Origin of the sequence: Reyranella sp. (genome assembly GCF_004297265.1) — a bacterium.
GTDB lineage: Bacteria > Pseudomonadota > Alphaproteobacteria > Reyranellales > Reyranellaceae > Reyranella.
Genome location: NZ_SCUT01000009.1, coordinates 53,710 through 106,507, shown reverse-complemented (window position 1 = coordinate 106,507; position 52,798 = coordinate 53,710). Strand labels below are relative to the sequence as shown.

Genomic DNA, 52,798 nt, shown 5'->3' with positions numbered 1-52,798 from the left:
CCGATCATGCGAACAAGTTCCAGCATCAGCTGTCCGGTGGCCAGCGCCAGCGCGTGGCCATTGCGCGCGCGCTGGTGGCCGAGCCGCCGCTCATCCTCGCCGACGAACCCACGGCTGCGCTGGATAGGCAGACGGGCCACGACGTCGTCGCGCTCCTGCGCCGTGTCGCCCGCGAGCGCGGCATGACCGTGCTGATGGTGACCCACGACAACCGCGTGCTGGATTTCGCGGACAGGCTCCTCGAAATGGAGGATGGCCGGATCGTCGCCGCCCGGCCGGGCGCGGCCGCGGCGGCGCCGGTCAACCCGTGAAGCGCCGGCTGTAGCTGCGCACCCGCTCGACGGGAATGTGTGCATGGCTCTGAACGACGATGAACGTGCCGCCCGGATCGCTGCCCTGAGGCAGTCCGGCCAGGCGCACGAAGTCGTCCGCCTCCCAGACACACGACCGTTCCGAGCAGAGATGCACGTCGCCGCCGTAGCAGGAATCCCAATGCTGGTGGTAGGCGAGCAGATTGCCCTTCAGCTCCGCGACGCTGGTGTAGAGCGAATACTCCGTCCACGGAACGGTCCCGATCCTGCGGGCAAGCCGGAGCCAGAGTTGCGCGGTGGCGTCGATCGCGCCGTTGGCCATATGCGCGAGAGCCTGGAAGGCGAGGTCGCTGTGCAGGATGTTGGGCGTGACCGACAGGCCGTGGCCCTGGCGATCGTAGGGCACGCCGATCGACCCCGCGACGTTGCGCCACCACGCCTGACCGCTCTTGGGTTCCCAGCGCGACACCGCGCGACCCTCGCGGACGAACGTCCTGCGATCGAAATCCCCGACGCAGACGATGTCCGAATCCAGGGTCAGATAGCCGCCGAAGCCGAGGCGCGCCGGAACGTAGAGCTTGACGATCTGCTGCCGGAACCAGCCCGGCATCAGGTAGAAGGGGCTGAAGGGCGCGAAGAAGTCGCTCTCGGGGCGGACCGTGACGGCCACGGTCTTCGCGTGCGGGATGCTTGCACGAACCGGCGCGACGTCGCGCCGGGGCGTGACGATCAGCAGTTCGAGCGGAAGCGGGTCTTGCCAGTGACGCCCCAGGGAGTCGATCAGGAGGCTGGCGCGCTCCAGATCGTCCCGGCCCCGGATGCGGCGCCGCGCCAGCGGCAGGATGGCTCGGCGAACTTCGGAGAACATCCGTTTCAGAAGCGGTAGCCGACGGTCGTGATCAGCGTGACGGCGGTGTCGGAGACGGAGATCGGGCTGGCGACCGCGCTGCCCCCGAGCTGGGACAGCCGGGCGCTGGTCGAGAGCATCCAGTTGGAGGCGAGAGCGTAGTTCGCCCTGACTTCGAACCCGAAGTTCTTGATCCCGGCCCCGGCGCTGTAGGGCGCGTAGCCGGAGTTGATCGACTGCGTGGCGTTGATGCCGAAATACGTCTGCATGTAGGTGGAGTCGGCCCACGTCGCGAAAAGCCGGCCCATGACCATGAACCGGTCGTCGATGCGCCAGGGTACGCCGAGGCTGCTGTCGATCAGCAGCCCGCTGTTCCCTTCGGTGACGAATTTTGTCAGCGTCGCGCCGAGCAGGACCGGACCGAGCTTGTAGTTCACGAAGCCGCGGACGCCGAGGGCCGCGGGAATGTCTCCCAGGCCGTTGAGGCGCCAGTTGCCCGGTTGGAACAGCCCGCCGCTCTGGTTGCGACCGAAGTTGTAGGTGAGGCCGCCGCCGATCTGCAGCCCGTCGAGGCGCCAGTAGGCACTGAGGCCGAAAGGATCGAGCGCGATCATGTCGCGCCAGATGACGTTCAGGTAGGGCAGGGGCATCACGGCATAGGTGTCGCTGCCTTCGTAGGAGGGCCGGAGTGCCCCGCCGGCACCCAGGGTTACCTGCCAGTCCCTGCCGGTCCGTCCCGAGGCGAACGGATCGTTCAGGGGCTGGCCGGCGGCCGGCGCGACGGCGAGGAGGGCCGCGAGGAAGCCTGCCGGGATGCCGAGTGTCGACACGAGTCTTGCTTGGAGGGTCATGAAGCGTGCGGCTCCCGCGTTGAGGTTCGATGCCTTTGATATGGCATAGGGACACGGCGGCGACGCGACGGCCGGACGGCTCGATTGTCACGGAAGGTATCGGCAGGGCGGCGGGAAACAGTCGGAAACAAATATGTCGGCGATCGAACGCCGCCGTCGATGCCACGGAACCCGTCGCGCGCCCGGGCGGCTGCAAAGGTGCGGGCCGGAAACAATGGGAAACAAATTTGGCGCCGTGATCGGCCGTCACGGGCATGTAGAATGGGCGAAATGCACAGCCCCCACATTCTGATCGTCGAGGATGATGCCGACATTCGCACGATGGTGTCGCGCTTCCTGACGAAGCACGGTTGCCGGGTCACGGCGACGGCCGACGGTCCATCGATGTCCCGCGCGACCGCGACGGCCCGTATCGACCTGGTCGTCCTGGACATCATGCTGCCCGGCGAGGACGGGTTGAGTATCTGCCGACGTCTTCGCGCGACGTCATCAGTGCCGATCATCATGCTGACGGCGGCCGGCGACCCGGTCGCCCGGGTCGTGGGGCTGGAAATGGGCGCCGACGACTATGTGGCCAAGCCGTTCGATCCGCACGAACTGCTGGCCCGCGTCCGCGCCGTGCTGCGCCGTGCGGCGGCGCTTCCCCAGGCCGAGAAGCCGGTGGGACCGATGCGGTTCGCCGGGTGGCAGCTCGATCCCGTGGGCCGCGAGCTGCGCAGTCCGGCGGGTGTCCGCGTCATGCTGACGAGTGGTGAGTTCGACCTGCTTCTCGCGTTCTGCCGGCATGCCCAACGAACGCTGACGCGCGATCAGCTGCTCGATCTCACGCAGGGCCGCGGGACCGAGGCGGTGAGCCGCAGCATAGACATTCTCGTCAGTCGGATTCGACGCAAGATCGAGGACGATCCGCGCGATCCTGCGTTGATCAAGACGGTCCGTTCCGGCGGCTACGTCTTCACGCCCACTGTGGACGCGCGGTGAGGTTCGCTCGGCCGTTCGGCGTGATGAGCCGGGTGGCCACGCAGATGATCGTCGTCCTCATCCTGTCCAGCCTCCTGGCCTGGATCGGCATAGGTTCGCTGTTCGTCACGCTGGCGCCCGAGTCCATACTGTTCCTGTCGCCGACGGTGACCCGGCATGTCGTGAGTGTGTTCAACGTCCTGCATGGTCTCGAGGCCCTGCCGGCGGCCGGTCGCGCACAGCTGATTTCAGCCTTTCAGCGCGGCGACTTCACGGCGAGTCTGGTCGACGAAGCGCCGCGCCTGCCGTCGAACGACGTGGACTCGGAGGGCGAATTCCGGTCGTGGTTCTTCAGCCAGATTCCGCCCGGTGTGGAGGTTCTCGGCATTCACTTCGAAGGCAAGGTGGGCACGGTCGTGACCAGGCTGAGCGACGGCCAGATCGTGGTCTTTCGCCTGGTACGGGACGTCCCGAGCTTCCTGAGCCTGCCGATCGTCCTGCTGGTCACGTTTATGGTCGCGTCGATCATGCTCCTGACGGTGTGGGCGGTGCGCCGGCTCGCCTCGCCGCTGTCCCGATTTGCGGTGGCGGTGGACCGGTTCGGCGGGGATGGCGATGAGGCGGTGCTTCGGGAGGAGGGGCCCGCGGAACTCCGGCAGGCGGCGAGAGCCTTCAACCGCATGCAGCAACGAATCCTGCGCCTGATCGAGGATCGCACGCGCATGCTGATGGCCATCAGCCACGACCTCAGGACGCCCCTCACGCGCCTGCGGCTGCGGCTGGAGGAAGTCGGCGACCGGAAGACCCGTCAGCGCATGCTGGACGACATCGCCCTGATGGACGAATCGATTGCGTCGGCGATCGCCTATGTTCGCGAAGGCGGGACGACGGAAGCGCCGGAAATGGCCGATCTTCCGTCGCTGCTCGAGACGGTCTGCAGCCGGTTCGAGGATGCCGGCCATCCGATCGTCTACGAAGGTCCCCGGCACTATGCGCTGCAATGCCTGCCGCTTGCCCTGGAGCGCGGCATCTCCAACCTCGTGGACAATGCCGTCAAGTACGGCACCGCCGTCACCGTCCGTCTCGACACGACGCAGGCCGGCCGTGTGTCCATCGACGTCGAGGACGATGGGCCAGGCGTCCCGGACGCCGAGAAACCGAGGGTGGTCGAACCCTTCTATCGTGGCGACGATGCACGTCACAGTGTCGGTGGTTTCGGTCTCGGACTGGCGATCGCCGCAACGGTGGCCCGGCACCATGGCGGCACGTTGACCCTGCACGACCGGGCACCCCATGGGCTCCGGGTCCGGCTGGAGATTCCGTCGACCTTGGCTCAGTAGATCTTGAGGTCGTAGTTCAGCACCACCCGCAGTTCCTCGCTGCTGGTGACCGTGCCGCCCTGCCACACGGTGGAGCGGCCATACTGCACGCGGAACCAGAGTCCCCGCAGCGGCTCGTGGTCCGGGCGCCAGTCGACGTGGAAGTCCCATTCGGTCTCGACCAGCGGCGCGCCCGCGGCGGGGGCGCTGGTCCAGCCGTTGAAGAAGTGGGCGGCCAGCGCGATGCCCGGCAGGCCGACCGGCTTCAGCGTGTGCGACAAGCCGATCATCACCGCCTGTTCGCCGGCGCGCTGGAAGCCCTGGATCAGCGCATCGGTGTAGAAGGGGTTGGCGCTCCACGGCGTGAGGATGCCGAGGCCAGGGTTGGTGACCGAATAGCCCAGGGTCAGGATGCCGGTCTGGTAGCCGAGATCGACCTTCATGCCGAGCTGGTTGGTGGCGAAGGCATTGCCGCCGTTGAGCGGCGTCTGGCCGGTGCTGTTCTGGGCGACGAACTGCGCCGCGGCGAGCGCCGTGAAACCGCCGCCGAAGTCATGGCCGACCTTGCCCTCGGTGTAGAAGATGTTGAGCAGGTCCTGGCTGTAGTAGTTGATCGCACCGATCGAGGCCGGGCCCCAGTTCATCAGGGCGCCGACGAGACCCACTCCGGCGTTCGAGGTCGGAGCGCCGGCGGCGCTGGCCATCGACTGGAAGGCGATCGCATCCCGCGGCTTCATGGCATCGAGGTAGGCGGCACCGTAGCGGAAGCTCGGCCCGCCCGCGTCCCCTTCGAACGTTCCGACCAGCCTGTAACCGGAGAAGGTATTCGGCGACATGCGGTTGTCGTGCGCCCCGACGAAGGGCGTGTTGTAGAGGTGCCGGCCGAGCGTGATCTCGTAGGCGTCGCCGAGATGGACCTGGGCATAGAGCTGGCCGAACACCGCATAGCCCTGCTGGTCGGGCAGCAGCAGTCCCGTGTCGCCGTATTGCGACGGCGCGACGATCGGGAAGGACGTGTAGAGCACCGCGCCCAGCGAGACGAGGTCGAACAGCTTGCCGGTCTCGGCCGAGATCGAGCCGCCGCTCGCCCAGGCCTCCTGGATGGTCGCGCTGCCCGGCGGGCGCACGGCGTCGCGATAGTAGCTGCGGGCGTCGATGCTCACTTTCGAGTCGCGCAGGAACGCCGGCGTGTCCTGCCATCGTTCGCGCAACTCCGGAAACGCGGTGAGCGGCGGCGGCTTCGGCGGCGTGAAGATGCGCTCGATCGCCGTCAGGTCCTCCGACGGATTGCGCGGGATCGGATATTCCTGCTTGCTGGCCTGCGCCAGCGCCGTGGCCGGTCCCATGAGGACCGACCCGATTACCCCCACCGCCGCAAGCCCGGTCGTCGCGGTCGATCTCACAGCGGTAACGGGAGGAATAACGGCACGGACCCTCGACCTATCGGAGGCTCACGGTTGGAACCGAATGATTGCAGGCCGTGGCGGTACTACGACTCATCGAGCTCCTCCAGCATCCGGTCGGCTTCGACCTGTAGTCTCTCGATACTGGCGATCAGTGTCTCGGCGTCCTTCTCGGTGAGAGTACCCAGCAGACGCTTTTGCCGGCGCCGGGCGTTGGCCATGATCGCGTCGTACACTTCCTTGCCTTGCCGGGTCAGGCTGACGAGCGTGCGCCGGCCGTCCTGGCAGTCCGGCACGCGCCGCACGAAATCGCGTCGCTCCAGCTTCTGCACCGTAAGGCCCACCCAGGCCTTGTCCGTCGCCAGCGCCCGGCTGACGTCGCGCGCGCTCGTCGTCTCGAGGGCTCCGATGATCGACAGCACGCGCCATTCCGGCAGGGTCACGTCGAACTGCTCGCGGTAACGGCGGCTGCTGTAGAGGCCCAGCGTGTTCGACAATCGCAGCAGGCGGGTGGTCAGCAGGTCGGGGACGATCTTCGACTCTCGCATGCCAACGCCTTAGCACTTGACCGCATCATCGCTCAAGCCATATGGTAGTGATCACTACTAATTGGACGAGAGGAAACACCCTTGGACATCGCCTGCGTGTCCTCTGCCGCCAACGATCTGGGGGAGTCGCCCGTCTGGGACATCCGTTCGCGGCGGCTCTACTGGATCGATGCATGGCGCAGCGAGGTCCACGTCCTCGACCCGGCGACTGGCGAGACACGCTGCATCGAGTTCGCGGCGGCCTTGGCCGGTCAACCCATCGGCTCGATCGGTTGCCATGTCGCCGGGGGTATGATCGCGGGCGTCAAGGGCGGCTTCTGGCATCTCGACCTGGAACGGGGCGCGGCGCGTCGGATCGCGATGGTCGAGGGCGACCGGCCGGCCACCAACCGGCTGAACGACGGCAAGTGCGACCGCGCCGGGCGATTCTGGTGCGCCTCGGTCAACACCGATCATCGCACACCGAGCGCCGCGCTTTGGCGGCTGGGGCAGGACGGCACTCCGACGCTGATGCAGGACGGCCTGCTCGTCGGCAACGGCATCGCCTTTGGCGCCGACGATCGCACCCTGTACCTCGCCGACACCTTCACCAGGACCGTGTGGCGCTACGAGTTCGACATCGCCACCGGCGCGCTCGCCGACCGGCGGCCCTTCCTGTCGACCGCCCATATCAGCGGCTTCGTCGATGGTGCGACTGTCGACGCCGACGGTTGCTACTGGGCGGCGCTGTTCCGCGGTGGCGCCGTCGCTCAGTTCGATCCCGACGGCAGACTCGTGCGCCACATCCGCCTGCCGGTCTCCAATCCCACCATGTGTACGTTCGGCGGGCCGGACCTCGACATCCTCTACGTCACCTCGGCCCGTCGCTTCCTCGACGAAGCGGCGCTTCGCGACCAGCCGCTGGCGGGGCGTGTGTTCGCCATCGAGGGCCTCGGCGTGCGCGGACTTCCCGAACCCGAATTCGATGAGAAGGTGAGAGCATGAGTCGACTCCCGCTGTCCGGCGTGCGCGTGCTCGAATGCGCGAGCGTGATCGCCGGTCCCTACTGCTCCTATATGCTCACTCTGCTGGGTGCGGAGACGATCAAGATCGAGCGCCCGTTGCAGGGGGACTGGATGCGCAGGCAGGGCGGCGACGCGGCGCTGGTCGCCGCGGGCCTGGGCAGTACGTTCCTGTCCTGCAATGCCGGCAAGAAATCCGTGTCGCTGAACCTCAAGGACCCGCGCGGCGTGCAGATCGCGCGCGAGCTCGCCGCCGGCGTCGACGTCATGATCGAGAACTGGCGGCCTGGCACCGCCGAGCGCCTGGGCGTCGGCTTCGACGCGATCAAGGCCGTCAATCCGCGCATCGTCTACTGCTCGATCTCGGGCTTCGGCCAGGACGGACCGATGTCGCCGCGTCCGGCCTACGATCACATCATCCAGGCCGTCTCGGGCATCATGTCGGTCACCGGGACGCCGCAGACGGCGCCCAGCCGCACCGGCCCGCCGCTGGTCGACTACATGACCGGCCTGTCGGCCGCCGTGGCCGTGCTCGCGGCCCTGCGCGAGCGTGATCGCACCGGCGAGGCTCAGCACGTCGATGTCGGCATGCTCGACTGCGCCGTTGCAGGCATGGGCTCGATCGTGTCGGCCCATGTGAACGGCGGCGTGCCCGCCGCGCCGATCGGCAACGCTGCCGCCAGCGGTGCGCCCGGGTCGGGGATGTTCGCGACCCAGACTTCGCCGCTCGCCGTCGTCGCCAACACCGAAGCGCAGTACGCCGCGCTGTGCGGCGTGCTGGGGCAGCCCGAGCTGCTGACCGATCCGCGCTTCCGTGAGCCCGCGGCCCGCAAGCAGAACCAGGACGCGCTGCGCGCCCTGATCGCGGCGCGCCTCGCCGGGCGCCCGGCGATCGAATGGGAACAGCTGCTGGCCGCGGCCGGCGTGCCGTGCGGTGCGGTGCGGTCGGTGCCCGAGTTGCTGGCCGAGCAGCAGGTCGTTGCGCGCGACCTGTTCCGCCGCCTCGAGCTGCCGCAGCAGGGTCGCGACGCGGCGCTGACGACGGCCGGCTTCAAGCTCAACGGTCAGCGGGTTGCGCCCGAGCAGGCGCCTCCACTGCTGGCCGCCGACAATGAAAGCGTGCTCGCGGAGCTGGGCTACGACGCAGCGCAGCGCCGCACCCTGCGCGACGACGGTGTGTGGTGAACGGGGTGTGGTGAGAAGCACAACGATACGAGGGAGGAAACAAATGCGAAGGCACATCATGGCCGGCCTGCTGGCGGTTGGCTTGGCGGCGCCGGCGACGGCGCAGGACAAGGCGAGTGTCGGCTATTATCCCGGTGCGTTGATCTCGATGCCGGTGCTGGTCGCCAGCGAGCGGAAATTCTTCGAGAAGAACGGCTTGACGGTCGAACTCGTGCCGGTCGCGAGCGGCCCCGCCATGACGTCCGCCGTCGCCAGCGGCAGCGTGACCTTCGTCAACAATTCCTGGGACAATCTCATCCTGGCGGTCGACAAGGGCCTGCCGGTTCGTGCGGTGGCCGGCTCGACCGTGAAGGTGCCGTTTGCCCTGATCGCCCGCAAGGGCCTCCCCCTGCCGCATCTGGCGGAAGGCTATCCCGCCGACATCAAGGACCTGGTCGGGAAGAACTGGGGCGTGCTGGCTCTGGGCGTGTCCGTGCACTTCATGGCGCAGACCATCCTGACCGATGCCGGCTTCAAGGCGAGTGATGCGACGTTTCTGGCCGTCGGACTGCCCAACACCGCCCGGCCGGCCCTGCAGCGCGGCACCGTCGACACCTATCTCAGCATCGAGCCGCTGCCCTCGATCGTGGCGGCCAACAACGAAGGGACCGTCGTGGTGGATCTGGCAAAAAACCAAGGGCCCAAGGTGTTCCACGATCTTGGCTACAATGGCTGGTGGGCGTCGAGCGCCACCCTCAAGGACAAGCCTGAAGTCGTCGCGCGTTTCACCAAATCGCTTGAGGAATCCTACTGCTGGTTCAGCAGGCCCGAGAACCTCGACGAGGTCGTCACCCTGATGAAGAAATACGTGAAGGTTCCCGATCTTTCCGACGACGCCTTCAAGACGATGGTCAAGGGGTTGTTGCCAACCTTCGGCCCGGAGATCACGTCGCGCACCATCGACATCTGGTCGAAGCTGCTGGTCGACAACAAGCAGCTCGCTGCGTCCAAGACCCGGCAGGACGTGGTCGCCCCAACGGCGCGGGAAAGCTTCCGCTGCCCCGGTTAGGCATCCCGCGATGGACATGAACCCCGTCGACATCGCCGTCCACGACCTGGTCGTGAACTTCGGCCAGGTGCGCAGCGTCCTGACCGGCGTCGACCTCGCCGTGCGTCGGGGCGAGTTCGTCGCCCTGATCGGGGCCAGCGGCTGCGGGAAGACGACCTTGCTGAACGTCATCGCCGGCCTCGTGCCCGCCGCTTCCGGCACCGTGACGGTCGCGGGCTCCGGCCCGGCCGCCGGGCGCGCGGACATCTGCTATGTCCTGGCCCGTGACGCGCTGCTGCCCTGGCGCACCGTCATGGGCAATGTCGAGTATGGCCTCGAACTGTCCGGCGTGGGCCGCGAGGAGAGGGCGCGGCGGGCGGCGACCTACATAGAGAAGGTCGGCCTGAGCGCTGCGCGTGATCTCTATCCCTCCCGGCTCTCACAAGGCATGCGGCAGCGGGCGTCGCTGGCCAGGGCCTTTGCCGTCGACCGCAGCCTCTATCTCATGGACGAGCCGTTCAGTGCGCTCGATTCGCAGACCAAGCTGGTGCTGCACGACCAGCTCCTCGGCCTGTGGGAGAAGAGCGGCGCCACCGTCGTCTTCGTGACCCACGACATCGGCGAGGCGATCACGCTCGCCGACCGGGTGCTGGTGATGTCGAAGAAAGGGACGGGCGTCGTCGACGAGATCCGCGTCGATCTCGCGCGACCGCGGTCGGCCGAGGCGTTGCAGGCCGACGCCCACTATCACGATCTTTACCGCAGGACCTGGACCTCCCTGAGGGCGAGCGCGCAATGACCGACATCGCGAATTCGGAAGCAAGTCTCGGCTCGGCCGTACGCCCGGCGGGCAATCGTCCGGCCTTGATCTTCGCGGCGCGGGTGCTGTTCCTCGTGCTCATTCTCGCCGCCTGGCAGGGTGCCGTCGCGGCCGGCCTTGCCAGTGCCGCCTTCGTGTCGACGCCGATCGGCGTCGCGCAATCGCTGTGGCAGCTGTTCCGGGACGGCGAGATACTCCCCGACCTCGGCACCACCGTGCTCGAGATCGTGATCGCCTTCAGCCTGTCGGTCGTCTTCGGCATTTCCAGCGCCGTCGTGCTGGACCGCAACGACTGGCTCAACCGCATCGTCTCGCCCTTCCTGACGGCGTTCAACAGCATGCCGCGCATCGCGCTGGGGCCGCTGTTCATCCTGTGGTTCGGGATCGGCATCGCCTCGAAGGTCGTGCTGGCCTTCTCGCTTGGCTATTTCATCATGCTGCTGAGTACGCTGGGCGGCCTCAAGAACGTCGACCGCGATCTCCTGCTGATGTCGCGGCTGTTCGGGGCGTCGGAACTGCGTCTGTTCCGCCACGTCCGCTTCCCCTGGGCACTGCCCGGCATCTTTGCCGGGCTCAAGCTCACCCTGATCTACTGCAGCGCCGGCGCGGTCATCGGCGAGATGATCGCCGCCAAGAGCGGCCTTGGCGTGCTGCTGCAAAGCTACAGCGGCCGCTTCGACATTGCCGGCGTCCTGGCGCTCATCCTGATCGTCGCCCTGCTGGTGATGACTCTGACGGCCCTCATGGACATGATCGAACGCCGTCTGCTCGAATGGAGCAGGGGTAGTACCGACGTGCCTGGCTGATCGGGCCGGAACCCGGGAAGCGGGGTTCGAAAGCGCCCGGTTGATCCTTGTCCGAAGCGGGACCGTCAGCCGGCTTGGCCCGGTCCCAAATGCCCCCTTCCGTTCCGGCGGGTCGCCCGCCATAAGAAGGGGCGGGGGAGGGCCGATCGACGGCCTTCGGAGCGGACAGGGAAGTTGGGATGGCCGGGCTTTTGGGGGATTGCGGGACAGGGGTCCTGAAGCTCGTCGTTGTTGGCGCGGCAGGCGCACTTCTTTCGGCCTGCGCCGGCGACAGCACCTCCTATCAGGAGCAGGCGCTCCGCGCGTCGGAAGGCGGCGACCTCAAGGCCGCGACCAGCCTGGCGCAGAAGGAGGTCGAGAAATATTCGGCCGCCGACCAGTGCTCCTCCACCACCAACTATAATTGCGGCACCCTGGCGCTCGCCCTGAGCAGCCTGGCCGAATACCAGATCCTGAGCGGGAACCTGGCCGCCGGGGAGCGCAGCTTCGACCGCGCCAAGGGTACGCTTCAGCTCGTGCCGAAGGAGAACAAGCCCAGCGCCACCGGCATGGTCTATCGCGACGTGTCCGAGGCTTACTGGAAGGCCGGCGACAAGAAGCGCGCCATCGCCGTCTTCAAGGAGGGCACGACCCGCGGCGCCGACGAGTGGCTCTACACCACCTCCGCTGCCAAGGCCGTCGCCCGGCAGGAGGGCCGGCCCGCGGTTCCGAACGCGGCAACGGCGGCTCCCGGAGCGCCCACGGCCCTGGGCGCGCCGGTTCCCCTGGCACCCGGCACCACGCCGGTGTCGGCGACCGAGTCCGACACCATGGTGAAGCCCAGCATGGTCAACGATCCGGCCATCAACGATCCGATGCGTGGACTGCCGCCCAGTTCGGCCGACCCGGCGCCCGCACCGCTGGCGCCGAGTCCGCTCACGCCGACCCCGCTGCAGAGGTCGCGCTAGCCCTTCAGATCTGCGCCAGTCCGCCGTCGACGAAGACCTCGCCGCCGGTCATGAAGCTCGAGTCGGAAGAGGCGAGGAAGGCCGCCACCGCGCCGGTCTCGGACGGCTCGCCGATGCGGCCGAGCGGTGTCGAGGCGCCGATCGCCTCGAAGGCTTCCTTGCCCACCACCTCGAGCGCCAGGTCCGTCCGGGTCGGTCCCGGCGAGAGGACGTTCACGCGGATGCCGGTGCCCTTCAGGTCGAGCGCCCAGCTGCGCGCGAGGTTGCGCACGGCGGCCTTGGTGGCGCTGTAGATGCTGAACTGCGGCGTGCCCATCTCGCCGGTGGTCGAGCCGGTCAGGATGATCGACCCGCCGGCCTTCATCAGCGGCAGGCCCTTCTGCACCGAGAAGATCAGCCCCTTCACGTTGACGTCGAAGATCTGGTCGTACTGTTCGGGCGTGATCGCGCCCAGCGGGGCGAAGGCGCCGGTACCGGCATTGGCGAACAGGATGTCGAGTCCGCCGCGCTCGGTCTTCACCGTCTCGTACAGCCGGTCGAGGTCGGCCAGGTCAGTCACCGACCCACGCACGGCGCGCGCCGAATTGCCGAGCTTCGCCAGGGCCGCGTCGAGCGGTTCCTGCCGCCGGCCGAAGAGGTAGACGAAGGCGCCCTCGTCGACGAAGCGCTGCGCCGCGCCCAGCCCGATGCCGGTGCCGCCGCCGGTGATTACCGCTGTCTTGCCCTTGAGTCTGTTCATGATGTGCTCCTGCATTTGAGGTTGCACAGAGCTGGAGGCGTACCCACCTAAGGACAAGTATGCACCTTTTGGTAAGTGCCTAAAAATGTCAGACACCTGTACCCCGACCCTGCCGGGCTTCACCTGCGGCCTCGACGCGACGCTGCGGGTCATCGCCGGGAAGTGGAAGCCGCTGATCCTCTACTTCCTGGCCCAGGGCGGTCCGACCCGCTACGGCGAGCTGCGCCGCGCCATGCGCGACGTGAGCGACAAGATGCTGATCCAGCAGCTGAAGGAGCTGACGGCCGACGGCCTCGTGCAGCGCACCGACTACAAGGAGGTCCCGCCGCGGGTCGACTACGCCCTGACCCCGCTGGGCGAGAGCCTCGCTCAGGCCCTGGTGCCGCTCTGCACCTGGGGCACCGAGAACCTCGCCGAGGTCACGAGGGTCTTCGCGCAGCGCGAGAGGACGAACGGCGCCAGCCAACCCGGCGCGAAGGCGGAACCTTCGCCGAGTGCTCAGTGACCAACCCCGCGCCCGGCCGGTCTTCCTCAGTGTTGGGCGGGCTGGCTCTCGGCGCCGCGACGGTGGTGTTCTGTCTCTTGGCGGGTGAGGTCGCGACGCGCCTGTGGGATCCGGACGTCTCCCTGTGGCACTGGCCCAACTCCTTGGTCGAGGCCTCGGAGCCGGCGCCAGGGGAGACGCAGTTCGCCTACGATTCGATCCTGGGATGGGCGCCGGTCGCCGGTTCCTCGGGAAAGATGCTGGGCAAGTTCCTCACCTTCACCGACGAGGGCACGCGCGCGCAGAACCGCGAAGCGCCCCGGGCGATCGGTCCGTCGATCATGACGTTCGGCGATTCCATGACCGAGGGTTATGCCGTGGGCGACAACGAGACTTGGCCTGCCGAACTGGAACGCATCACCGGCCGGCCCGTGCTCAATGCCGGCGTGCGCGGCTATGGCCTCGACCAGATGGTGCTGCGGGCCGAGCGCCTCGTTCCCGAGTTCAGGCCGGCGACGGTCGTCCTGGCCTTCATCGCCGACGATATTTCGCGCACCGCCCTCTCTGTCCGCGACTCCCGGGGCAAGCCCTATTTCGTTCCGGACGCGCAAGGAGGACTCGCGCTGCACAACGTGCCGGTACCGGGGGTGAACTTCCCGCCGCCGGTCGTGCTGGCGCGGGGGCTGCTGGGCCATTCGCACCTGTTCGACCTGATCGTGACGCGCCTCGGCCTGCGGGCCTACTGGTCGGGCCGCGAGATCGGAACGGGCGTCGATCCCTTCGTCGTATCCTGCCGGCTGATGGACCGTTTGGCGTCCCTGGCGAAGCGCGAGGGTGCCGCCGCCCTAGTGGTGGCCTTGCCGGAGCAGGGTGTGTTCTTCGACGCGAAGGCGGCCGCCGGCCAGCGCGAAGCGCTGACACGGGTACTCGACTGCGCGGCGCGGGCGGGCCTCGATACCCTCGACACGACTCCTGCCTTCGCGCAGGAGAATGTCGGCCGCGATATCGACGCCTACTACACGATGCTGCACTTCACCTTCCGTGGCGCCGCCCTCGCCGCACGCGAGATCGCTGCGACGCTCGGCGGCGCCCCGAAGTGATCGCGAAGGGGAGCTTCTACCCGACTTTCTTCGCCGGCGGCGGGGACCAGGTGCCGTTGATGATCGACGGCGGCGTCTCGGTGGGCCAGTAGAGGCGCAGCATCAGCTGGAACTTGCCCTTGGGCGCGGGCAGCCAGTTCGACTCCTTGTCGGCACCGGGCGATTCGTTCTGGATGTAGAGATCGGTCGAGCCGTCGGCGTTGGCCTTCAGCTTCTGCCGCGCGCTGATCGAGTAGCGGTTGATCGGGTTGGCGACGAAGAAGAAGTCGGCGTCGTACATGGTGAGCGACCAGAAGCCCTTGACCGGCGGCAGCTGGCCCTTGGGGAAGCGCATCACGTACTTGTTCGCGCCGTCATAGTCGCGCCCGTCGGCGTCCTTCATCGACATCGGATAGATCGCGTCCTGCGGCCGGTTGGCCCCCAGTCCGATCGCCGTGACCAGCGCGCGGTTGAGATAGTCGGTGCCGTAGATCCCGGTGACGGTGTCGTAGAGCCAGCCGTTCACGTTCTTCACCGGCTTGCCGACCTTGAGCTGCAGCATGATGCGGTCGAAGGCGATGTGCGGGATGCGCGCCACGAAGTCGGCGTTGAGCTTCGTCCTGTCGAAATCCTGGCCGGGCACCAGGCCGATGCGGGCGAAGCGCGCGACGGCCGCGGCGTCGGCGGCGACCGGCGGATTGGTCTTCATCAGCTCGGCCAGCAGCGTGAAGTAGGAGACGGCGTCGAGCGCGTTCACCTGCTCGCGCACCGCCGTCTTCATGTCGACCTTGGGATCCACGATGCCGGCCGGCGGCGTGTAGTCCTTGCCCCAGGCGCTGAGCGGCACCAGCTTGCACTGGTCCTGGAGCGCATGGACGGCGGCGTAGTCCTCCGGCGTGCCGGTGCAGTAGATGCGGCCCAGCATCCAGACCAGGCTGGTCGGCGACTTGTATTCCTTCACGCCGGCGGGGAGCGTGCCCTTCCAGCCCGGTCCGGTGATGGCGTAGGTCTGCGCGCCGGTGCCGGTGGTGCGCGACCCGGGCACCTGGAAGACGCTCGTCCAGCCGTCGAGCATCGGGAACAGGTAATAGCGGCCCTTCATGTCGGGCAGGCTGAGGATCCACGGCTCCTTGCCGACATCGGCCCAGGCGATGGTGTAGAGCGTGTCGGCGTTGGGCGCGGTGACGTCGCGGAAGGCGGCGCTGGGATATTCACGGATGCGTGCGAACTGGCCCATCGGCGCGCGCGTGCCGGCGGGGGCCGCGACGTTGGTCATGATCCGCCGCGTCATCTCCATGGTGACCAGCGGGTAGCCATAGACATAGGCGTCGGTCCCCAGCCAGAACTCCTCCAGCCCGCCGAGGATCGGCACGCCTTCCTGGGCCTGTGCGCCCGCAGTGGGAAGAAGGCCGCCGAGGGCCGAGAGCGTGCCGGCGAGACCGCCCAGCGTGGCGTTGCGACGATTGATGGCCATGATCGAACCTCTCTCTTTCAGAACCGGAAACTCACGCCCAGGACCGGGCCGTAGAAGACCTCGTTGAGGCCGAAGGCGGTGGCGCCGCTGCCGCTGTTGTAGTTGACGCCGAGCGCACGGAAGCCCGCGAGGGCCGCGATCTGGTAGCCGCTCAGCTGCCAGTCGTAGGAATAGACGGCGATCGCCTGCCAGCTCAGCGAGTTTTGCAGGTTGAAGCCGCCGATGTCGCCGCGCACCGTGATCGTCTGGTTGGGCGCGAGCTGGTGGCGCAGGCGCAGGCCGACCAGCGGATCGACCCAGGCCGTGGTGCCGCTGTCGGCCAGCGCGAAGCCGCCGCTGCGGCTCAGGTTGAAGCGCGTCGTGTCGGCGTTGAGCAGCGCGTCGAAGGTGCCTACCAGGTTGACGTTCCAGTAGCGGAAGCCGCCGACGGCTTCGAGCGTCGTCGAGCCGCTGCCGTCGTCGCCCCAGCGCGCCAGCCGGTAGACGCCGCCCAGCTCGGCGATGAACATCTGCATCGTGAGCGCCGCGTTGGCCGTCGCGCTGAGCTTCAGGCCGGCGACCGGGTTGCGATAGGCGGCCTGGCTGGTGGTGAAGCCCATCCTGGTGAAGACGAGATCGGCATAGACGCCGACCGGTCCCCTGTCGGCTTCGAGATAGCCCATGAAGCCGATCAGCGAATCGCTCTTCTGCAAGAGGTCGATGAAGCTCGCATTGGTGTCGACCGTCTGGCCGTGCGAGGTGGTGCTGCCGCTCACGCTCATCAGCCAGCCATAGCTGGCGACCTGGAAGCGCCAGGCGTCGGGATCGGCTGCCACGGCGGTGTTGGCGGCCGCCGGCTCGGCCATCGCCACGCCCGTGCAGGCGAGGACACCCCCGACGACGAGCACAGCAGCCGCCAACTTCCGATTCACGAGGGCTTCTCCGGCCATTTCGAGGGGGACTATTTCTCCCCGGCGGTGTGCCAAAGCGCCTTGCCGGAGGCCATGACAGTTTGCGCCAAAAGTGCAATCTTCCGCGCAACGTGACTGTCCTCGCGACCTCCGATGAACTCGGCCCGCCCGCCCGCCGCAGCGACTCTGCAGCTCGCACCATGCGTGTCGGGCCGATGTTCGGTCTGGAAGCGCTGCTGGGGCGGTTCGGGGTCCCGCTGGCGCCGCTGATCGGCGAGGCCGGCCTGCCGCCTGACTGCTTCGGCCATCCCGACAATCGCTGGCCCGTCGACCGGCTGCTCGATCTCGTGGCGCGCTGCGGCGAGGCCGCGAACTGTCCGCATCTCGGGCTGCTGCTCGCCCAGCCGGTGGGACCCGCCGCTCTCGGCGCACCGCTCGCCCGCCTGCTGGGCGGCGCCCTCACGGTCGAGCGGGCGCTGCGCGGCCTCACGATGAACCTGCACCTGAACGGCGAGGCGCTGGTGCCGGCCCTCTCGGTCGGTCCCGACGGCGCCTGCTTCAGCATCACGCCCTATGCCTGGCACCGGCGCGGCACCTTGCATCTCGAGGACTTCTCGCTGGCGGCGGCGATCAACATCCTGCGCTTTCTGGGCGGTCCCCAATGGACGCCGCTGCGCGTGACCTTCGCCCATCGCGAGCTGGCCGACCGCCGGCCCTACGATGACTTCTTCAAGGCACCGCTCGTCTTCGATGCGCCGCAGAGCGCCGTGTACTTCGATCCGTGCTGGTTGCCGCGGCGCCCCGTGTCGACGCCGCCGGGACCGGCCGGGCCGCCATCGCCGCCCGCGGCCGGCGAGGACCTCGACATTGCCGTCCGGGCCCGCCGGGCCGTCATCGGCGCAATGGCGCAGGGCATCGTCGGCGTCGACGCCGTCTCTTCCGCCACCGGCCTCAGCCGGAGGACGCTGAATCGCCGCCTGGCCGAACGCGGCACCTCCATCCGCGACCTGATCGCGGAGGTCCGCCTCCAGGTCGCACAGCAGTTGTTGCGCGACACCGATCTCACCGTCGCCGACATCGCCGTCACCACCTGCTATTCCGACGTCGCCGCCTTCTCGCGGGCGTTCAGCGTACGGGCCGGGCAATCGCCGGCGGCGTGGCGCAGCGCCCGAGCCTAGACCCCTTCCGCTTCGAGTTGAACCAAACCCCTCATCTCGAGGAGGCGCGCCGGCGAACACCGACCGGCCGTCTCGGGCTGACTCGCGCGGTCGGCAACTTCCATCGGGGCCGCGCGTTATACGTCGCAAGAAATGGCCAATTCCGCCTTGGTTTGGCCCGCAGCGCTTCCGATGATGATCGTGTGCCCCATCCGGGCTGGAGGGTGAGAGATGCTGACGACCTTTGCGAGGCTTGTGCTTGTTGCGGGCATCGGCATGGGGGCGGCCGCCTGCCAGGGCGATAGCTACGGCCAGCCGACCGGCTACCAGCCCGCGTACAACAACGGCTATTACGCGCCGCCGCCGCCGCGCTATGCCTATTCGCAGCCCGCGCCGGCCTATTACGGCAATCAGGGCTACGCCTATAACAACGGCTACAATAACGGCTACTACAATCAGGGTCCGCGGATGACGACCGTGACCGTCACCAACCGCGGCCAGAACGGCTACGCCGACCAGGTCGTCCAGCAGCAGGTGGCCTGCGGCACCCAGTATTACGACGGCTACCGCCAGCGCTACGCACGCTGCTGATCCGGGCGGCGGAACGCTGTCGCACACGCCGCACCAACGCCGCCGCATGGGCTGATAAGAACCTCCGGGGAAGGTCTCCGGGGGTTTTTCATGCGTAGAAGGAATTTCGTCGCGCTCGGTATTTCGTTCGCCGCCGCACCGCTCGTCGGCACGGCCACGGGCACGGCCAGCGCCCCGGCCCAGACCCAGACCCAGACACCGGATTTCCCCAGCAAGCCCATCACCATCCTCGTGGGCTATGCCGCCGGCGGGAACATCGACGTGACGGCGCGCACCGTGGCCCAGGCGATGTCGAAGGTGTTGGGCCAGCCGGTCGTCATCGACAACCGGCCGGGCGCCGCGGGCCTGATCGCCCAGACCGCCGTCGCTAAGGCCAGGCCCGACGGCTACACCCTGGTGCTGGCCGGCACGACCGGCTTCGTGCTGGCGCCGCGCCTGGTGCCGACGCCGCCCTATAAGGTGGAGGAGTTCGCGGGCATCGGCTCGACCTCCGAGACGCCGCTGGTGCTCGAGGTGCCGGCCAACAGCCGCTTCAAGACCTTTGCCGAGTTCGCGGACTACGCCGAGGCGAACCCCGAGGCGGTGCGCATCGGCCATGCCGGCAACGGCACGACCAACCATGTCGCGATCCTGCGGATGCAGCAGATGCTGGGCACGAAGTTCACCGCGGTGCCCTACAAGGGCTCGTCGCCGGCCATCACCGACCTACTCGGCGGCAACATCGACGCCGTCGTCGACCAGATCCCCAGCTCGATCGGCCAGCTCCGCTTGGGCGCCTTCAAGCCGCTGGCGGTGACCAGCCTGAAGCGCGCCACCGACCTGCCCGACACGCCAACCCTCGACGAGCTCGGCCTCAAGGGCTTCGAGATCGTCACCGGCTCCGGCCTGCTCGCGCCCGCCAAGACGCCGCCCGCGACGGTGAAGGTGCTGGGCGACGCGCTGCAGAAGGTGCTCGACGATCCGGAGGTCCAGGCCAAGCTGCGCGGCCTCGGCACCGAGGGCCGCAAGATGACTCCCGAGCAATACGACGCGCTCCTGAAGAAGGAGGATGCGGCGGCCGCGCAGATGATCAAGGATGGGTTGCTGAAGGCGGAGTAGGGGCGAAAGGCCCGATGGCGGGAGGTGCGGAGTGTACCGGCAAGCATTGTAGAACGGCTCGTCGAAGCAGTGCTACAGATAGGATCGTAGCTATCATGCGAGCGGACCTTGGCAATCTTCCGATCCTGAGGGGTGAGTGCGACCCTATTGCCGGCCCCACACAAGCAGCTTCACTCTGAGTGTGCCTCTCCAGCAGCGATGATGTGTTGGGGCATACGCTTAGAACGACCTTTGCCAGCGCCGTCACGACGCTCCCGAGTGGGCGAGTAGATCGAAGTTGCTCCTGTCTTGCAATGCGTTCCAGACTCCTTTCTAATCCGTTCTTAAGAAGTATCTAACCTCAGGTTGTTATATGAGTATCGAGGCTACAATTCGGGGCGCGAAGGATGAATTGGAAGCCTTTCGCAAATTTTTGGTGGATGATCGCGCGGATGCGGTCTTCGTCAATGAGGACAGGACGGATCACATGAACGCAGTTCGACCGTTAGGGATGACAGCGTTCGAGTATCTCGTAGTTGCTTTTTCTGCTCATATTTCAGCTAGCGTAGCTCACGATATGATCCATGCTGCTTTAAGTCGATTTAGAGAACATCGTAAGCAGACATCCAAAATTGAGGTGACTTCGGTCACTGCCGACGAGTCAGACGAGTAATTTGCTTTTTGACAAACTGGGTTAAGCCCGGAATATTTTTCTCTAGGTCATAGTGGCCACCTATAAGGCATTGGATCGGAGCGAAGCCAATAACTAAATCTTTCATTGCATTGTAATACATTATTTCTGTGACCTTTTTGATTAAGATCTCTTGGCTTGGGAAGCATTGTTCGGAGAAGGTATATTCTTCTTCTTGATCATACTTGTAGATAGCTAGTGGCGGTCTGCTTGCCAAAAAATTCTCAGAAAGAATGATTTCGGTGACAGATTCTGCTGTTGGATTCGCTGAGAAAAGTTGATCCTTGTAAGATAGCAAGAGTTCAATGCCAGCGTAGCCTAAGCGTCCTTTGTACTGTTCCTTAAGTTGCAATCCAGATAATTCTTGAAGCTCGACGCAATTAAAGCTTGCGCGTGAACGCCAGGTGCGAACGCGCGATTTAATTTCGTCTATTCCAAGGGTTTTGGGGCTGCCGATAGTGTCCCAGACGACACGAGCATGCTTATTCAAAGTCGCAAATCGCGATGGAGGATTAAGTTTGGTTATACCTTCCGAAAACATCTCTTTCACGAAAGGTGCATTGCGAGGATTAAGAGCCAGCTCGCACATGATCGCTAAATCCAAAAGAATGAGCGGCTCTTCGAGTATGTCGACGCCAACTAAGGTAATAAAATTCTTCTCAACCCATTGAAAAAAATATTTGTATTCAGAATTCAATATTTCTTGGTACCGCTTCAACCATTCCCAGTTTAACCCTAAGCGCTTCATGTGAAGCATTTCGATGGCGCATGCCCAAGCCTCGTACAACAACCGGGATGAAAGTACTTTTTGTTCCGCTGACCCAGGCCACCATATCTGCTGGCTCTTAATATACGACTCAAATGCTTGGGCATTGTAGTCATCGAAGGTGTAGTCTTCAGATGGATCGAAAAAGGCTGGCGCCCACCGGTGTTGCGCAAATACAAGCTGCTTCGCTTGACTCAGTAGAAGCGCTACAAATGGGTCTTCGTAACGAGGGTCATAGCGCTTTGCCAATTTGGCCACAGCAATCGGATCGTGGCGAAATCTATCAGCGAGAAAATTCGAATACCAAATATCTATAAACGCTTGAAGGCTTAGTCCATCTTTTGATCTAACGGTGTTGCGATAAAAATCTGGACTTGATCGGTGCCTGTACAAGCCGAACCAAGACTTGTGCCCGGGATACAAATCAAAATCTATTGAAGCGCTTTTTATGAACGTTTCGACGTTTTGATCTCGCGTCGCTTTCGCAATTACGTCGTGAATGCCCGTTGAAGTACAACTATGTTGAATGACATGAACGCATTCATGTAATAGGGAGAAGATTGTTGGAGAATCTTCTTTCTTGAGAGCTGGATGGAGAACGTGAAAGGTTTCTGGATCGTATGAGGCGTTTGCCGTATCGTGACCGATTGGCAAGAGAAGAGACGCAAGATCTTCATTCAGCATAGAAACTAGCTCCTAGTGACTAATATCAACCTGATCTGCCTCATTTTCCTATATTGGTGGGTTTTGCGTTTGATCTGCAACCTCATTCAATTTTTGGAACAAGGAAGTTTTTTGAAGCTTCCGCTCAGTTAGTCTCGCTGTTCGAGTATTGATTGACTAGGTTGGTGACGAGTTATCTCTTGGGCGATACTTGATAGTTGTGTCCAGAAGTGCCCCCACGTCTCGCCCCCATCCCCCAATCCCGCTAAACACAACCCCCTGTCATCGCATCAGGAGAGGGTGCCTCTATGAGGAACGGGCCGCGGATCATCATCAATTCTGACGTGCTGGCGCCGGCGGCGCTGGCGTTGCTTGAGGCGCGCGGGGCGCAGATCCGGACCTTGCCGACGCACGCGTCCGAGGCCGAGATGATCGCGGCGGTGGCGGAGGCGCCGACGCATGCGATCCTGGTGCGGACCACCAAGATCACGCCGGCCGTCTATGACGCCGCGCCGGACCTTCGCGTCGTGTCCAAGCACGGGGTCGGTTACGACAATATCGATGTCGCGGCGGCCAGTGAGCGCGGCATCGCGGTGCTGCGCACCCACGGCGCCAATGCGCGCTCGGTGGCCGAGCTGGCGCTGGGCATGATGATCTCCGTGCTGCGCTACATGGTGCCGTTCGACACGGCGCTGAAGCAGGGCACCTGGTCGCAATCGGCCTTCATGGGCCGCGAACTGTCGGGCTCGAAGCTGGGCATCGTCGGCTGCGGCGCCGTCGGCTCCTCGCTGGTCGCGCTCTGCCAGCCGTTCGATCTTGAGATCCGGATCTACGATCCGTACATCGCGCCGGACGCAATCCCCGAGGGTGTCGGCCGCGTTTCCGTCCTCGACGATCTGCTGGAGTGGGCGGACATCGTCACCTTGCATTGTCCGCTGACCGAGGAGACCGACCGCATGATCGACGCGGCGGCGCTCGCCCGCATGCGCAAGGGCACGTTCCTGGTGAATGCCGGCCGCGGCCCGCTGGTCGACGACGTGGCCCTCGTGGCGGCGCTGGAGAGCGGCCATCTCGCCGGTGCGGCGCTCGACACGTTCGTGGTCGAGCCGCCCGATCCGAACCATCCGTTGTGGAAGCAGAAGAACGTGGTCTTCACGCCGCATATCGGCGGCTCGACCCGCCAGTCGCTGGAGCGTGTCGCCGTGCAGGCGGTCGAGAACATCTTCTACGTGCTCGACGACGTGCCGCCGCCGTCGAAGTGCGTGGTGGGGTGAGAGCGGCCTCATCCTGAGCGACCGTCGTGGCGGTCAAGCGTTTGCCCATGGTTTCTGTCCCTGAGGATGGCGTTGAGGATGGTGACGAGCTTGCGCATGCAGGCGACGATGGCGACCTTGGCTGGCTTTCCGGCAGCGCGCAGGCGGTGATAGGTGAGGGCCAGCGGCAGCTTGCGGCGGATGGATACGAGGATGCTCATGTAGAGGGCGGCCCGCACGACAGGCCGTCCGCCTGCGATGGTACGGCGGCCCCGCAAGGTGCCGCTGTCGCGATTGAACGGGGCGACGCCGGTCAGGGACGCGATCTCACGGCGGCCAAGGCGGCCCAGTTCAGGCAGCTCGGCGATCAGGGTGCGAGCAATCCTGGGGCCAATGCCGGGAACGCTGACGAGAAGATCCTCGGCCTCGCGCCAGGCCGGGGTTCCCCGGACGGCACTGTCGATGTCGTCGTCGATCTGTTGGAGCTGGGTCTTCAAGGTGGCCAGCACGCGATCGACGGTCTTCAGGGTGCGCCGCACGGTGAGCATGCGTCGGCGGTTGCTCTCGGCGCCAATCATCTCGATGAGCTGACGGCGGCGCGCCATCAGTTCGCCCAACAACCTGGACTGCTCGTCGGCGAGCGGCCGCGCCGGTGGGTTCACCGCCTCGGCGAAGTGGGCGATGACAGCAGCATCCAGGGCATCGGTCTTGGCCAGGCGCGCGGTGGCCCGAGCGAAGTCCCTGATCTGCCGGGGATTGACGACCGCCACAGGCAGGCCCGCCGCGCCCAGACCTGCCGCCACGATCGTCTCGAAGCCACCGGTTGCTTCGAGCACGATCAGAGCGGGCACCATTTTACTCAACCGCCCAACCAGATCCTCGATGCCTTCTCCGTCACGGGCAACGGTGAAGGCCTCACCGGCGGGGCGCACATGAACATCCAGGCGATCTTTCGCCACATCGATGCCAACGAACATGGATCTTGGCTCCCATCCTTGCGCATGCGGGCTCGCGGTTCGGCCCAGGCGACCGTTCGGGATCACAAAATCAACGGTGGAGGCGCCGAGCTCAGGAACGGGCTTGCTGGCCCCAGGAGCCTCCGGGCTCTCCACCGAGACCGCACCCGCAACTCTACGCCGGCGCGGCCGTCCCTTGATACAAGGAGCGCCGCGAAGCGGCGCGTCTCGAAGGATGGGCAACAGGCAAGGTGCGCGTTCCCACCCTTCGAGACGCATCGCTGCGCGATGCTCCTCAGGGTGAGGTTGTTGGGGCTATTTCATTTCTGGCCAGCCTCTCAGGGTGAGGGCGGGTCACCCCACGTCCGGCATCTTCTCCAAGAGCTTGTCGAGCGTGATCGGATAGTCGCGGACCCGGACGCCGGTGGCGTTGTAGATCGCGTTGGCGACGGCGGCGGCGACGCCGCAGATGCCCAGTTCGCCGACGCCCTTGGCCTTCATCGGCGACGACATCGGATCGGTCTCGTCGAGGAAGATCACCTCCTGGTGCGGGATGTCGGCATGGACCGGCACCTCGTAGGAAGCGAGGTCGTGGTTGACGAAGAAGCCGTGGCGCTTGTCGACCACCAGATCCTCCATCAGCGCCGCGCCCGCGCCCATGGTCATGGCCCCGATCACCTGGCTGCGCGCCGATTTCGGGTTGAGGATGCGGCCCGAGGCGCAGACGGCCAGCATGCGCCGGATCCGCACCTCGGCCGTGGCGGCATCGACCGCGACCTCGACGAAATGACCGCCGAAGGTCGAGAGCTGATGCTTCTTGTCGAGCCCGCCGAACTCGATCGCATCCTCGGCCGCCAGTTCGCCGCTCCTGGCCGCCTCGGCGAGTGCGATGGAACGATCGCCCGAGCGGACCTGGCCGTCCGCGAACTGCGCATCGGCGGCGTTGAGGCCGAGTTTTGCCGTCACAGCCTCGCGCAGCTTCACGCAGGCGGCGTAGACGCCCGCGGTCGAGGAATTGCCGCCGAACTGCCCGCCCGAGCCCGACGACACCGGGAAGGCCGAATCGCCCAGCCGCACCACCACCTTGTCGAGCGGCACGCCCATCATCTCGGCGGCGGTCTGGGCGATGATCGTGTAGCTGCCGGTGCCGATGTCGGTCATGTCGGTCTCGACGGTGACGGTGCCCTTGCCGTCTAGCCGCACCCGCGCGCCCGACTTGATCACCGGCGATCCGCGATAGGCGGCCGCCATGCCGAGGCCCACGAGCCAACGCCCGTCGCGAACCTGCCGGGGCTCGGCCTTGCGCCGGGCCCAGCCGAAGCGCTCGGCGCCGGTGCGCAGGCATTCGGTGAGCTGGCGCTGCGAGAACTTGCGCTCCGGCTGTTCGGGATCGACCTGCGTGTCGTTGCGGATGCGGAACTCGACCGGATCGAGGCCCAGCTTCTCGGCCATCTCGTCCATCGCGATCTCGAGCGCCATCATGCCGGCCGCCTCGCCGGGCGCGCGCATCGAATTGCCTTCCGGCAGGTCGAGCTCGGCCAGCCGCTGCCGCGTCAGCCGGTTGGCGCCGGCATAGAGCAGCCGCGTCTGCATGATCGCGGTCTCCGGCTTGCCGCCGGGCAGGTCGCCCGACCAGCTGTCATGGCCGATCGCCGTCAGCCTGCCGTCCTTGTCGGCGCCCAGACGGATGCGCTGGATCGTGGCCGGCCGGTGCGTGGTGTTGTTGATCATCAGCGGCCGCTGCAGCGCCACCTTGACCGGCCGCTTCGCCGCGCGCGCGCCCAGCGCCGCCAGCAGCGCGTCGGCGCGCACCCACAGCTTGCCGCCGAAGCCGCCGCCGATATAGGGCGACATCAGGTGGACCTTCTCCTTCGCGATGCCCAGCGTCTTCGCCACGTCGCCGACGCTCCAGGCGATCATCTGGTTCGAGGTCCAGAGCGAAAGCCGGTCGCCGTTCCAGGCGGCGATGCTGGCGTGCGGCTCCATCATCGCATGCGACTGGTCGGGCGTGGTGTAGGTCGCGTCGAGCTGTACGGGTGCGGCGGCGAAGGCTGCGTCGAAATCGCCGACACGGCTGTCGGCCGGCTCCTCGTCCTTGCCGGCGGGCTTGGCGGAATCGCGGGACGCCGCGAGGTCGTAGGCGCCCCTGGCCGGCGCATAGTCGACCTTGATCAGCTCGGCCGCGTGGCGGGCCTGCTCGAAGGTCTCGGCGACCACCAGCGCGACGGCCTGGTGATAGTGCTCGATCTCGGGCCCGCCCAGCAGCTTGGCGGTGTTGTACTCGCCCTTGCCGAGCTTGCCGGCATTCTCCGCCGTGACGACGGCCAGCACGCCGGGCGCGGCCCAGGCGGCCGTGAGATCCATCGAGGCGATGCGGCCCTTGGCGATCGCGGCGCCCAGCACATGCCCGTAGGCCGCGTCGGGCGCCACGTCGTGGCGTTCATAGGCATAGGGCGCGGTGCCGGTGGTCTTCAACGGTCCGTCGATACGGTCGGTCGGAAGGCCGACGATCTTCAGCCGGTCGATGGGATTGGTGGTGGCGGGCGTGTCGAATTTCATGGCTCAGCCCTTCGCTTCGGCCAGCACGGCGGCGAGCGCGCGCTCGGCCAGCGGCAGTTTGAACTTGTTCTCCTCGGTGGGCCTCGCGCCGGCCAGCAGCTTGGCCATCACAGGCTTGGCGCCGCGCGACATCTCCGCCTCGGCGTCCTCGCGACGCCACGGCTTGGGTGCGACGCCGCCCAGCGCCACGCGGCCGCTGCCGTCCGGCTGGACGATCGCGGCGACCGAAACCAGGGCGAAGGCATAGGAGGCACGGTCGCGCACCTTGCGATAGTGATGCGTGCCGCCCGCCGGCTTCGGCAAGGTCACCGCGGTGATCAGCTCGCCGGGCTCCAGCACCGTCTCGATCTCGGGCGTGTCGCCGGGCAGGCGGTGGAAATCGGCGATCGGAATCTTGCGGGTAGCGCCCTCAGGTTTCACGGTGGGCTTCACGGTTTCCACCGTGGCGTCGAGGACGCGCATCGCCACCGCCATGTCGGAGGGATGCGTGGCGATGCAGGCCTCGCTGCCGCCCACCACCGCGAGCTGGCGGCTATAGCCGCCCAGCGCCGAGCAGCCGCTGCCGGGGCGGCGTTTGTTGCAGGCCATGTTGGTGTCGTAGAAGTAGGGGCAGCGCGTGCGCTGCAGGAGATTGCCGGCCGTGGTCGCACGGTTGCGCAACTGCCCCGAGGCGCCCGCCAGCAGGGCACGCGAGAGCACCGCATGGTCACGCCGCACGCGGGCATCGGCCGCCAGATCGGTGTTGCGCACCAGGGCGCCGATGCGCAGGCCGCCGTCCTGCGTTTCCTCGATCCTGTCGAGGCCGAGGCCGTTGACGTCGATCAGATGGTCCGGCGTCTCGATCTGCAGCTTCATCAGGTCGAGCAGGTTGGTGCCGCCGGCGATGAAGCGCGCGCCGGGCTGGCGGGCCGCGGCCGTCGCGGCCTCGGCGGGGGAGGCGGCGCGCTCGTAGGTGAAGGGCTTCATGCCTTCCTCCCGGCGACTTCGCCGATCGCCTCGACGATGTTGGAATAGGCGCCGCAGCGGCAGATGTTGCCGCTCATGCGCTCGCGCAGTTCGGCATCGTCCAGCGCGGGCTTGGCGTTGAGGTCGGCGGTGACGTGGCTCGGGATGCCCGCCTCGATCTCCGCCAGCACCGCGACCGCCGAGCAGATCTGGCCGGGCGTGCAGTAGCCGCACTGATAGCCGTCATGCTTCACGAAGGCCGCCTGCATCGGGTGCAGCTTGTCCGGCGTGCCCAGCCCCTCGATGGTGGTGATCTCACTGCCCGGATGCATCACGGCGAGGGTGAGGCAGGAATTGATGCGGCGGCCGTCGAGGATCACCGTGCAGGCGCCGCACTGGCCGTGATCGCAACCCTTCTTGGTGCCGCCGAGATGCAGCCCCTCGCGCAGCGCGTCGAGCAGCGTCGTGCGCGGATCGAGGTCGAGGTCGCGCGGCTTGCCGTTCACGGTGAAGGAAACTTTCATCGCTGGCGGGGCGGCGCGAGCCGGTGTCGTCTGCGCGCCGGCCCGCTGGGCCACGGCGCCGACCGCGGCGGTGGCGACGGTGGCCGCCATCAGGGCGCGTCTCTTCACTTCGATTTCGCGGGGACTTGCCATGGCTGGCTCCTGCTGGGGTGGTGCCGGGGCGGGCTTGGTGGCGATAAACGCCGCGTCCGCCATCCTCGTTGCGCCCGATCCCGCGCCGCCGGCCAAGCCGAGGAACTCACCTCCGAACGGGTACTCCATCATGCAGGAATGCGCTTGAACGCGGTGCGCCCTCCCTCGATCGCTTCAGCCAACTGCGGGCGGCATGGAGACTGGTAAAGAGCTCGATGGGCCGGTCGCGTTGAGTCACCTCGGCGAATGCCTCGGCAAACCCCTTTCGCGGCGGATTGACCACGAAGGCGACAGGGCCCCTCGAGGGGCTGCCCGCACCGCCGCGAAGCATGTCGGCGATACGCTGGACCTGATCGCGCGTCAGATCGGAAGCCGAGCCGGCGACATCGATGATCTTGGCGAAGCCGGGAACGTTGGCCTCTATCAGCGTCCTGATATTTGCGGCGATTTCCTCGGCCGTCACATGACCCCGCGCAACGATCACAACCAGGCGCTCGATGCGTAGAATGTCCATGTAAATCGGCATCGTCACTCCCTGGCGCGCTCGGAGCGTGGTTACATCGCGCCGAGATCCGCGATGGCGCTGACGATGAGCTGGGTGCCGATCGCCATCATCAGGATATCGTTCGCGACGCGGACATACTGGTAACCCGCCGGTGCGGGCGTGAGCTGCCCGAGCAGCGGGCCCGGAAGCGGGTAGAAGACCACGCCAGCCGGGAGAGGCTGGCCAATGGTCCAAAGCTTCTTGGCCTGTCCGGGCGGCATGCATCCGTTGTTCTTCTTCGCGAGACCCGGCGGGCAGTTCCCTGCGGCGTAGAGCGGGCGATAGTAGCCCTGGATGGCGCTCCGGTCGTGCTCGGTCACGACCATGTTGACCGGCGATGCCGCGCCCTGGCCCACGCCGTTGCCCGGGTTGCCAGGAGCTCGCGCCACGCCAGGAGCATTGCCGACTCCGTTCTTCCCGTTCCCGCGATCAGCCTTGTCCGCCTTCTCGACGCCGCGGCCCTGGCCCTGGCCAGGGTTGTCCTTGTCCTTCTGGGCCAGCACAGGCGGTGCCAACGAGGCGGCCACGATCAATGCGATCGCCAAGGGTAACTTCTTCATCTGCGGGCCTCCGATCCGATCACCAACATAAGTGTGAGAAACACCTGTCGAAGTGATCATTCTGTGTTCGGCGGCAAATAACGCCGTTGGCCCTGAAACGTTGCCCAAGAGCGAAACTCAGCCTGCCGTTCGCGATCAGTCCGCGCTGCCGCTGAAAATTGCGGCAGGAGAGAAAATAACAAAAGGGGAGGGATGATCGACACTAATTCGCGATTCCGAAGCCCGTGAAGAAATTTGATGACTCTGACGCTTCTCTGACTGCAGGATGTTCACGGGGAGAGGGACGAGCGGACGCGTCGGGTAGTTGGGTCAAGGGGAGTAAGAGTCATGGGTACGCTGGGTTGGAAGATCTACCGGCCGGCAGGGCTGGTCGTGGTCCGCGGCGTGGGGGTGTTCGATCTTTCTTTCGCCACGGCATTTCGAGAGACCATGCGGGCAGAGGGTGCCGTCGGGTATTGCAAGCTGTTCGACTTGAGCCGGGCCGACATTCAGCTCAGCAGCGATGATCTGAACATCATGGCCGCCAGCACCCGCCTGACCGGCCCGACCATCGCGGGACCCATCGCGATTCTGGTCGGAAGGACGCCGCCGCCCCTGTTGGTGGACATGGCGGTTCTCCTGAAGCACCGGATAGGGGACCGCCGCCGGTTGCGCCTCTTCACCGACGAGACGGACGCGCGGGAGTGGCTTGCTTCCGAGGGGCCGGCCCCTGGCCTTGCCGGCGAGCCTTTTCCGCTCCTCTCGAGAGCTGCGGAGAACGACAGCCGCCCCGGATACTGAGTCGGGCGGATGATCTGCTGGGGCCGGCGGCCAAGCGGGCTCTGACCGCGGCGCTATCTCTTACGGTAGAGACCTGCACCCAGCAGTATGACGCCGGCCACCAGGACGCCGCCGATCACCAGCGGTGGAACGACATGCGTGGTGGTTTGCGTGGTTTCGAGCTTCAGCTCGCCGAGCCTCGCCAACTCCGTGGTCTCCTTGGTCGTGAACATCGGGAAGGCGAAGCCGATCAGGCCGAGAACGACCAGGACGGTCCCGATGACGACCAGAGTGGAACTGTTCATGGAACTCTCCCTGTCACAGATGATTCCTTTCGCCGCCACCCAGCGGGCGTCTTGACCCGGATCAAGGAAACGTCCGGTGGCGGACATATAAGATGAAGACTGCGATAATGTTTCCAAGCGTACAATCGCTACGGCCGAGCTGGTGGACAAGCCATGAAAAGAGCCCTTGTGCTGGCGTCGCTGCTGATATCGCTCCCGGCGGCCGCCCAGACCGTCCAGACCGGTGGCGCGCTCGCCGTGCGGTGGTGCACGGCCTGTCACGTCGTGGAAGCCAGTCAGCGCCTGGCTTCCGACAGTGCGCCGAGCTTTCGCGCCATTGCCGCGCGGGTGGACACGACGGCGGCGACTCTCGACCGTTACCTCTCCACCGGGCACACGCTGATGCCGGATTTCTCGCTGAGCGCCCAGGAACGGGATGCGCTGGTCACCTATATCCTGAGCCTTCGCCAGAAACCGTGACGCACGGCGACGCGGTGAGCGCGCCGCGGTACGGGAGACGAGGGGCGGCGCGTATCGAGTGATTCTCAACGCCCGAACGTGATGCCCGTGGCCTGCAGCTTGTCGAGCAGTTCGTCGCTGACTTCCCGGGCGCTGTCCGCCGAGCGGGCGAGGAAATTCCTGGCCACGATGTGGACGCTGCGGATCTCCTTCGCGCCCGTCGCCGGATAGAGCACGGCCACGACGGAGAAGATCGTCGATTGGCCGAAGCTGGTGGACGAGCTGGAGATATCCTTCACGTCGATCTCGAGCCGGTGCGTGGGACGGAATCGCGTGATGAAGGGCGCCTGTGAATCGCTGCGCTCGAGTTCGAGGGGCCGGGAGATCACCATCTCGACCTGTACGCCCTTCGCCACCAGCCGGGCGCTGAGCGCGGAAGCGAGATTGCCAGAGTCGAGGTATTTGCTGGAGGGCGGGAGCCAGACCAGCAGGCGCGTCACACGATCCGTCTCCGGAGCATCCGTGGGCCTGGTGGCGATGACGGTGGGACCCGGCTTGCAGCCCGTGAGGAGCGCAGGCGCGATCAGCAGGACGGGCGCGACCGTCCGCATCAGCGAGCGTCGCGCGAGGGTCGGTGCGCCCGGGCTCATATCAGCCTGTCCTGGCGCAGCCTTCCCACGAGATTGTCCGCGAAATTGTCGGCGGCTTTCTTCGAGGCCGCGCGCAGCAGCCGCGTGCCGGCGGTCTGCGACGCCTCGAAGGTGATGGTCGACAGCCAGATCCGCTTCTGCGTTGCCGCGTCGCGGACCTCGCACTTGAGCGTGAAGGCGTTCGGGCTGCCCATGTCCTTCGAGTAGGACGAGACGTGGATGTTCAGGAACTGGGTGGGCCGGAAGCTGGCGGTCGCCGCCGGCACGGCACTCTCTTCGGTCACGAACTCCGTGGTGACACCCGTGGGAGCGAACGCGGCGCGCAGGCTGTCGACCACTTCGCCCATCTTGAGGTAGGTCGCCTCATTGGTCATGACCAGGCCCGGCGAATGCCGGTAGCCCAGGTCCACCGTGACCAGCACCCGGTCGAGCTTGCGGCCATAGGCAGCGTCGACGTTCGATACCGTCTTCACGTCGGCCGTGCACGCAGCCGCTGCCATGCCCAGGACGCCGGCAGCACCCAGCGCCATGAGACCTCGTCTCGCGATCATTCCATTGCCTCCCCCGCTGAGGGGGCGGACGCTATACAACTTCGGCGCGAGACGCCAGCGCGAGTCAGTGTAGTCCAGCGCGCGGCCTCCGCTCTCAGGCAGCGGCATCCATCACATCCAGCAGGCCCGGCCGCACACCCAGCTGCTCGACGAACTGGTCGAGCTTGCGGCGGGCGAGCGGATTGCCCTGCTGGTGTCGGGTCGCGAGGATCAGCTCGTTCTTCAATGTGTGTTCGAGGCCGGTGAACTCGGTCACGCGCACCTTGTAGCCCCTGGCTTCGAGCACCAGGCCGCGCAGCACGTTGGTGGCGTGCGCGCCGAACTCGCGGCGGTGCAGCGGGTGGCGCCACAGCTGGTCGATCGGCGCGGGCTTCGCATGCTCGAGCAGCGACGCGACCTCGGCCTGGCAGCACGGGATCAGCGCGATGACCTTCGCCTCGTGGCGCAGCGCGAAGCGGATCGCGTCGTCGGTGGCGGTGTCGCAGGCATGCAGCGCCGTCACCATGTCGGCGCGACCACCCGGCAGCACCGTGTCGGCGATGCCGCCGGCCACGAACGACATGCGGTCGAAGCCGCACTCCTTCGCCAACTGCTGCGAGCGCTCGACCAGTTCGGCGCGCACGTCGACGCCGACGATCGAGCCGCGCCCGGCCGGACCAACGATCAGGTCGTAGAGGATGAAGCCGAGATAGGATTTGCCGGTGCCGAGATCGGCGATCACCGGATCATTTCCCTCGGCGAGCAGCGCGTCGAGCGACGGCCGCAGCAGCTGCACGAGGTGCAGCACCTGCTTCAGCTTGCGCCGCGTGTCGAGGTTCAGCCCGCCGTCGCGCGTCAGCACGTGCAACGCCTTGAGCAGCGTGACGGAACTCTCGCGCGCCGGGCCCGGCCACATCTCCGCCAGCACCTTGCGCGCCGCGACCATGTCGGGCCGTTCGCGGGAGGAGGGCGGGAGCTTGCGGGAGTGTTGACGGCTCATGGGGGAGCTTGTGGGCGAGACCGCAGGCCGCCGCAAGCTCCCCGCACGGTTTCTAGTGCCGCGCCGGCAGCGGCAGGATTACGGGGGCGGGAGGTGGCGGGATGAGGGGCAGGCCGAGCGTGTGGTTGAGCTCGGCCACGTCGTCGATCCAGAACCGGCTGCGACCGGAAGGGAGGGGCTCGGTGGTCATCATCTGCGTGACCATGACGAAGTCCGGCCGATGTGGGCCCGCGACATAGGCGAGGTGGAAGCGGCGGCCGTCGGTGAGGCTGGCGACGCAGTCCAGCGACGCGACGTCGGCCGCACGCTGCATGCGATAGGCCTCGACCTGCTCCAGGTCATCGAAGGTGAATCCGTAAGGCTGGCGGGCCGCGAGTTCGAAAGCGCGCCGGATCAGGCCGGCTTCCCGTTCGAGCGAATCTTTTGCATTGGGCAGGAAATCGAAGGCGGTGGACATGGCACTCCCTTACAGCTGGTGCAGGCCGCGGCAGCAACGCCAGAACCACGACCGGTGTTCCCGTTCCGCCCATTCGATCATCACCCCGGCGTAATGGCAGGGATCGGCGATGGTGGGATGGGCTTTCTCGATCAGCCGCGCGGCGGCGAGATGCGCGGGCCAGGACCAGGCGCCGACATGGCGTTCGGCGCGATAGTGCGCGACCACTTGGCGGGTCATGCCGGTGAGGCGGCCCCAGGCGAGGATCTCCTCGCGCTCCGCTGCCCGGCGTTCCCATTCCAGCGCCACCTCCTCGCGGGTGGCGCCGTGGGTGCTGTTGGCCTTGAGGCGATGCAGCCGCTTGTCGAAGGCATATTCGGCGAAGGCGGCGGCGTGCTCGGCCTGCGTGAAGCGGAAGGTGCCGATGCCGTTGAAGCAACCGCTGCGATACTCGCCAAGCCCGCCCAGCATCGCATTCACCTCGGCCTGCTCGTAGACCATCCAGTGGCCGCGCCGGATGATCTGCGTGGCATGGGGGAAGGCCTGCTCGATCTCGGCCGAGGTGTCGAAGCGCGGCGGGCTGCGATAGGGGATGCGCGCCGGACCGGGCGGGCGAGGCGTTCCGGCATCGATGTCGGTCATGGCGTGTCTCACCGCGCCCGCACGAAGGCGCGCAACTCGGCCTGCGACAGGAACCGGGTGATACCGAAGACGCGCGAGCCGCAGCGGCTGCAGACGAGACCCGCCTCCTCGAGCGTGCGCCGGTCGCCCGAGCGCGCCTTCAGCGTTGCCGCGGTGACGACGACGCGCCGGATGCACCGCTCGCATTCGATGCCGATGGGATGCGGGGCCGTGGCGACGTCGTGAAGCGTTAAACCGAACATCCAGCACCTCCTCTGCTGGATGGACTCGTATGCGAACAAAATAGGAACAACAAGCCACTTAATACAGGGGCTCGAATCCGCGAAAACCCGCTAGATATGGGCTGAAAGCAGTGCTGGCGGCATCAGAAAGGGCGCCTTGCCATCTTTCGGACGTGGTGACACCCCACATGCGAACGGCATGTTTCGAGGCGACGATCCGGTGACCCCTTTTTCCCGACTGAAAGACGCGGCCGGCTCCACGCTGGAGGGTATCGCGGCGGCGTTCGATGCCTCGCCGCTCTCGCAACGGCGGCATCGCATTGCCGTGACCGGGCTGCAGCGCTCGGGCAAGACCGTGTTCATCACCGCCTTCGCCCACGCATTGCGCACGGCGGTGCAGGCGCCAATGGCATCCTTCCCGTTCTTCCCCTGGCGCGAGCATGTGCGCGCCGTGGAGCTGCTGGCGATTCCCGGCGTGCCGCGCTTTCCCTTCGAGGAGCGGCTGGACCAGCTGCTCGCCGAGCCGCCGGCCTGGCCCGCGCCGACCACCGGCCTGAGCGGCCTGCGGGTGCGCATCCGGCATGGCGATGTCGGGCTGCTGCGCTCCGTCCTCTCGTCCGAGGCCACGACCGATCTCGATCTCATCGACTATCCCGGCGAATGGCTCTTGGACCTGCCGATGCTGACCCAATCGTTCCGCGACTGGTCGCTGCAGATGGAGGAACTGGCCAACAGCGCCGGCCGGCACGATCTCGCCGCGCCCTGGCTCGACGCCGTACGCACGCTCGATCCCGCCGCGCCGGAGAATCCGGAGGAGCTGGCACGCATCGGTCTTCTCTATCGCGACTATCTCCTGCGCTGCCGCGAGGAGCGCAGCCTGTGCTTCGTGCAGCCCGGACGATTTGCGCTTGGCGACGAAGCGGTCGATCCCGCCGCGCTGTTCTTCCCGCTCTCGTCGGTGCGCTCGGGCGTGCGTGCGCCCCGCAGCGGCACGATGGGCGCCGCGCTGCTGCAGCGCCACGCCGCCTACCTCAGGCAGGTGCGGCAGTTCTACGGCGAGGTCTTCGGCCGCATGGGCAAGCAGGTGCTGCTGGTCGATCTCCTGTCCGCGCTGCAGCAGGGCCGCGACGCCTTCGCCGATCTCGGCCTCGCGATCCGCAGCATCAGCGACGCCTTCGACGATCTGCGCCATCCGCTGCTGCGCCTGCTGCCGCTCGCGCGCGTCGACCGGCTGGCGCTGGCCGCGACCAAGGCCGACCATGTCACCGCCGACCAGCACGCCAACCTGGTCAACCTGCTGCGCGACCTGATCGGCGAGCCGTTCCTGCAGGCGACGGCGCGGCAGTCGGGCCTGCTGGCCGTTTCGTCGGTGCGCGCGACGACAGATCTCAAGCTCAAGGTGAACGGGCTCGCGACGCCCTTCCTGCGCGGCATTCCGGCCGGCCGAGCTGAGGTGCTGGACATCCAGCCCGGCGTGATCCCCGGCACCATTCCCGCCGCCGACCAGTGGGCGGAGCACGACTTCAACATCCGCCGCTTCGAGCCGCCGCGGCTGGGCGCCGTCTTCCGCGACCGGCCGCTGCCGCACGTCAATCTCGACAAGGTCCTCCAGTTCCTCCTCGCGTGAGCACCCGCATGAGCATCACCACACCCACCGAAACCGTGGCAGAAAAGCCCCGCCGCCTCGTCGACATGGAGTTCCGGCCGGGCGACCTGCCGCCCGCCGACGCGCCCGCGCTCGACGAGTCGCTGCCCGTAACGACGCGCCCGCCCGCGATCCGCTGGCCGGCGAGGCTGGCGCTGGGCTCGGCCGGCCTGCTGCTGGTGTTCTATGTCGTCGACGGTGCGGTCTCGCTGCTGCAGAGCGCGATCGAACTCGGCAGCCTGCTCGACCTCGCGCAGTTCGGACTGCTGGTGGCGCTGCTGGTCTCGACCCTGTGGCTGGTGGCTGGCCAGGCCCGCGCCTATGCGCGGCTGAAGTCAGCCGAACGTGCGCGCGAACTGGCCGAGCATCTGGCGCGGCTGGGCGGCGTCGGCAGCGGCGGCCGTCTGGTCGGCGTGCTCGACGCGCTCTATGCCGGCAACCCCGAGGTGCGCGGCAAGCTCGGCGCCGTCTCGGCCGCGCTGCAGCCGCAGCACACCGACGCCGACGTGATCGATCTCCTGAATCGCGAGATCTTCGTGCCGATGGATCGCGCGGCCGACGAGCGCATCCAGCGCGCCGCGCTGCGCGCCAGCCTCGGCGTCGCGGCCTGTCCGCACCCCGCGCTCGACGCGCTGGTCGTGCTGGGCATCGGCGTCGCGCTGGTCAAGGACCTGATGCAGATCTACGGCCTGCGCCACAGCGCCCGCGCCGTGTGGCGCATTCTCTCGCACGTCTTCTTCTCGGCCTCCTCGACCGCCGTCATGAGCAGCGTCGTGGAGTTTGCGATGAAGGCCACCCACGACCGCATCGCCGCCGCCGTCGTCGGCACCGCCGGCGAGGCTTTGGTCGTGGCGCGCCGCATCTTCGCGCTCGGCATGCTGGCGAAGGAGGAGATCAGGCCGCTGCCGGCGCCGAGGTGAGGGTGGCTTTGAGTCTTTCCGACTGAATCAGAATCTTCTTCCTCCCCATTCAAATGGGGAGGTGGCCCGTAGGGCCGGAGGGGTCATGACCCCATCGCCCTCGTAAGACGAGGGCACTTCCCCTTTGCGGACTCCGCAAAGGGGAAGCAAATGACCGCTCAGACGCCGCGGACCTTCGCCACGTGGCGGGCCAGTTTCGCCAGCGTCTGGCCGCCATACTCGACGGCGCCGAAGCCGATCGCGCCCTCGCGCTGCGCCTTCGTGGGATGCATCTGGCGCAGGGTGAGGACGGTCTTGCCGTCGCTCTGCTCGTCGAAGGTGACGAGCATGCGGAAGCGGCCGGGATCCTCGTCGCGGTCCGAGCCGTGCTCGACCTCGATCAGCGACGGCGCCTCGAGCCGCAGGAAGCGCATGCGGTTGTCGTAGCGCGTGCCGTCGGGCGCCACCATGTCGAAGCGCCACAGCCCGCCAAGCCGCAGGTCGATCTCGCGGCTCTCGATCTCGAAGCCCTCGGGCCCGAACCAGACCTGGATCTGCTCTGGATCGGTCCAGGCGGCATAGACGAGGGCGCGCGGCGCATCGATCACGCGGGTCAGCACGATCTCGCGATCGAGGGGCCAGTCCTGCCACGCGGACGGTGGCGGTGTGAACGTCTCGCTCATTTCCTAATGCTTCCTCTTCATGCGTTGAACGTGGGTCTCCAGCCGGTCGAGGCGCTGCTCCCAGGCGGCGACGTGCCGGTGGATCCAGGCCTCGGTCTCCCGCAGCGCGCGCCGCTCGATCCGGCAGGTCCGCACCCTCCCGGTCTTCTCGGAGCTGATGAGCCCGCTCTCCTCGAGAACCCGCACATGCTTCAGGAGCGACGGCAGGGCGATCTCGAACGGCTGGGACAGTTCGCTCACCGACTTCGGCCCCTCGCACAAACGAGTGACGATCGCCCGCCGGATCGGATCGGAGAGGGCCGCGAAGGTTCGGTCGAGGTCGGTCGAATGGTTAGCCATGACGGAAACTATTGTCGCACGCGACGGCGCGGTCAAGAAAAAGTTTCACGAATGGCTAAGTGTTTTGGACGTACATAAAAGCACCCCGTCGTCTCGACCGTAGCGCCGAAGGCGCGGAGTGGAGAGACCTCCTTTCCAGTTAATGCCGTCAAATCGGGGAAAAGAGATCCACTCCGCTTCGGTCGTGACGACGGCAAAGTGGACTACATGTGATCGCCTTGCAGGCGGCTTGGGGTTGTTTGCACTTTCTGCAAAGAAGTCGATCTGTCCAGTACGATCCGCGCCACGGCACGCGCCGTCTGGCGCATCCTCTCGCACGTCCTGTTCTCGGCCTCCTCGACCGCCGTCATGAGCTTGGCCGTCGAGTTCGCGATGAACGCCGCCCAGGACCGCATCGCCGCCGCCATCGTCGGCACCGCCGGCGAAGCCCTCGTCGTCGCCCAGCGAATCTTCGCGCTCGGCATGCTGGCCAAAGAGGAGATCAGGCCACTGCTCGCGCCGAGGTGAGGGGCTTAGTAGGCGCCCACCAATGATCGATCCTCAAGGTTGCGATCAGCGCAATCCGCATTGGAGTTGTGATGCGCTCTTTTTGAGTTCACCCGCTCAGATTGTCGTCGACTGGATATCCCTTTCCCGGAGTCATCCCTGTGCCGTAGCCAACTTGACTTTATGCGACAGGCTTGGGCTTCTGACGCTGCCTATCCAGAAAATTTATATAGAGGTTTAGGAGGCATGTTGAGCACTCTTCAAAAAGCATCGTAGCGCTTCTTTGAAATCTACGCATTTGATGATGAATTCACCCGGATTTTTTCTTTGTACGAGATGGCTTGTCTCCAAGAAAGATAGTGCCTTTCAGATTCACGTCGCCAACGGGCTGAGGGCCGTACTTCGTAAACATCTCAGCCATCTGCTCTATCGCTGAATCGTTGATAACATGCCAACTCTTGGGGCCAAGAACTGTAATAAGCGTTTCCGACCCAACACTTCCAACTGATTCGGCGAGCGTCTTTGCCTCGTAAGCCAAATATAAAGCTTCGTGAAGCGACTGATACTTGATGCATTGCCTTCTGAGTAGGGAGGATTGCGCGATGTAGCCTCCCTCTCCCCCAACTGCAAAATCACCAGTAGGTCTGAGCATTCCGTAGCCGTCAGTCGTAAAGACAACTGCGTGCTTGTGTTCCACATAGCCAGCAATGACCAGAGAAGCTTTGAGTTCAAGTTCTAATATTGCCTGCATTGTTCCGTAAAATTGATCAGGAGGAAACCTTCCTTTTCCTTCTTTGATAAAGTTGTCATAAGAAATGGCAAACCGGCTTTGTATATAGTCCTCGCATAAGGCCGCTTTTCTTTGTCGCAAAGGCACTTTCAAAAAATCAAAAATGGTATCTCGGGTAGGTTCTGTCGTCGCTTGTCTGAACTGAGTTCTGTAAAGATGTACTAGCGCTATGATATCGGGTTCATCTCCTGATCCGAGACACCACCAGCCATTCGAAATGTCATACTGTTTAAAGGCCGTTTCAGCGCTTCCTAGCGCTGTGCTCGCCTTTCGATCCGTGCAAAGAACAATTTTTTCTACGTCTTTGTCCTGACAGCGAACTGCAATGCAGACAGTCACGTTTGGTCTCCCTCAAAAATTGGCAACGTCTGACGCGCAATCCATGTACGCGTTCATCTTTCCCGCTATTCCAATCCTAGAGTGTATTTTTCAAATTTTGAATCGCCCTATCCGAGCACTTTCGACTGGCCCTAGCCGCACGATAGCGCTCGACCTGCCTCAAGAAGCCGCTCCACAACTCGCGGCGTTTGGTGAACCAGGCCGTGCGCTCGCGCTCACGCCAGGAGCGGAACGGAACGCCGCTCCACGGCGTGCGCTTCTGGCTCTCATGCGTCTGGAGATGGGAGAGCCAGAGGAGGGCGGTGGCGGCGTGGGCCTCGTGGGGGAACTGGCCGAGTTGTTCGCAGTCGGGCTCGAGCCAACGGTCGAAGCCGAGGCCGAGGGCGCGCTCCACCCGCTGGAAGTCGCGGCTGCGGTGGGCGACCTCGGCGCTGCAGAGCGCGACGGCGCGGGCGCGGAAGTTTTCGGTCTCGATGGTGGGTGCGGGGAGGGAGCGGCGGTGGCGGCGGATCAGGTCGGCGACGGTCTCTTTTGGGCGGAGAGAGAGACTGTCGGGCATTGCCCGAGTATCGGATCAGGTTCCGAAAAAATCAATGGAAATCCGGAAATAAATCCGGAAATAGTTTGTCATCCTGAGCGGAGCGCCACGGGCGCGCAGTCGAAGGATCCTTCTGCTTCGATCGATCATACGCCGCATGAAGGATCCTTCGACTGCGCCGCCCTGCGGGCGGCTTCGCTCAGGATGACAAAAGAGAGGTGTGGTCGTTCTGCCTTCGACGCTCCCGGACATTGCCGCAGGCAATGTCCTGACGCTCCTCGGCGATAGGCAGGCCGAGCTTCGCTCGGCCTGCCTATCGCCCACCCTTCATCAGCTCATCCCACTCCAGCACGCGGTAGACGCGGAACACCGTCCTGCGGTCGACGTCGAATTCCTTCGGGGGGCGGTACTGCGCGAGCTTCAGCGTCTTCACCGAGATGCCGACCAGCAGCTTGACCACGGTCTGGCGCACGCTGGAGCCGGCGATCGGCCTGAACTCGACCACGACATGGTCGTTGACGCTGGGGGCGCGGTCGCGCTCGACGTAGATCAGGCTGTTGGGCTTGCGCCACGGCCACATCGAATCGCCCACCACGTTCAGCGCGAACACGTCGCCACGGCCGAGGATGCCCGGCGGGCGGGCGACATGGTCGATCACCGTGCCGTTCATCTCGAACTCGCCGTTGCCGTCGCCGCCCATCGCCGTGCCATAGAGCGGGACGTCGTTGGCCATGTGGCCGAGCATCGGCCGGCCCGGCGCGTCGAAGGCCGGCGTGACGTTGCCGGCGAGATCCGTGACGAAGGAGGAGGCGGCACCATCGGCCGCCGCGGGCAGTTCCCCCTGCAGCTCGGCGACGCCCACGGCGCGGCCGGTCTTCTTCGCGGCGCCGGCCGCCAAGCGCGCATAGGTCTTGTCGGTCAGAGTCTTGGCGCCGGTCGGGTCGTCCAGGAACTTGCGCAGCGTTCCATCGCCCAGTCCGGAGAGGTTTTCCCACTGGGCGACGTTGAGGCCGGCCCCGGCCATGAAGGCGCGCAGGGCCTGGCGGCGCTGGTTGGCGTCGAAGGCCATGCCTTCAGTCTGGCATGTTCCGGAATGGATTCCGAGAGGGGAATTTTCCGGAATCCGTCTTGAAGTAGGAAAATAATCCGGATATCTTTCCGGGATGGCCGCCTCACCCAGACTTTCCCCTCCCGTCCTCCACCCCTGGCTGATCGAGGATGCCGCCGAGTGTCTCGGCTTCGAACGGACGGGCGGCTATTCGGCCCGCGCCGCCCGCCTCGCGACGCGCGACATGCTGGCCGATCGCGCCCGCCAACTGGGTTACTCCGAACGCGAGATCGAACGGGTGATCGATGCGGCGCTGGCGGCGGCGGCGCTGCAATGAGCCGCTTCCGCCTTCGCGACGGTGAGGAGAGGGGCCGGGGGCTACTTCTCGCCCAGCCAGTGCGGCCAGCTGCCCTTGCGTGCCTTGCGGGCCTCGAACTCGGCGTCGGCGTAGCGTTGGGCGGCGCGCGGTTCCCAGGCCAGCGGCTCGTCGAGCTCGTGGCCGTAGACGACGCCGGACGCGAGCAGCGCGCCGCCGAGGTCGATCGGCTGCGCCTCGTCGAGCGCGCATTGCGCCACGAGGCGGCATTCCGAATCGTAGCGCGCGATGCGGCACTTCACCTTGTGGTCGGCGCGCGCCAGCAGATCCTCGAGCGCGGCCCGCGCGCGCATGCCGGGCACCGTCTCCACTCGCTGGGCATCGCGCAGCGCCGGCGCCTGCACGCCCCAGATGCGGATCGGCGTCTTGAGGCCGCTGCCGCCCATCGTCTCGCCGTCGAGGGCGAAGGCCTGGCCGGACCAGTTCTGCGGCAGCGCGCCCTGGGTGGCGGTGCAGCCCGGCGGCTTTGCCGGAGCAGCGGCCGGAGCCGCGGGCGCGGCGGCCGGCGGTTTGGCGGCGTTCTGCGCCTGGGCGACAGGCGCCAGCAGCGTGAGAGAGAGGGCGGCGAGGGCAAGTCTCTTCATGCGCCGACCGTGACTTCCGTTTGAGGCGAGGTAAAGGCCGATGGCACGTAACAGAACCTTCAAGCTTGGGCTCCTCTCTTTCAGTCGCGAAGGAGCGATGCGATGAGCCGCGGTCGCCCCTGGACCGCCGACGATGCGGCGCAGCTCCGCCGGCTGGTCGCCGCCGGCGAAACCGATGCGCGCATCGGCGAGACGATGGCTCGCCATCCCGACCTGATCCGCAAGCGCCGCCGCGCCGAGAACCTGACGCCCGGGCAGTCGCGCGCCGCGACGGTCATGCTGATGCGCATGAACCGGCGACGGCTGGGCAAGAAAGTAGCCGGCAAGTACGAGAAGGAGGGTCCGTGATGGCGGCCGAGCGTCCCACGCTCTTCAGCGAAACTCTGGCCGCCGAGATCTGCCGCCGCCTCGCCGACGGCGAGCTGCTGTGCGACATCTGTCGTCCGACCCGCATGCCCAGCCGCGACACGGTGCGCCGCTGGCAGAACGAGAACGGCCCGTTCCGCGGCCAGTACGCCGTCGCCCGCGACCAGCAGGCCGATGCGCTCGCCGAGGAAGCGGTCCACATCGCCCGAAACGCCGAAGCCGGCACCGTGAGCATGTGCAAGCTCCAGATCGAGACGATCAAATGGCTCACCGCGAAGATCGCGCCGAAGCGCTACGGCGAGAAGGCGGTGCCCGAAGCGGCGCCCGCGGAAGCGTCGATCGGCGACGCGATCGAGAAGGGCCGGGAGCGGGTGGCGCGGTTGCGAATGGGGGGAGGGTAGAATTCCTGTGCCGGTCGGATCGCTGGCAGGACGGCACGGCACGCGCGCGCGGCTATGGGCGTGGCGCGGCGGGCTTTGGCTTTTTCGGCTCGGGCGCCGCCGTCCAGTTCACGCCTTCCATCGTCCGAAGCAGGGCCTTGGCTTCGGCCGGCGAGGCGCCGTCCTCACCCAGCCAGGTCGCCCAGACGTCGTCCTCCAGGATCGCCGGCATTCGCGGGTCCTCCTCCAGGGACTTGATGGTCCGGCGGATCAGCTCGTTGGCCGGCACGGTGACCATGACGCAGGCCCGCATCGGCATCGGCAGGTCCGGGATCTCGAATTCGCGCCACAGGAAAGCGAAGCCGCGCGGGCGGCCGTCCCGGGGATCGACCGTCCATTGCTTCGTCTGGGGCTTGCGGCCCTCCTTCAGGATCTCCTCGCCTTCGTTGAAGGTCCGGAACAGGACGATGCCGCGCTGCCCGGTCTCGAAGGCCGTCCTGAAGGTGCGAAGCTCGTCGATCGTCTCCGAACGCGCATGGATCGGCTGCGGCCGGCGCCAGTCCTTCGGCGCAGGGAAGCCCCAGCGCATCGGCACGACGCGGCGCCTGCCCGCCTCGCGATCCCGGATGATGACCGGCAAGGGCCCGCCGACTCGGTAGGTGACGATCTCGTCTCCACCGCCCTCGGCATCACCGCCGCCACTTTCACCGGTCAGTGGCTGCGAGAAGGCGACGACTTCGCGCCACGCGGCCTGCGCCGTGAACTTCCCACACATGGAAGGACGCTAGCGCGTCGACGCTCTCCTCGCCAGGGAGTCACGACCGCGCTGCGTTCCCTTCAGTCCTAGACCTCCTGCTTCAGCCGGGCGAGCCGGGTCAGCGCGTCGTTGCGCGTCCGGTCGCGGCGTTGCCTGTAGGCGAACACGTCTTGTGCCCGGATGCGCCGATGGGTGCCGACCTTGTGGTACGGGATCTCCTTGTTCTCGATCAGCTTCACGAGGAAGGGCCGGGAGACCTGGAGCATGTCGGCCGCCTGCTGGGTGGAAAGATCCCCGCCGAACGGCACGAGCGCGACCGCTTCGCCCTTGCCGACGGCCAGCAGGAGGTCGAGCACCAGGTGGCTGATCGCCGGTGGAAGCTCCACGGTGGCGTCCTTGGCGCCCTTCCTGACGCGGAGCGACAGGCCGCCCCGCCTGTCCCTGTGGCGCGCCAGGAGCGTGCTCGCCGTCCTGGCCTTCTCGGCTTCGTCAGGTGTCGGGAGGCGCTCGGAAAGAGATCCGTCGACGGGCATCGTCATCTCCATGCGGTTGCCGGCTGCGTCAGAAGGCGCCCGACAATAAACGAAATATCCAAAATAGTCGAATTAAGTGGGATACCCGAATCAAACGAAAGGAAAAAGGGGTGCCCGCCGTCGCCACGATCGCGTCGGCCGGCGATGCGATCGAGAGGGGGCGAGGCCGCTGAGCGAAGAGTCATAACTTGAAGGTGTAAAAAGCACCCGGTATGGTTTCCGCAGTTCGAGTGTGCCTTTTCGGGCTTGAGTGCGGAGCATCCATGGAACGGCGAGGGCAGTCCGAAGGAGCAGACGGATTGGCGCGGAACGCCGCCCCTCTGCGCCGTTCCGGAGCGATCGCACTCGTCCTCATGGTCGACCAACCCTATTTCCGGGTCGCGCGCGGAGAAGACGGAGGAGTGCATCGGGCCGGTTTCCCGAGCTTGTCCGATGTCGCCGCGGCCCGGACACCAGCCGGGACAGTCCCATCCGCTCATCCGGTGGGTCCTTCTCATGCCCGGGGTCTGGGGCTCTTTGGCGACACGATGCTCGATAGCGATCTGTCAGACTAGTCGAAGATCGCCACCGTGCAGCGCCTCGCAATCGCCGAACGGCCCGACTGGCGGGATCTGGCCGAGCAGACCGGCTTTCGCTACCACACCACAGCCAAGTCGCCGTATTGGACGGACGATGCCTACTATCTCTTAGAGGCGGGCTGCATCGAACGTCTCGTGGAGGCCGCGTCGACGGAACTCTGGGATCTCTGCCTGCAGGTCGTTGACCGCGCCAGTCGCGACGACGAAATCCTGCGGTCCCTCGGCATTCCCGAAACCTGCTGGGGTGCCCTGAGCGAGAGCTGGCGCCGCAGCGACCCGGACCTTCTGGCGCGCTTCGACCTGGCCTTCGACGGTCTCCATCCCGCCAAACTCCATGAGTGCAACGCCGATACGGCCGGTACGCTCTTCGAGGCGGCCGTGTTCCAGTGGATCTGGCTGGAGGATCGGCAACGCGACGGCGACCTGCCTGCCAGCTACGACCAGTTCAACCATCTGCACGAGGCGCTGGTGGGTTCGTTCCACAGGCTCGGCGATACAATGGCCCGGCCGCTCCACATGGCCGCGTCGCTGCGCAACGTCGAGGACCAGATCTGGGCTCGCTACCTGCAGGACTGTGCCACGCAGGCCGGCCATGACGCGCGCTATGTCGACCTCGAGGCAATCCGGCTGAACGGGAGCGGGTTTCTGGTCGATGCCGACGGTCTGCCGATCCGTTCGCTGGTCAAGGCCTATCGCTGGAACGTCCTGCTGCGCGAACCCTATGGACGAAATTTCCTCGCGGCCGGTTCGCCCGGCGTCATCGAACCGCTGTGGAAGCTGGTTCTGGCCTCCAAGGGAATCCTGGTGTGGCTATGGCGGCTGTTTCCCGGCCATCCCAACCTGCTCCCCGCCTGGTTTTCCGGCGATCCGGCGGCGCCTACCGGCAACTGCGTCGTCAAGCCCCTGTTCTCCATCAAGGGGCACAATGTGACGTTGAGGGACCAGACCCTTCCCGCCGGCGGCCTGTCGACGCCCGGGCCTTACGGGCGTGAAGGCTGGGTCGTTCAGGCGCTTCACCGGTTGCCGACCTTCCGGAGTGCCACGCAGACGAGGCATGCGTCCGTCATGAGCTGGATCGTGGGAGGCGCGGTCGAAGGGATCGGAATCCTCGAGTCCGACGGACCGATCATCTTCGACGAATACAGCCGGTTCGTTCCGCACGTCGTTGCGACCTAGGTATCCGATGGCATTGCAGCCCTTCATCCTCGAGCCGCCGTTCACGGCCGACCGGACCTATCTTCACGGGGCCGATATCTTCGACGGCATCGTGCGCCGGATCGGTGCGGCCGCGGCCGACGTCAGGCTCACGCTGACCGTGGCAAGCGACTGCGCCATCGAGGTCTGCGGGGATGACGCGGAGCCTTGCGCGTCTGCGGATATCTGCGGATCCGTGAGCTATCTCGACGACGGTGTTCGCCGGCGGCTTCACCTGCGCCGCCGCCGGGACATGCCGATTCAGGAGCGGTTGCCCCTCGACGAGTCCTCGTTGGTCGAAGGTGCGATTTTTGCCGGCGACAGCGCGTCGATACCCACGGGAGGGGCGCCATTCATGCGGCGTGTCGCAGCTGCCAGCGTGCATCTTCTGCAGTGCAGTTGTCCGGATGACTACTGGACGATCGCCGAGATCTCCTGCGCCCGGCTGCCGCCCCATCGCGCTCCCGCTTCGTTGACGCTTCGCCGGCTTCTGGGCGGTCGCTACTGGAAGGCGACCGCGCGAACGGTGGAGGGAGATGGCGGCGGCACGATACTTCTTGCGCGAGGGCAGCCGCGTCGCTGAAGATTGTTTGATAGCGCACCCAAGGAGAGGGGATGTCGATAAAGGTGACCGAGCAGGGTGTCCGGGAGATCATCGCTGGCGTCGTGGAGCGAGTCTGCACGGATGATCTGCAGGCCTCGGAGGATTTCTATGATTTCGGCTTCGACTCCCTCGATCACGCCCAGATCCTGATGCGGATCGAGGAAGTCTTTGGAGTGTTGATCGCGGAGGACGACCTCGACGATTGCAGGTCGATCGAGGCGATCATCGAATATGCAGCGAGGCCCGTCGGGCAAGCATGCTGACCTACGAGACCCGGAAACTCCTCAGGCGCTGGGCGGGCGGCGAGAGGGAAGCCGTCGAAGCCGAGGTCAGGAACTACGCATGGCTCAATGAAAGGCTGCTGATCCAGGAAACCCTGGATTTCCTGCGCGGTTTCGAGCGTGGTGAGCCCGCCGCGCGGCTCGCCGAGCCGACGTACAGGCACAGAGTCGTATTGTGGACCATCCTCGAATGCGGCTCCCTGGCGGCGGCGAAACACTATGTTTCGAACATTCTCGGACATGCCGACACCAGTACCGGCAAGCTTCCATCGCTCGTTCTCGCAGCACCGGAGACTCCTCCAGACCAGGACGAGATGGAGTTCAAGGACGATCCGGCGGCGGAAATCCAGATCGTGCCCCGCAAGGGATCGCGTAGCGTGCTTTTCGTCTTCACCGGCGGGGCCAAGCGCTTTTCCGGTCCACTCGTGCTCATGCACCAGTGGTTTCGAAGGCTCGATGCGAGCGTCGTCTATCTTCGTGATCACGACGGGATGTTCTACGCGGGCGGCATCGGATCTTTGGGGACAAGCTACGACTATACGATCGAGTGCCTGTCCGAGGTCGCGCGGCTGCTGGGAGGCGAGCGGATACTCTGCACGGGCAGTTCCGCCGGAACGTTCGGCGCCCTTCTCTATGGGCTGGATCTGTCCGCACGGAGGGTTCTCAGCCTGTCGGGACCGTCCCGGCTGGACGAAAGCGCCCAACGCGTCCTCGAACGGCAGAAGCGTCGCCGGCCATCGGCCGCCCCGATCGATCCGGGCTCTCTGGACATGGCCGCGCTCTACGGCCGGGCGCACCGGCGGCCTTTGGTCCGCATGACCTTTGGCGAGAGGAACACAGTGGATCGCCAGGAAGCAGAAAACATGGCGCATCTGCCCGGGGTGGACCTGGACCCGGTTCCCGGGGTCGAAGACCACGACATCCTGTCGTCGATGGGAAGGAGCGGTTTCGAAACGAGGTTGAACTGGCTCGTGTCCGGGTAGCGCCCATACGATTGATACAAAAGGGACGCGCCCCCGCCCCGCCGGCGTCACGGTGCTCATGATATCCTGCGGAAGGCGGTTTTTGCGAGGGTAGCGGTGCGCAGGGACGACAGGAAGCTTGCCGAACTCGAGACGAATCTCAACCGGCTGCGCGACGATCTCAACGATCTGTCGAAGGCGCTGAACGTCAATCCGCGCAACACCAGCCTGGTCATCCGCAGGGTCAACCTGATGGGCCGCATCGTGGCCGCCCAGTCCACCGTCGAACAGCTGCGCGGCGCCCTGCGCCACGCCTAAGCCGGATCAGCCGCCCAGGCCGCGCTTCCTGCGGCAGTCTTCGAGCTGGCGGATCGCCGCGCCGACGTCTGTCAGCGGGAATTCGTAATCCTGCGTCTCGACGCCCACCATGCCTTCACGCCCGCCCTTGCGCAGGCCCGAGAGTTCGGACTCGCCCAGCCAGGCAATGCTCCAGCCGCCGGCGCCGACGCCGCTCATCTGGTTGCCGCCGCCATTGCCGAAACCCTTGCCGTCGACCTGGAACGAGCCCTGCCAGTCCTTCGGCCCCTTCATCGGCACCGCGACCTGCCACTGTCGCGAATCGCCCGGTTGCACGAGATCGACGCCGATGCGGACCCGGCGGCCGCCGGCATTCGAATCCGCCACGCAGTACATGAACGTCTGGCCGCTGCGGGCGGCGCGAATCCGCCAGGGGCCGGCCTGGCCCCAAGGCTTCTCGAACCTGTCGTTGGCGACGATGTCGTAGCCGCCATAGCCGTTGGGGGCGGCCAACTGGCCGTTGGTGCAGCGGCTGGCGAGCCGTCGGATGTGGGTCGAGGCGCTCTCTACCTCGGTGCGGTCGGTCTTCAGGCACCAGTCGACATGCATCTTGGTGACGGCATGCACGCCCTTGCTGAAATCCTGGCAGGCCGGATTGATTGCGATGGCGTCCTTCGCTGCGGTCGCCGCTGCCGCCGCATATTGCTGGCAAAAGGCGGCATCGCCCGGCTCGGCCTGCGCGCCCGCGGGAAGGGCGAGGAGGGCAAGTCCCGTCGCCACGGAAACCAGGTCTTTGCGTGTCATCATTCGGACTCCGGTCAACTCTACTGATGGGACATCATGCAGCCGTCGATCCGCGCGCTCATCGTGTCTGGATCTCCGAGGTCGAAGCTGCGCGTCACGTTACGTGCGGGAAGCTGAACTTCCATGCGCTTCGATTCGAAGAACACGTCGGTGAAGCTGTTCTCGAGCGCCGGGCTCCACAGCCGGTCGGGAGATCCCTGCGCCATCTTGAAGGTGAACCGCTTGCCGCTGGGCCTGAGCACGATCACGGCCTCGTCCCGGGCGCTGCTCGTGCCGGAGCCCGGCAGAATGAACTGGCGCCGACCATCGTCGCCGAAGCTCATCCGCAGCCCTTCATTGTTCGGACCCGTCGTATCGGCGATGCAGCGCACGAACTTGCCCTTGTCGTGGACGATGCTGATGTCCCAGCCACCGAAGGTGCCGAGCTTCTTCGTCTGCGCCACCGCGGGCGCCGCCAACCCGAACGCCGCCACCATCGATCCCAGGGCCAGAAAGCCCCGCAAACGCCCAACCATCGTCACCTCCCCCGAGAGCGCCCCTATGCCACGAATTCGCAGGCCGCTGCAGCTGGATCTTGTTGCCCTCCCGCATCACATCGGCCACAAGAAACGCGGGTGTCCGCACATCGGCGCGGGCAGGGAATAGCGCTGGTCGGGCCGCCAGCGGTCCTTTGTCCTTGCGAGACCATGACCCGCAATCCTCACCGGCGTCCGACCCTGCTGCGCCGCTTCATCGAAAGCGAAGCCTCGGGAGGCATCGTGCTCATGGCGGCAGCGGCGCTGGCGCTGATCGTCGCCAACTCGGGCGTTGCGGCGACGTACTTCGCCGCGCTGAAGGCCTATGTGGGTCCGCTCAGCGTGTCGCACTGGATCAACGATGCGCTGATGGCGGTGTTCTTCCTGCTGGTCGGGCTGGAGATCAAGCGCGAGATCGTCGACGGCCAGCTCTCGACCTGGTCGCGGCGCATCCTGCCCGGCCTTTGCGCTGCCGGCGGCATGGCGGTGCCGGCGCTGATCTTCGCCGGGCTCAACTGGAACAACGGCGAGGTGATCCGCGGCTGGGCGATTCCCACCGCGACCGACATTGCCTTCGCACTGGGCGTGCTCTCGCTGTTCGGCAACCGGGTGCCGGCCTCGATGAAGGTGTTCCTGACGGCGCTCGCCATCATCGACGATCTCGGCGCGGTGCTGATCATCGCGATCTTCTACACCGGCAATCTCGACCTCGCGGCACTGGGCGGTGCGGCCGCCGTGCTGGCGGCGTTGCTGGCGCTCAACCGGCTGGGGGTGAAGGCGCTGTGGCCGTATCTGATCCTGGGCGCGGTCCTGTGGCTGCTGGTGCTGCTCTCGGGCGTCCATGCGACGGTCGCGGGCGTGGCCCTGGCCTTCACCATCCCGCTCACCCGCGCGGCGGGGGGCGGGCACGAACGCGGAGTCTATTCGCCGCTGCATCGGCTGGAGCACGCGCTGGCCAAGGTGGTGCCGTTCGTCATCATCCCGATCTTCGGCTTCGCCAATGCCGGCGTGTCGCTGGCCGGCTTCGACGCGGCCGCGCTGGTCGATCCGCTGACCCTGGGCGTCGCGGGCGGGCTCGTTCTGGGCAAGGTGATCGGAGTCTACGGCACCGCCCGGGCGACCGTGAAGCTCGGCTGGGCCGCCGCACCTGTCGGCGCCGCACCGCTGCATGTGCTGGGCGTGTCGCTGCTCTGCGGCATCGGCTTCACGATGAGCCTGTTCATCGGCCTGCTCGCCTTCCCCAACAACGCGGCCCTGCAGGACGACGTCAAGATCGGCATCCTGCTGGGCTCGTTCGTCTCCGCGGTGCTCGGAGCCCTGGTCCTGATGCTGAGCCCGCGGCCGGATCCCCGGGCCGCGGGTTGGCGTGCCCGGGGATGAGCGACCGTGCCGATAAGTGGCCGTACGGCGCGTCACGGCGACCGAGCGTAGGCGCCGCAGCCACAGAGGCGGACCGTCAGAACGATAGCGTTGCCGCGCCCTCCTTGATCTGCGCGTGCATGGCGCTGGCGCCGGTGATGGTTACGCCCTCGATCAGGTCGGCCTGCTCGTAACCACGCGCCTTGACGCAGGGAGGGCAGGCCCAGATGGTGCCGCCGCGCTTCTGGAAATCCGCGATCAGTGCGGCGAGCGGATCGAGCGGCGCCACATGGGTCATCGCGTGGCCTCCCTTGCGCACGAGGTCGATGGCTGTGCTGGTCAGAAACACAGATACCTTGAGGCCTGCGGTGATGCCGCCATTGGCAATCGTGAACGCCACCGACGAGAGCTCGGAGTCGATGCCCTTCGTCACGAGAACGACGAGCTTGTCAGTTTGTTGTGTCATTGTAATCTCCAGTGTTCGGGTTGACGCGTGAGTGATACTGGAGCGCCCGTCGGGCGTATTTGGCCGCCATGCCGTATAGATTGTCCGAGAATCCTGAAAGTGCCCGCGGCGTCGCTCTGGATGACGTGCTGTCGTCACTTCTGTCGACGATAAGGCTTTCCGGCTCTCTGCAGTTCTGCTTCATGCCGAGTGGTAGCTGGCAGACCGATGCAACGCCCGCCTTCAATTCCCTGGCGTCCAGCCGGGGCAGCGGGGTGATCCCGTTCCACATTGTCGCCGAGGGGACGTGCTGGCTCAGGTTCGCGGATGACCAGACCACACTGGAAGCCGGTGACGTGGTGCTGTTCCCCTTCGGCTCGGGCCATCAGCTCGGAAGTGGCCGCGATGGCAGACTGGTCACGCCAACCAAGGATCTGCCGCCGAAGCCATGGCGGGAGGTTCCGCTGCTGCGCTACGGGGACGACGTGGCCGGCGTGCGAATGCTGTGTGGTTACCTGCAGTGCGAGGCTCTGGGGTTTTCTCCCTTCAGCCGGTCTCTTCCGGAGTTCGTCCATGTCCGTCCCGGAGCGAGCGGCGGTCCAAGCTGGCTCGATTCAACGGTTCGCCAGATGATCACCGAGGTCGATCGGCCGCGCGCCGGTAGCGTCTCGATGGTTCCGCGGCTCACCGAAATCATCTTCATCGAGGTTCTGCGACACCAGATCGTGACCTCTGCGCCGCGGGCGGTCGGCTGGCTTGCTGCTCTCGCCGATCCGTCCCTGTCCCGTTGTCTTTCCATCATCCACGAGGACCCGCGCAGGGAATGGTCGCTGGAGGCTCTTGCGGACGCAGCGAGAATCTCCCGCAGCGTGTTCGCGGAGCGCTTTCGAGCGGTACTCGACATCTCGCCAATTCAGTACGTACGCGAGTGGCGTCTCTATCTCGCGAGCGTTGCGCTTGCGACCACTCGGCAGGCGATCGCCGACATTGCCTTCAATGCCGGGTACGCAAGCGAAGCTTCCTTCAACCGTGCATTCGCTCGCGCCTATGGAGCACCACCAGCCACCTGGCGCGCTTCAGCGCAGTCTTGAAGGAAGGGAGCTGCCCGGACCGACATCGCCGTCGCGCTGGGCGCGGCCCTGCAGGACGGCACCAGGGCCAGGGCCTTCTGAAGACCGTTGCGTCCTCTGCATCGTAGCCGCTAAATGACTGCGCTTCTCTACAGGATCGCCGAAGGCATGCCGCTCCACTGGACGATCGATTCGCGGGCCAAGCTCCTGGTGGCCGTCGCGGAGGGCGCCGTCGAACTCGCCGAGTTCCATCGCATGCTGGACGTCGTCGCCAGTTCGAGCATCCTGGGCTACCGCAAGCTGTTCGACGGCCTCCTGGGCGAGACTCTGATGGGTCCGACGGAGCTGCTCTCGGTGGGCGTTCGCCTTCGATCCCTGCACATTGCCGCCGGCTCCGCGATCGGTCCGCTCGCCCTCGTCGTGCGCGACGAGAATTACTGGCAGGTGGCGCGGTTGCTGGGGATCCTCGCCGTCCCCAAGAGGCCAATGCGCGTGTTCAAGCAGGCGGACAAGGCCCGCGCCTGGCTCGACTCGCCCGCCATCCTGGCCAGCGTGCCGAACTGAGCCGCCCGCGTACGCTCCGAACAGCCTGATTGATGTCGTGTTTGCACCTTGGAGGAATGGGCTGATAACCGACCAATCCATTCCGGGAACGGATCTCAGACTGACTGATTGTCCGTCCGCGTCATTGGGTAAAGCACACCGAAGGCACGGCCTGCGCTGTCTCGACGACCACCTGCATCCCATCCCGCACCAGCCGTCGAAGATCGGCGCCCTCCGGCACCGTCCGGATCATCCCCGCCTTTGCCATCCGCCGAACCGCACTCCGCGACAGT

At 66.1% G+C, this 52,798-nt stretch carries 64 protein-coding genes (2 of these 64 running past the window's edge); 31 read left to right on the top strand and 33 right to left on the bottom strand.

Features of this window, described 5'->3' with window-relative positions:
• Positions 1–311, top strand: the 3' portion of a protein-coding gene (locus EPO41_RS03450; RefSeq protein ID WP_296320428.1) for an ATP-binding cassette domain-containing protein. Its footprint begins 391 nt before the window's first position; 311 of the gene's 702 nt are visible here — the last part of the coding sequence; its start codon lies beyond the left edge, outside the window; it ends in the stop codon at positions 309–311.
• Here EPO41_RS03450 and EPO41_RS03445 read toward each other — a convergent pair.
• Complete coding sequence (locus tag EPO41_RS03445) at positions 301–1,179, bottom strand: DUF6492 family protein (RefSeq protein ID WP_296320425.1); 879 nt, start codon at positions 1,177–1,179, stop codon at positions 301–303. The genes EPO41_RS03450 and EPO41_RS03445 overlap by 11 nt on opposite strands.
• 5 nt (positions 1,180–1,184) lie before the next feature.
• The gene (locus tag EPO41_RS03440; RefSeq protein ID WP_296320422.1) at positions 1,185–2,009 is read right to left on the bottom strand and encodes a MipA/OmpV family protein; all 825 of its coding nucleotides are present in this window, start codon (positions 2,007–2,009) and stop codon (positions 1,185–1,187) included.
• A gap of 261 nt (positions 2,010–2,270) precedes the next feature.
• Here EPO41_RS03440 and EPO41_RS03435 point away from each other — a divergent pair, with 261 nt between their 5' ends.
• Together EPO41_RS03435 and EPO41_RS03430 are read left to right on the top strand one after the other, a co-directional pair.
• Complete coding sequence (locus tag EPO41_RS03435; protein WP_296320419.1) at positions 2,271–2,990, top strand: response regulator; 720 nt, start codon at positions 2,271–2,273, stop codon at positions 2,988–2,990.
• Positions 2,987–4,309 (top strand): ATP-binding protein, encoded by a 1,323-nt coding sequence (locus EPO41_RS03430; RefSeq protein ID WP_296320415.1) that lies wholly within the window; start codon positions 2,987–2,989, stop codon positions 4,307–4,309. The genes EPO41_RS03435 and EPO41_RS03430 overlap by 4 nt, the downstream gene beginning before the upstream one ends.
• On the opposite strand, the gene EPO41_RS03425 is transcribed toward EPO41_RS03430, so the two are convergent.
• Entirely contained in the window at positions 4,303–5,634 is a 1,332-nt protein-coding gene (locus EPO41_RS03425; protein ID WP_296320411.1) for an OprD family outer membrane porin, read from the bottom strand. The genes EPO41_RS03430 and EPO41_RS03425 overlap by 7 nt on opposite strands.
• 143 nt (positions 5,635–5,777) lie before the next feature.
• Complete coding sequence (locus tag EPO41_RS03420; RefSeq protein WP_296320408.1) at positions 5,778–6,239, bottom strand: MarR family transcriptional regulator; 462 nt, start codon at positions 6,237–6,239, stop codon at positions 5,778–5,780.
• Positions 6,240–6,320: 81 nt separating this feature from the next.
• Between EPO41_RS03420 and EPO41_RS03415 the strand changes: the two genes are divergently transcribed.
• From EPO41_RS03415 to EPO41_RS03390, 6 genes are all read left to right on the top strand, one after another.
• Positions 6,321–7,223, top strand: a complete 903-nt coding sequence (locus tag EPO41_RS03415; RefSeq protein ID WP_296320404.1) for an SMP-30/gluconolactonase/LRE family protein — start codon at positions 6,321–6,323, stop codon at positions 7,221–7,223.
• On the top strand, positions 7,220–8,425 hold the full coding sequence (locus tag EPO41_RS03410; RefSeq protein WP_296320401.1) for a CaiB/BaiF CoA-transferase family protein: 1,206 nt from the start codon (positions 7,220–7,222) through the stop codon (positions 8,423–8,425). The genes EPO41_RS03415 and EPO41_RS03410 overlap by 4 nt, the downstream gene beginning before the upstream one ends.
• Positions 8,426–8,468: 43 nt before the next feature.
• Entirely contained in the window at positions 8,469–9,473 is a 1,005-nt protein-coding gene (locus EPO41_RS03405; RefSeq protein ID WP_296320400.1) for an ABC transporter substrate-binding protein, read from the top strand.
• A 10-nt stretch (positions 9,474–9,483) separates the two neighbouring features.
• Entirely contained in the window at positions 9,484–10,251 is a 768-nt protein-coding gene (locus EPO41_RS03400; protein ID WP_296320397.1) for an ABC transporter ATP-binding protein, read from the top strand.
• Entirely contained in the window at positions 10,248–11,078 is an 831-nt protein-coding gene (locus tag EPO41_RS03395; RefSeq protein ID WP_296320394.1) for an ABC transporter permease, read from the top strand. Before EPO41_RS03400 ends, EPO41_RS03395 begins: the two co-directional genes overlap by 4 nt.
• Positions 11,079–11,257: 179 nt before the next feature.
• Positions 11,258–12,025 carry a hypothetical protein gene (locus tag EPO41_RS03390; protein WP_296320392.1) on the top strand — a complete coding sequence of 256 codons (768 nt, stop codon included), beginning with the start codon at positions 11,258–11,260 and terminating at the stop codon, positions 12,023–12,025.
• 4 nt (positions 12,026–12,029) lie between these two features.
• Here EPO41_RS03390 and EPO41_RS03385 read toward each other — a convergent pair whose 3' ends face one another.
• Positions 12,030–12,764: an SDR family oxidoreductase gene (locus EPO41_RS03385; protein WP_296320390.1), complete on the bottom strand. Its 735-nt coding sequence runs from the start codon at positions 12,762–12,764 to the stop codon at positions 12,030–12,032.
• A gap of 85 nt (positions 12,765–12,849) precedes the next feature.
• On the opposite strand from EPO41_RS03385, the gene EPO41_RS03380 reads away from it, so the two are divergent.
• Together EPO41_RS03380 and EPO41_RS03375 are read left to right on the top strand one after the other, a co-directional pair.
• Entirely contained in the window at positions 12,850–13,269 is a 420-nt protein-coding gene (locus EPO41_RS03380) for a helix-turn-helix domain-containing protein (RefSeq protein WP_296320388.1), read from the top strand.
• A complete protein-coding gene (locus tag EPO41_RS03375) occupies positions 13,266–14,348 on the top strand; it encodes a GDSL-type esterase/lipase family protein (protein WP_296320385.1) in 1,083 nt (360 codons plus the stop codon). The genes EPO41_RS03380 and EPO41_RS03375 overlap by 4 nt, the downstream gene beginning before the upstream one ends.
• A 16-nt stretch (positions 14,349–14,364) precedes the next feature.
• Here the strand turns inward: EPO41_RS03375 and EPO41_RS03370 are convergent, their stop codons facing one another.
• Positions 14,365–15,801 (bottom strand): DUF1254 domain-containing protein, encoded by a 1,437-nt coding sequence (locus EPO41_RS03370; protein ID WP_296320381.1) that lies wholly within the window; start codon positions 15,799–15,801, stop codon positions 14,365–14,367.
• Between the two features lie 17 nt (positions 15,802–15,818).
• On the bottom strand, positions 15,819–16,712 hold the full coding sequence (locus EPO41_RS03365; protein WP_296320378.1) for a hypothetical protein: 894 nt from the start codon (positions 16,710–16,712) through the stop codon (positions 15,819–15,821).
• Between the two features lie 110 nt (positions 16,713–16,822).
• Here EPO41_RS03365 and EPO41_RS03360 point away from each other — a divergent pair, with 110 nt between their 5' ends.
• The 3 genes from EPO41_RS03360 to EPO41_RS03350 all read left to right on the top strand — a co-directional run bounded on the left by EPO41_RS03360 (position 16,823) and on the right by EPO41_RS03350 (position 19,537).
• The gene (locus tag EPO41_RS03360) at positions 16,823–17,869 is read left to right on the top strand and encodes an AraC family transcriptional regulator (protein ID WP_296320376.1); all 1,047 of its coding nucleotides are present in this window, start codon (positions 16,823–16,825) and stop codon (positions 17,867–17,869) included.
• Positions 17,870–18,079: 210 nt separating this feature from the next.
• The gene (locus tag EPO41_RS03355; RefSeq protein ID WP_296320373.1) at positions 18,080–18,439 is read left to right on the top strand and encodes a hypothetical protein; all 360 of its coding nucleotides are present in this window, start codon (positions 18,080–18,082) and stop codon (positions 18,437–18,439) included.
• Positions 18,440–18,529: 90 nt separating this feature from the next.
• Positions 18,530–19,537 (top strand): tripartite tricarboxylate transporter substrate binding protein, encoded by a 1,008-nt coding sequence (locus EPO41_RS03350; RefSeq protein WP_296320370.1) that lies wholly within the window; start codon positions 18,530–18,532, stop codon positions 19,535–19,537.
• A 626-nt stretch (positions 19,538–20,163) separates the two neighbouring features.
• On the opposite strand, the gene EPO41_RS03345 is transcribed toward EPO41_RS03350, so the two are convergent.
• Positions 20,164–21,657, bottom strand: a complete 1,494-nt coding sequence (locus tag EPO41_RS03345) for a hypothetical protein (protein ID WP_296320368.1) — start codon at positions 21,655–21,657, stop codon at positions 20,164–20,166.
• Between the two features lie 287 nt (positions 21,658–21,944).
• Here EPO41_RS03345 and EPO41_RS03340 point away from each other — a divergent pair, with 287 nt between their 5' ends.
• Positions 21,945–22,910 carry a hydroxyacid dehydrogenase gene (locus tag EPO41_RS03340; RefSeq protein ID WP_296320366.1) on the top strand — a complete coding sequence of 322 codons (966 nt, stop codon included), beginning with the start codon at positions 21,945–21,947 and terminating at the stop codon, positions 22,908–22,910.
• Positions 22,911–22,918: 8 nt separating this feature from the next.
• Here EPO41_RS03340 and EPO41_RS03335 read toward each other — a convergent pair whose 3' ends face one another.
• The 6 genes from EPO41_RS03335 to EPO41_RS03310 form a co-directional block, all read right to left on the bottom strand.
• Entirely contained in the window at positions 22,919–23,866 is a 948-nt protein-coding gene (locus EPO41_RS03335; protein ID WP_296320364.1) for an IS110 family transposase, read from the bottom strand.
• Positions 23,867–24,199: 333 nt separating this feature from the next.
• Positions 24,200–26,404: an aldehyde oxidoreductase molybdenum-binding subunit PaoC gene (gene paoC / locus EPO41_RS03330; RefSeq protein WP_296320360.1), complete on the bottom strand. Its 2,205-nt coding sequence runs from the start codon at positions 26,402–26,404 to the stop codon at positions 24,200–24,202.
• A gap of 3 nt (positions 26,405–26,407) precedes the next feature.
• Positions 26,408–27,370 (bottom strand): xanthine dehydrogenase family protein subunit M, encoded by a 963-nt coding sequence (locus tag EPO41_RS03325; RefSeq protein ID WP_296320357.1) that lies wholly within the window; start codon positions 27,368–27,370, stop codon positions 26,408–26,410.
• On the bottom strand, positions 27,367–28,005 hold the full coding sequence (gene paoA / locus EPO41_RS03320; protein ID WP_296320355.1) for an aldehyde dehydrogenase iron-sulfur subunit PaoA: 639 nt from the start codon (positions 28,003–28,005) through the stop codon (positions 27,367–27,369). The genes EPO41_RS03325 and paoA overlap by 4 nt, the downstream gene beginning before the upstream one ends.
• A gap of 106 nt (positions 28,006–28,111) precedes the next feature.
• Entirely contained in the window at positions 28,112–28,531 is a 420-nt protein-coding gene (locus tag EPO41_RS03315; RefSeq protein ID WP_296320352.1) for a hypothetical protein, read from the bottom strand.
• 29 nt (positions 28,532–28,560) lie between these two features.
• The gene (locus EPO41_RS03310) at positions 28,561–29,109 is read right to left on the bottom strand and encodes a hypothetical protein (protein WP_296320348.1); all 549 of its coding nucleotides are present in this window, start codon (positions 29,107–29,109) and stop codon (positions 28,561–28,563) included.
• Positions 29,110–29,436: 327 nt separating this feature from the next.
• Here EPO41_RS03310 and EPO41_RS03305 point away from each other — a divergent pair, with 327 nt between their 5' ends.
• A complete protein-coding gene (locus EPO41_RS03305; RefSeq protein ID WP_296320345.1) occupies positions 29,437–29,889 on the top strand; it encodes a hypothetical protein in 453 nt (150 codons plus the stop codon).
• A gap of 53 nt (positions 29,890–29,942) precedes the next feature.
• Here the strand turns inward: EPO41_RS03305 and EPO41_RS03300 are convergent, their stop codons facing one another.
• Positions 29,943–30,173 carry a hypothetical protein gene (locus tag EPO41_RS03300; RefSeq protein ID WP_296320343.1) on the bottom strand — a complete coding sequence of 77 codons (231 nt, stop codon included), beginning with the start codon at positions 30,171–30,173 and terminating at the stop codon, positions 29,943–29,945.
• Between the two features lie 153 nt (positions 30,174–30,326).
• Between EPO41_RS03300 and EPO41_RS03295 the strand changes: the two genes are divergently transcribed.
• Entirely contained in the window at positions 30,327–30,632 is a 306-nt protein-coding gene (locus tag EPO41_RS03295) for a c-type cytochrome (RefSeq protein ID WP_296320341.1), read from the top strand.
• A 65-nt stretch (positions 30,633–30,697) separates the two neighbouring features.
• On the opposite strand, the gene EPO41_RS03290 is transcribed toward EPO41_RS03295, so the two are convergent.
• The 6 genes from EPO41_RS03290 to EPO41_RS03265 form a co-directional block, all read right to left on the bottom strand.
• Positions 30,698–31,261, bottom strand: a complete 564-nt coding sequence (locus EPO41_RS03290; protein WP_296320338.1) for a hypothetical protein — start codon at positions 31,259–31,261, stop codon at positions 30,698–30,700.
• Complete coding sequence (locus EPO41_RS03285) at positions 31,258–31,812, bottom strand: hypothetical protein (RefSeq protein ID WP_296320335.1); 555 nt, start codon at positions 31,810–31,812, stop codon at positions 31,258–31,260. Before EPO41_RS03285 ends, EPO41_RS03290 begins: the two co-directional genes overlap by 4 nt.
• Before the next feature lie 94 nt (positions 31,813–31,906).
• Positions 31,907–32,791: an SAM-dependent methyltransferase gene (locus EPO41_RS03280; RefSeq protein WP_296320332.1), complete on the bottom strand. Its 885-nt coding sequence runs from the start codon at positions 32,789–32,791 to the stop codon at positions 31,907–31,909.
• Positions 32,792–32,843: 52 nt separating this feature from the next.
• Complete coding sequence (locus EPO41_RS03275) at positions 32,844–33,248, bottom strand: hypothetical protein (protein WP_296320329.1); 405 nt, start codon at positions 33,246–33,248, stop codon at positions 32,844–32,846.
• A 9-nt stretch (positions 33,249–33,257) separates the two neighbouring features.
• A complete protein-coding gene (locus tag EPO41_RS03270) occupies positions 33,258–33,869 on the bottom strand; it encodes a hypothetical protein (protein ID WP_296320327.1) in 612 nt (203 codons plus the stop codon).
• Positions 33,870–33,877: 8 nt separating this feature from the next.
• Positions 33,878–34,111: a hypothetical protein gene (locus EPO41_RS03265; protein WP_296320324.1), complete on the bottom strand. Its 234-nt coding sequence runs from the start codon at positions 34,109–34,111 to the stop codon at positions 33,878–33,880.
• A 199-nt stretch (positions 34,112–34,310) separates the two neighbouring features.
• Between EPO41_RS03265 and EPO41_RS03260 the strand changes: the two genes are divergently transcribed.
• Together EPO41_RS03260 and EPO41_RS03255 are read left to right on the top strand one after the other, a co-directional pair.
• Positions 34,311–35,717, top strand: coding sequence for a YcjX family protein (locus EPO41_RS03260; RefSeq protein WP_296320320.1), 1,407 nt, complete (start codon positions 34,311–34,313; stop codon positions 35,715–35,717).
• An 8-nt stretch (positions 35,718–35,725) separates the two neighbouring features.
• Positions 35,726–36,655, top strand: coding sequence for a YcjF family protein (locus tag EPO41_RS03255; RefSeq protein WP_296320317.1), 930 nt, complete (start codon positions 35,726–35,728; stop codon positions 36,653–36,655).
• Between the two features lie 158 nt (positions 36,656–36,813).
• Here the strand turns inward: EPO41_RS03255 and EPO41_RS03250 are convergent, their stop codons facing one another.
• Together EPO41_RS03250 and EPO41_RS03245 are read right to left on the bottom strand one after the other, a co-directional pair.
• Positions 36,814–37,317: an SRPBCC family protein gene (locus EPO41_RS03250; protein WP_296320315.1), complete on the bottom strand. Its 504-nt coding sequence runs from the start codon at positions 37,315–37,317 to the stop codon at positions 36,814–36,816.
• Between the two features lie 3 nt (positions 37,318–37,320).
• Entirely contained in the window at positions 37,321–37,656 is a 336-nt protein-coding gene (locus tag EPO41_RS03245; protein WP_296320312.1) for a metalloregulator ArsR/SmtB family transcription factor, read from the bottom strand.
• Between the two features lie 348 nt (positions 37,657–38,004).
• Between EPO41_RS03245 and EPO41_RS03240 the strand changes: the two genes are divergently transcribed.
• Positions 38,005–38,163, top strand: coding sequence for a hypothetical protein (locus tag EPO41_RS03240; RefSeq protein WP_296320309.1), 159 nt, complete (start codon positions 38,005–38,007; stop codon positions 38,161–38,163).
• A 289-nt stretch (positions 38,164–38,452) separates the two neighbouring features.
• On the opposite strand, the gene EPO41_RS03235 is transcribed toward EPO41_RS03240, so the two are convergent.
• From EPO41_RS03235 to EPO41_RS03225, 3 genes are all read right to left on the bottom strand, one after another.
• Complete coding sequence (locus EPO41_RS03235) at positions 38,453–39,271, bottom strand: hypothetical protein (RefSeq protein ID WP_296320306.1); 819 nt, start codon at positions 39,269–39,271, stop codon at positions 38,453–38,455.
• A gap of 76 nt (positions 39,272–39,347) precedes the next feature.
• Positions 39,348–39,830 carry a hypothetical protein gene (locus EPO41_RS03230; protein ID WP_296320304.1) on the bottom strand — a complete coding sequence of 161 codons (483 nt, stop codon included), beginning with the start codon at positions 39,828–39,830 and terminating at the stop codon, positions 39,348–39,350.
• Between the two features lie 292 nt (positions 39,831–40,122).
• Complete coding sequence (locus tag EPO41_RS03225; protein ID WP_296320302.1) at positions 40,123–40,878, bottom strand: hypothetical protein; 756 nt, start codon at positions 40,876–40,878, stop codon at positions 40,123–40,125.
• 94 nt (positions 40,879–40,972) lie between these two features.
• Between EPO41_RS03225 and EPO41_RS03220 the strand changes: the two genes are divergently transcribed.
• Positions 40,973–41,194 carry a hypothetical protein gene (locus EPO41_RS03220; RefSeq protein WP_296320299.1) on the top strand — a complete coding sequence of 74 codons (222 nt, stop codon included), beginning with the start codon at positions 40,973–40,975 and terminating at the stop codon, positions 41,192–41,194.
• Between the two features lie 41 nt (positions 41,195–41,235).
• On the opposite strand, the gene EPO41_RS03215 is transcribed toward EPO41_RS03220, so the two are convergent.
• Entirely contained in the window at positions 41,236–41,817 is a 582-nt protein-coding gene (locus tag EPO41_RS03215; RefSeq protein WP_296320296.1) for a thermonuclease family protein, read from the bottom strand.
• A gap of 102 nt (positions 41,818–41,919) precedes the next feature.
• Between EPO41_RS03215 and EPO41_RS03210 the strand changes: the two genes are divergently transcribed.
• Together EPO41_RS03210 and EPO41_RS03205 are read left to right on the top strand one after the other, a co-directional pair.
• Positions 41,920–42,165 carry a hypothetical protein gene (locus tag EPO41_RS03210; protein WP_296320293.1) on the top strand — a complete coding sequence of 82 codons (246 nt, stop codon included), beginning with the start codon at positions 41,920–41,922 and terminating at the stop codon, positions 42,163–42,165.
• Complete coding sequence (locus tag EPO41_RS03205) at positions 42,165–42,584, top strand: hypothetical protein (protein WP_296320290.1); 420 nt, start codon at positions 42,165–42,167, stop codon at positions 42,582–42,584. The genes EPO41_RS03210 and EPO41_RS03205 overlap by 1 nt, the downstream gene beginning before the upstream one ends.
• A 52-nt stretch (positions 42,585–42,636) precedes the next feature.
• Here the strand turns inward: EPO41_RS03205 and EPO41_RS03200 are convergent, their stop codons facing one another.
• Together EPO41_RS03200 and EPO41_RS03195 are read right to left on the bottom strand one after the other, a co-directional pair.
• Entirely contained in the window at positions 42,637–43,338 is a 702-nt protein-coding gene (locus EPO41_RS03200; RefSeq protein ID WP_296320287.1) for an SOS response-associated peptidase family protein, read from the bottom strand.
• 68 nt (positions 43,339–43,406) lie between these two features.
• On the bottom strand, positions 43,407–43,853 hold the full coding sequence (locus EPO41_RS03195) for a helix-turn-helix domain-containing protein (protein WP_296320284.1): 447 nt from the start codon (positions 43,851–43,853) through the stop codon (positions 43,407–43,409).
• A gap of 569 nt (positions 43,854–44,422) precedes the next feature.
• Here EPO41_RS03195 and EPO41_RS03190 point away from each other — a divergent pair.
• The 5 genes from EPO41_RS03190 (at position 44,423) to EPO41_RS03170 (ending at position 47,790) form a co-directional block, all read left to right on the top strand.
• Positions 44,423–45,607 (top strand): glutathionylspermidine synthase family protein, encoded by a 1,185-nt coding sequence (locus EPO41_RS03190; RefSeq protein ID WP_296320281.1) that lies wholly within the window; start codon positions 44,423–44,425, stop codon positions 45,605–45,607.
• 7 nt (positions 45,608–45,614) lie between these two features.
• The gene (locus EPO41_RS03185) at positions 45,615–46,208 is read left to right on the top strand and encodes a hypothetical protein (RefSeq protein ID WP_296320279.1); all 594 of its coding nucleotides are present in this window, start codon (positions 45,615–45,617) and stop codon (positions 46,206–46,208) included.
• 32 nt (positions 46,209–46,240) lie between these two features.
• The gene (locus tag EPO41_RS03180; RefSeq protein ID WP_296320276.1) at positions 46,241–46,492 is read left to right on the top strand and encodes an acyl carrier protein; all 252 of its coding nucleotides are present in this window, start codon (positions 46,241–46,243) and stop codon (positions 46,490–46,492) included.
• Positions 46,486–47,493 carry a hypothetical protein gene (locus EPO41_RS03175; protein ID WP_296320274.1) on the top strand — a complete coding sequence of 336 codons (1,008 nt, stop codon included), beginning with the start codon at positions 46,486–46,488 and terminating at the stop codon, positions 47,491–47,493. Before EPO41_RS03180 ends, EPO41_RS03175 begins: the two co-directional genes overlap by 7 nt.
• A gap of 96 nt (positions 47,494–47,589) precedes the next feature.
• Positions 47,590–47,790 carry a hypothetical protein gene (locus EPO41_RS03170; RefSeq protein WP_296320271.1) on the top strand — a complete coding sequence of 67 codons (201 nt, stop codon included), beginning with the start codon at positions 47,590–47,592 and terminating at the stop codon, positions 47,788–47,790.
• A 6-nt stretch (positions 47,791–47,796) separates the two neighbouring features.
• Here EPO41_RS03170 and EPO41_RS03165 read toward each other — a convergent pair whose 3' ends face one another.
• A complete protein-coding gene (locus EPO41_RS03165) occupies positions 47,797–48,576 on the bottom strand; it encodes a hypothetical protein (RefSeq protein ID WP_296320268.1) in 780 nt (259 codons plus the stop codon).
• A gap of 17 nt (positions 48,577–48,593) precedes the next feature.
• Positions 48,594–49,088 (bottom strand): hypothetical protein, encoded by a 495-nt coding sequence (locus EPO41_RS03160; RefSeq protein ID WP_296320265.1) that lies wholly within the window; start codon positions 49,086–49,088, stop codon positions 48,594–48,596.
• Between the two features lie 171 nt (positions 49,089–49,259).
• Here EPO41_RS03160 and nhaA point away from each other — a divergent pair, with 171 nt between their 5' ends.
• Positions 49,260–50,468 carry a Na+/H+ antiporter NhaA gene (gene nhaA, locus EPO41_RS03155; RefSeq protein ID WP_296320262.1) on the top strand — a complete coding sequence of 403 codons (1,209 nt, stop codon included), beginning with the start codon at positions 49,260–49,262 and terminating at the stop codon, positions 50,466–50,468.
• A 76-nt stretch (positions 50,469–50,544) separates the two neighbouring features.
• On the opposite strand, the gene EPO41_RS03150 is transcribed toward nhaA, so the two are convergent.
• On the bottom strand, positions 50,545–50,913 hold the full coding sequence (locus EPO41_RS03150) for a DsrE family protein (protein WP_296320259.1): 369 nt from the start codon (positions 50,911–50,913) through the stop codon (positions 50,545–50,547).
• A gap of 68 nt (positions 50,914–50,981) precedes the next feature.
• On the opposite strand from EPO41_RS03150, the gene EPO41_RS03145 reads away from it, so the two are divergent.
• Together EPO41_RS03145 and EPO41_RS03140 are read left to right on the top strand one after the other, a co-directional pair.
• The gene (locus tag EPO41_RS03145) at positions 50,982–51,983 is read left to right on the top strand and encodes an AraC family transcriptional regulator (protein ID WP_296320256.1); all 1,002 of its coding nucleotides are present in this window, start codon (positions 50,982–50,984) and stop codon (positions 51,981–51,983) included.
• Between the two features lie 114 nt (positions 51,984–52,097).
• Positions 52,098–52,526 carry a hypothetical protein gene (locus EPO41_RS03140; protein ID WP_296320253.1) on the top strand — a complete coding sequence of 143 codons (429 nt, stop codon included), beginning with the start codon at positions 52,098–52,100 and terminating at the stop codon, positions 52,524–52,526.
• A 121-nt stretch (positions 52,527–52,647) separates the two neighbouring features.
• On the opposite strand, the gene EPO41_RS03135 is transcribed toward EPO41_RS03140, so the two are convergent.
• Positions 52,648–52,798, bottom strand: partial view of a DUF1062 domain-containing protein gene (locus tag EPO41_RS03135; protein WP_296320251.1) — the final stretch only. It continues 476 nt past the right edge of the window; the window shows 151 of its 627 coding nt (coding positions 477–627); its start codon lies beyond the right edge, outside the window; the stop codon is at positions 52,648–52,650.

Coding starts and splice junctions, on each gene's coding strand:
- EPO41_RS03140 (WP_296320253.1), top strand. CDS start 52,098: ATGACTGCGCTTCTCTACAGGATCGCCGAAGGCATGCCGCTCCACTGG.
- EPO41_RS03280 (WP_296320332.1), bottom strand. CDS start 32,791: ATGAGCCGTCAACACTCCCGCAAGCTCCCGCCCTCCTCCCGCGAACGG.
- EPO41_RS03175 (WP_296320274.1), top strand. CDS start 46,486: ATGCTGACCTACGAGACCCGGAAACTCCTCAGGCGCTGGGCGGGCGGC.
- EPO41_RS03160 (WP_296320265.1), bottom strand. CDS start 49,088: ATGGTTGGGCGTTTGCGGGGCTTTCTGGCCCTGGGATCGATGGTGGCG.
- EPO41_RS03315 (WP_296320352.1), bottom strand. CDS start 28,531: ATGCCGATTTACATGGACATTCTACGCATCGAGCGCCTGGTTGTGATC.
- EPO41_RS03300 (WP_296320343.1), bottom strand. CDS start 30,173: ATGAACAGTTCCACTCTGGTCGTCATCGGGACCGTCCTGGTCGTTCTC.
- EPO41_RS03265 (WP_296320324.1), bottom strand. CDS start 34,111: ATGTTCGGTTTAACGCTTCACGACGTCGCCACGGCCCCGCATCCCATC.
- EPO41_RS03295 (WP_296320341.1), top strand. CDS start 30,327: ATGAAAAGAGCCCTTGTGCTGGCGTCGCTGCTGATATCGCTCCCGGCG.
- EPO41_RS03225 (WP_296320302.1), bottom strand. CDS start 40,878: ATGGCCTTCGACGCCAACCAGCGCCGCCAGGCCCTGCGCGCCTTCATG.
- EPO41_RS03420 (WP_296320408.1), bottom strand. CDS start 6,239: ATGCGAGAGTCGAAGATCGTCCCCGACCTGCTGACCACCCGCCTGCTG.
- EPO41_RS03240 (WP_296320309.1), top strand. CDS start 38,005: ATGAGCTTGGCCGTCGAGTTCGCGATGAACGCCGCCCAGGACCGCATC.
- EPO41_RS03445 (WP_296320425.1), bottom strand. CDS start 1,179: ATGTTCTCCGAAGTTCGCCGAGCCATCCTGCCGCTGGCGCGGCGCCGC.
- EPO41_RS03270 (WP_296320327.1), bottom strand. CDS start 33,869: ATGACCGACATCGATGCCGGAACGCCTCGCCCGCCCGGTCCGGCGCGC.
- EPO41_RS03255 (WP_296320317.1), top strand. CDS start 35,726: ATGAGCATCACCACACCCACCGAAACCGTGGCAGAAAAGCCCCGCCGC.
- EPO41_RS03380 (WP_296320388.1), top strand. CDS start 12,850: ATGTCAGACACCTGTACCCCGACCCTGCCGGGCTTCACCTGCGGCCTC.
- EPO41_RS03340 (WP_296320366.1), top strand. CDS start 21,945: ATGAGGAACGGGCCGCGGATCATCATCAATTCTGACGTGCTGGCGCCG.
- EPO41_RS03145 (WP_296320256.1), top strand. CDS start 50,982: ATGCCGTATAGATTGTCCGAGAATCCTGAAAGTGCCCGCGGCGTCGCT.
- EPO41_RS03185 (WP_296320279.1), top strand. CDS start 45,615: ATGGCATTGCAGCCCTTCATCCTCGAGCCGCCGTTCACGGCCGACCGG.
- EPO41_RS03195 (WP_296320284.1), bottom strand. CDS start 43,853: ATGCCCGTCGACGGATCTCTTTCCGAGCGCCTCCCGACACCTGACGAA.
- paoC (WP_296320360.1), bottom strand. CDS start 26,404: ATGAAATTCGACACGCCCGCCACCACCAATCCCATCGACCGGCTGAAG.
- EPO41_RS03220 (WP_296320299.1), top strand. CDS start 40,973: ATGGCCGCCTCACCCAGACTTTCCCCTCCCGTCCTCCACCCCTGGCTG.
- EPO41_RS03335 (WP_296320364.1), bottom strand. CDS start 23,866: ATGTTCGTTGGCATCGATGTGGCGAAAGATCGCCTGGATGTTCATGTG.
- EPO41_RS03250 (WP_296320315.1), bottom strand. CDS start 37,317: ATGAGCGAGACGTTCACACCGCCACCGTCCGCGTGGCAGGACTGGCCC.
- paoA (WP_296320355.1), bottom strand. CDS start 28,005: ATGGCAAGTCCCCGCGAAATCGAAGTGAAGAGACGCGCCCTGATGGCG.
- EPO41_RS03275 (WP_296320329.1), bottom strand. CDS start 33,248: ATGTCCACCGCCTTCGATTTCCTGCCCAATGCAAAAGATTCGCTCGAA.
- EPO41_RS03400 (WP_296320397.1), top strand. CDS start 9,484: ATGGACATGAACCCCGTCGACATCGCCGTCCACGACCTGGTCGTGAAC.
- EPO41_RS03370 (WP_296320381.1), bottom strand. CDS start 15,801: ATGGCCATCAATCGTCGCAACGCCACGCTGGGCGGTCTCGCCGGCACG.
- EPO41_RS03395 (WP_296320394.1), top strand. CDS start 10,248: ATGACCGACATCGCGAATTCGGAAGCAAGTCTCGGCTCGGCCGTACGC.
- EPO41_RS03215 (WP_296320296.1), bottom strand. CDS start 41,817: ATGAAGAGACTTGCCCTCGCCGCCCTCTCTCTCACGCTGCTGGCGCCT.
- EPO41_RS03385 (WP_296320390.1), bottom strand. CDS start 12,764: ATGAACAGACTCAAGGGCAAGACAGCGGTAATCACCGGCGGCGGCACC.
- EPO41_RS03325 (WP_296320357.1), bottom strand. CDS start 27,370: ATGAAGCCCTTCACCTACGAGCGCGCCGCCTCCCCCGCCGAGGCCGCG.
- EPO41_RS03205 (WP_296320290.1), top strand. CDS start 42,165: ATGGCGGCCGAGCGTCCCACGCTCTTCAGCGAAACTCTGGCCGCCGAG.
- nhaA (WP_296320262.1), top strand. CDS start 49,260: ATGACCCGCAATCCTCACCGGCGTCCGACCCTGCTGCGCCGCTTCATC.
- EPO41_RS03410 (WP_296320401.1), top strand. CDS start 7,220: ATGAGTCGACTCCCGCTGTCCGGCGTGCGCGTGCTCGAATGCGCGAGC.
- EPO41_RS03305 (WP_296320345.1), top strand. CDS start 29,437: ATGGGTACGCTGGGTTGGAAGATCTACCGGCCGGCAGGGCTGGTCGTG.
- EPO41_RS03200 (WP_296320287.1), bottom strand. CDS start 43,338: ATGTGTGGGAAGTTCACGGCGCAGGCCGCGTGGCGCGAAGTCGTCGCC.
- EPO41_RS03355 (WP_296320373.1), top strand. CDS start 18,080: ATGCTGACGACCTTTGCGAGGCTTGTGCTTGTTGCGGGCATCGGCATG.
- EPO41_RS03285 (WP_296320335.1), bottom strand. CDS start 31,812: ATGATCGCGAGACGAGGTCTCATGGCGCTGGGTGCTGCCGGCGTCCTG.
- EPO41_RS03165 (WP_296320268.1), bottom strand. CDS start 48,576: ATGATGACACGCAAAGACCTGGTTTCCGTGGCGACGGGACTTGCCCTC.
- EPO41_RS03435 (WP_296320419.1), top strand. CDS start 2,271: ATGGGCGAAATGCACAGCCCCCACATTCTGATCGTCGAGGATGATGCC.
- EPO41_RS03350 (WP_296320370.1), top strand. CDS start 18,530: ATGCGTAGAAGGAATTTCGTCGCGCTCGGTATTTCGTTCGCCGCCGCA.
- EPO41_RS03440 (WP_296320422.1), bottom strand. CDS start 2,009: ATGACCCTCCAAGCAAGACTCGTGTCGACACTCGGCATCCCGGCAGGC.
- EPO41_RS03230 (WP_296320304.1), bottom strand. CDS start 39,830: ATGCCCGACAGTCTCTCTCTCCGCCCAAAAGAGACCGTCGCCGACCTG.
- EPO41_RS03180 (WP_296320276.1), top strand. CDS start 46,241: ATGTCGATAAAGGTGACCGAGCAGGGTGTCCGGGAGATCATCGCTGGC.
- EPO41_RS03390 (WP_296320392.1), top strand. CDS start 11,258: ATGGCCGGGCTTTTGGGGGATTGCGGGACAGGGGTCCTGAAGCTCGTC.
- EPO41_RS03210 (WP_296320293.1), top strand. CDS start 41,920: ATGAGCCGCGGTCGCCCCTGGACCGCCGACGATGCGGCGCAGCTCCGC.
- EPO41_RS03245 (WP_296320312.1), bottom strand. CDS start 37,656: ATGGCTAACCATTCGACCGACCTCGACCGAACCTTCGCGGCCCTCTCC.
- EPO41_RS03405 (WP_296320400.1), top strand. CDS start 8,469: ATGCGAAGGCACATCATGGCCGGCCTGCTGGCGGTTGGCTTGGCGGCG.
- EPO41_RS03425 (WP_296320411.1), bottom strand. CDS start 5,634: ATGGGACCGGCCACGGCGCTGGCGCAGGCCAGCAAGCAGGAATATCCG.
- EPO41_RS03150 (WP_296320259.1), bottom strand. CDS start 50,913: ATGACACAACAAACTGACAAGCTCGTCGTTCTCGTGACGAAGGGCATC.
- EPO41_RS03290 (WP_296320338.1), bottom strand. CDS start 31,261: ATGAGCCCGGGCGCACCGACCCTCGCGCGACGCTCGCTGATGCGGACG.
- EPO41_RS03310 (WP_296320348.1), bottom strand. CDS start 29,109: ATGAAGAAGTTACCCTTGGCGATCGCATTGATCGTGGCCGCCTCGTTG.
- EPO41_RS03345 (WP_296320368.1), bottom strand. CDS start 21,657: ATGCTGAATGAAGATCTTGCGTCTCTTCTCTTGCCAATCGGTCACGAT.